54 protein-coding genes and 1 tRNA gene (2 of these 55 only partly in view) are annotated in these 55,297 nt (G+C 62.6%); 29 read left to right on the top strand and 26 right to left on the bottom strand.

Annotated elements, in window-relative coordinates; all coding sequences use genetic code 11:
* The 5 genes from XB14_RS12615 to XB14_RS12605 form a co-directional block, all read right to left on the bottom strand.
* Positions 1 to 1,146: the 5' portion of an AMP nucleosidase gene (locus XB14_RS12615; protein ID WP_077961848.1), read on the bottom strand. 357 nt of this gene lie to the left of the window's left edge; the window shows 1,146 of its 1,503 coding nt (coding positions 1-1,146); its start codon is at positions 1,144 to 1,146; its stop codon lies beyond the left edge, outside the window.
* Between the two features lie 83 nt (positions 1,147 to 1,229).
* Positions 1,230 to 1,550 (bottom strand): YnfA family protein, encoded by a 321-nt coding sequence (locus tag XB14_RS12610; protein ID WP_077961984.1) that lies wholly within the window; start codon positions 1,548 to 1,550, stop codon positions 1,230 to 1,232.
* A 146-nt stretch (positions 1,551 to 1,696) separates the two neighbouring features.
* Complete coding sequence (locus XB14_RS32635) at positions 1,697 to 1,873, bottom strand: hypothetical protein (RefSeq protein ID WP_179119521.1); 177 nt, start codon at positions 1,871 to 1,873, stop codon at positions 1,697 to 1,699.
* 73 nt (positions 1,874 to 1,946) lie between these two features.
* Positions 1,947 to 2,120, bottom strand: a complete 174-nt coding sequence (locus XB14_RS32630; RefSeq protein WP_034804185.1) for a hypothetical protein — start codon at positions 2,118 to 2,120, stop codon at positions 1,947 to 1,949.
* A 233-nt stretch (positions 2,121 to 2,353) separates the two neighbouring features.
* Positions 2,354 to 2,695: a DUF2147 domain-containing protein gene (locus XB14_RS12605; RefSeq protein WP_077961847.1), complete on the bottom strand. Its 342-nt coding sequence runs from the start codon at positions 2,693 to 2,695 to the stop codon at positions 2,354 to 2,356.
* 593 nt (positions 2,696 to 3,288) lie between these two features.
* Between XB14_RS12605 and XB14_RS12600 the strand changes: the two genes are divergently transcribed.
* Complete coding sequence (locus XB14_RS12600; RefSeq protein WP_077961846.1) at positions 3,289 to 3,555, top strand: sel1 repeat family protein; 267 nt, start codon at positions 3,289 to 3,291, stop codon at positions 3,553 to 3,555.
* Between the two features lie 54 nt (positions 3,556 to 3,609).
* On the opposite strand, the gene XB14_RS12595 is transcribed toward XB14_RS12600, so the two are convergent.
* The 3 genes from XB14_RS12595 to XB14_RS12585 all read right to left on the bottom strand — a co-directional run bounded on the left by XB14_RS12595 (position 3,610) and on the right by XB14_RS12585 (position 5,778).
* Positions 3,610 to 4,725: a pyridoxal phosphate-dependent aminotransferase gene (locus tag XB14_RS12595; protein WP_077961845.1), complete on the bottom strand. Its 1,116-nt coding sequence runs from the start codon at positions 4,723 to 4,725 to the stop codon at positions 3,610 to 3,612.
* A 125-nt stretch (positions 4,726 to 4,850) separates the two neighbouring features.
* Positions 4,851 to 5,228 (bottom strand): PilZ domain-containing protein, encoded by a 378-nt coding sequence (locus XB14_RS12590; RefSeq protein WP_034804171.1) that lies wholly within the window; start codon positions 5,226 to 5,228, stop codon positions 4,851 to 4,853.
* A 193-nt stretch (positions 5,229 to 5,421) separates the two neighbouring features.
* Complete coding sequence (locus XB14_RS12585) at positions 5,422 to 5,778, bottom strand: hypothetical protein (protein WP_077961844.1); 357 nt, start codon at positions 5,776 to 5,778, stop codon at positions 5,422 to 5,424.
* A gap of 297 nt (positions 5,779 to 6,075) precedes the next feature.
* On the opposite strand from XB14_RS12585, the gene XB14_RS12580 reads away from it, so the two are divergent.
* From XB14_RS12580 to XB14_RS12570, 3 genes are all read left to right on the top strand, one after another.
* Complete coding sequence (locus XB14_RS12580; RefSeq protein ID WP_179119576.1) at positions 6,076 to 8,295, top strand: caspase family protein; 2,220 nt, start codon at positions 6,076 to 6,078, stop codon at positions 8,293 to 8,295.
* A 189-nt stretch (positions 8,296 to 8,484) separates the two neighbouring features.
* A tRNA-Ser gene (locus tag XB14_RS12575) sits at positions 8,485 to 8,574 on the top strand.
* A gap of 665 nt (positions 8,575 to 9,239) precedes the next feature.
* A complete protein-coding gene (locus XB14_RS12570) occupies positions 9,240 to 10,283 on the top strand; it encodes a porin (RefSeq protein WP_077961842.1) in 1,044 nt (347 codons plus the stop codon).
* A gap of 173 nt (positions 10,284 to 10,456) precedes the next feature.
* On the opposite strand, the gene XB14_RS12565 is transcribed toward XB14_RS12570, so the two are convergent.
* The 3 genes from XB14_RS12565 to XB14_RS12555 form a co-directional block, all read right to left on the bottom strand.
* Entirely contained in the window at positions 10,457 to 11,344 is an 888-nt protein-coding gene (locus XB14_RS12565; protein ID WP_077961841.1) for an alpha/beta fold hydrolase, read from the bottom strand.
* A 160-nt stretch (positions 11,345 to 11,504) separates the two neighbouring features.
* Positions 11,505 to 12,029 carry a BA14K family protein gene (locus tag XB14_RS12560; protein WP_077961840.1) on the bottom strand — a complete coding sequence of 175 codons (525 nt, stop codon included), beginning with the start codon at positions 12,027 to 12,029 and terminating at the stop codon, positions 11,505 to 11,507.
* A gap of 108 nt (positions 12,030 to 12,137) precedes the next feature.
* On the bottom strand, positions 12,138 to 14,204 hold the full coding sequence (locus XB14_RS12555; protein WP_077961839.1) for a lytic transglycosylase domain-containing protein: 2,067 nt from the start codon (positions 14,202 to 14,204) through the stop codon (positions 12,138 to 12,140).
* A gap of 291 nt (positions 14,205 to 14,495) precedes the next feature.
* Between XB14_RS12555 and dapA the strand changes: the two genes are divergently transcribed.
* Together dapA and smpB are read left to right on the top strand one after the other, a co-directional pair.
* Positions 14,496 to 15,380: a 4-hydroxy-tetrahydrodipicolinate synthase gene (gene dapA, locus XB14_RS12550; RefSeq protein WP_077961838.1), complete on the top strand. Its 885-nt coding sequence runs from the start codon at positions 14,496 to 14,498 to the stop codon at positions 15,378 to 15,380.
* Positions 15,380 to 15,859 (top strand): SsrA-binding protein SmpB, encoded by a 480-nt coding sequence (smpB, locus tag XB14_RS12545; protein ID WP_043616668.1) that lies wholly within the window; start codon positions 15,380 to 15,382, stop codon positions 15,857 to 15,859. Before dapA ends, smpB begins: the two co-directional genes overlap by 1 nt.
* A gap of 190 nt (positions 15,860 to 16,049) precedes the next feature.
* Here smpB and XB14_RS12540 read toward each other — a convergent pair whose 3' ends face one another.
* A complete protein-coding gene (locus XB14_RS12540; RefSeq protein ID WP_077961837.1) occupies positions 16,050 to 16,631 on the bottom strand; it encodes an NYN domain-containing protein in 582 nt (193 codons plus the stop codon).
* A 463-nt stretch (positions 16,632 to 17,094) separates the two neighbouring features.
* Here XB14_RS12540 and rpoZ point away from each other — a divergent pair, with 463 nt between their 5' ends.
* From rpoZ to era, 8 genes are all read left to right on the top strand, one after another.
* Positions 17,095 to 17,502: a DNA-directed RNA polymerase subunit omega gene (gene rpoZ, locus XB14_RS12535; protein WP_077961836.1), complete on the top strand. Its 408-nt coding sequence runs from the start codon at positions 17,095 to 17,097 to the stop codon at positions 17,500 to 17,502.
* Between the two features lie 213 nt (positions 17,503 to 17,715).
* Positions 17,716 to 19,950, top strand: coding sequence for a RelA/SpoT family protein (locus tag XB14_RS12530; protein ID WP_077961835.1), 2,235 nt, complete (start codon positions 17,716 to 17,718; stop codon positions 19,948 to 19,950).
* Positions 19,951 to 20,114: 164 nt separating this feature from the next.
* Entirely contained in the window at positions 20,115 to 20,264 is a 150-nt protein-coding gene (locus XB14_RS12525; RefSeq protein ID WP_065377015.1) for a DUF3563 family protein, read from the top strand.
* A gap of 188 nt (positions 20,265 to 20,452) precedes the next feature.
* The gene (locus XB14_RS12520; protein ID WP_077961834.1) at positions 20,453 to 21,007 is read left to right on the top strand and encodes a DUF2062 domain-containing protein; all 555 of its coding nucleotides are present in this window, start codon (positions 20,453 to 20,455) and stop codon (positions 21,005 to 21,007) included.
* Positions 21,004 to 21,423, top strand: a complete 420-nt coding sequence (gene acpS / locus XB14_RS12515) for a holo-ACP synthase (protein ID WP_077961833.1) — start codon at positions 21,004 to 21,006, stop codon at positions 21,421 to 21,423. Before XB14_RS12520 ends, acpS begins: the two co-directional genes overlap by 4 nt.
* Positions 21,424 to 21,583: 160 nt before the next feature.
* Entirely contained in the window at positions 21,584 to 22,327 is a 744-nt protein-coding gene (gene lepB, locus XB14_RS12510) for a signal peptidase I (protein ID WP_077961832.1), read from the top strand.
* Positions 22,327 to 23,043, top strand: coding sequence for a ribonuclease III (rnc, locus tag XB14_RS12505; protein ID WP_143348367.1), 717 nt, complete (start codon positions 22,327 to 22,329; stop codon positions 23,041 to 23,043). The genes lepB and rnc overlap by 1 nt, the downstream gene beginning before the upstream one ends.
* Before the next feature lie 8 nt (positions 23,044 to 23,051).
* Complete coding sequence (gene era / locus XB14_RS12500; RefSeq protein ID WP_077961983.1) at positions 23,052 to 23,981, top strand: GTPase Era; 930 nt, start codon at positions 23,052 to 23,054, stop codon at positions 23,979 to 23,981.
* 81 nt (positions 23,982 to 24,062) lie between these two features.
* Here era and arsC read toward each other — a convergent pair whose 3' ends face one another.
* Positions 24,063 to 24,491 carry an arsenate reductase (glutaredoxin) gene (gene arsC, locus XB14_RS12495; protein WP_077961830.1) on the bottom strand — a complete coding sequence of 143 codons (429 nt, stop codon included), beginning with the start codon at positions 24,489 to 24,491 and terminating at the stop codon, positions 24,063 to 24,065.
* Between the two features lie 105 nt (positions 24,492 to 24,596).
* Positions 24,597 to 25,586: a glycerophosphodiester phosphodiesterase family protein gene (locus XB14_RS12490; protein WP_077961829.1), complete on the bottom strand. Its 990-nt coding sequence runs from the start codon at positions 25,584 to 25,586 to the stop codon at positions 24,597 to 24,599.
* 174 nt (positions 25,587 to 25,760) lie between these two features.
* On the opposite strand from XB14_RS12490, the gene XB14_RS12485 reads away from it, so the two are divergent.
* The 4 genes from XB14_RS12485 (at position 25,761) to XB14_RS12470 (ending at position 31,382) form a co-directional block, all read left to right on the top strand.
* The gene (locus XB14_RS12485) at positions 25,761 to 26,759 is read left to right on the top strand and encodes a glutathione S-transferase family protein (protein ID WP_077961828.1); all 999 of its coding nucleotides are present in this window, start codon (positions 25,761 to 25,763) and stop codon (positions 26,757 to 26,759) included.
* Positions 26,760 to 27,095: 336 nt separating this feature from the next.
* Positions 27,096 to 28,406: an SAM-dependent methyltransferase gene (locus tag XB14_RS12480; RefSeq protein ID WP_077961827.1), complete on the top strand. Its 1,311-nt coding sequence runs from the start codon at positions 27,096 to 27,098 to the stop codon at positions 28,404 to 28,406.
* 138 nt (positions 28,407 to 28,544) lie between these two features.
* Positions 28,545 to 30,857, top strand: coding sequence for a Tex family protein (locus tag XB14_RS12475; protein WP_077961982.1), 2,313 nt, complete (start codon positions 28,545 to 28,547; stop codon positions 30,855 to 30,857).
* A 207-nt stretch (positions 30,858 to 31,064) separates the two neighbouring features.
* Positions 31,065 to 31,382, top strand: coding sequence for a hypothetical protein (locus tag XB14_RS12470; protein ID WP_077961826.1), 318 nt, complete (start codon positions 31,065 to 31,067; stop codon positions 31,380 to 31,382).
* A 31-nt stretch (positions 31,383 to 31,413) separates the two neighbouring features.
* On the opposite strand, the gene rkpK is transcribed toward XB14_RS12470, so the two are convergent.
* The 3 genes from rkpK to XB14_RS12455 form a co-directional block, all read right to left on the bottom strand.
* Positions 31,414 to 32,727, bottom strand: a complete 1,314-nt coding sequence (gene rkpK / locus XB14_RS12465; protein WP_077961825.1) for a UDP-glucose 6-dehydrogenase — start codon at positions 32,725 to 32,727, stop codon at positions 31,414 to 31,416.
* Between the two features lie 169 nt (positions 32,728 to 32,896).
* Positions 32,897 to 33,913 (bottom strand): NAD-dependent epimerase, encoded by a 1,017-nt coding sequence (locus XB14_RS12460; RefSeq protein WP_077961981.1) that lies wholly within the window; start codon positions 33,911 to 33,913, stop codon positions 32,897 to 32,899.
* Between the two features lie 67 nt (positions 33,914 to 33,980).
* Positions 33,981 to 34,313, bottom strand: a complete 333-nt coding sequence (locus XB14_RS12455) for an ArsR/SmtB family transcription factor (protein WP_077961824.1) — start codon at positions 34,311 to 34,313, stop codon at positions 33,981 to 33,983.
* A gap of 50 nt (positions 34,314 to 34,363) precedes the next feature.
* On the opposite strand from XB14_RS12455, the gene XB14_RS12450 reads away from it, so the two are divergent.
* Positions 34,364 to 34,846, top strand: a complete 483-nt coding sequence (locus tag XB14_RS12450) for an SRPBCC domain-containing protein (protein WP_077961823.1) — start codon at positions 34,364 to 34,366, stop codon at positions 34,844 to 34,846.
* A gap of 59 nt (positions 34,847 to 34,905) precedes the next feature.
* On the opposite strand, the gene XB14_RS12445 is transcribed toward XB14_RS12450, so the two are convergent.
* Positions 34,906 to 35,649: a L,D-transpeptidase gene (locus tag XB14_RS12445; protein ID WP_077961822.1), complete on the bottom strand. Its 744-nt coding sequence runs from the start codon at positions 35,647 to 35,649 to the stop codon at positions 34,906 to 34,908.
* Positions 35,650 to 35,864: 215 nt separating this feature from the next.
* On the opposite strand from XB14_RS12445, the gene recO reads away from it, so the two are divergent.
* Together recO and XB14_RS12435 are read left to right on the top strand one after the other, a co-directional pair.
* Positions 35,865 to 36,611: a DNA repair protein RecO gene (recO, locus tag XB14_RS12440; protein ID WP_077961980.1), complete on the top strand. Its 747-nt coding sequence runs from the start codon at positions 35,865 to 35,867 to the stop codon at positions 36,609 to 36,611.
* A 17-nt stretch (positions 36,612 to 36,628) separates the two neighbouring features.
* A complete protein-coding gene (locus tag XB14_RS12435) occupies positions 36,629 to 37,138 on the top strand; it encodes a PaaI family thioesterase (protein ID WP_077961821.1) in 510 nt (169 codons plus the stop codon).
* 182 nt (positions 37,139 to 37,320) lie between these two features.
* Here XB14_RS12435 and XB14_RS12430 read toward each other — a convergent pair whose 3' ends face one another.
* A complete protein-coding gene (locus XB14_RS12430; RefSeq protein ID WP_077961820.1) occupies positions 37,321 to 39,333 on the bottom strand; it encodes a PhoX family protein in 2,013 nt (670 codons plus the stop codon).
* Between the two features lie 297 nt (positions 39,334 to 39,630).
* Here XB14_RS12430 and XB14_RS12425 point away from each other — a divergent pair, with 297 nt between their 5' ends.
* From XB14_RS12425 to XB14_RS12415, 3 genes are all read left to right on the top strand, one after another.
* Positions 39,631 to 42,486 (top strand): DUF2339 domain-containing protein, encoded by a 2,856-nt coding sequence (locus tag XB14_RS12425; protein ID WP_077961819.1) that lies wholly within the window; start codon positions 39,631 to 39,633, stop codon positions 42,484 to 42,486.
* 6 nt (positions 42,487 to 42,492) lie between these two features.
* Positions 42,493 to 43,149, top strand: coding sequence for an HD domain-containing protein (locus XB14_RS12420; RefSeq protein ID WP_077961818.1), 657 nt, complete (start codon positions 42,493 to 42,495; stop codon positions 43,147 to 43,149).
* Positions 43,150 to 43,321: 172 nt separating this feature from the next.
* The gene (locus tag XB14_RS12415) at positions 43,322 to 44,173 is read left to right on the top strand and encodes an MOSC domain-containing protein (RefSeq protein ID WP_077961817.1); all 852 of its coding nucleotides are present in this window, start codon (positions 43,322 to 43,324) and stop codon (positions 44,171 to 44,173) included.
* A 60-nt stretch (positions 44,174 to 44,233) separates the two neighbouring features.
* Here XB14_RS12415 and XB14_RS12410 read toward each other — a convergent pair whose 3' ends face one another.
* The gene (locus tag XB14_RS12410) at positions 44,234 to 45,166 is read right to left on the bottom strand and encodes a phytanoyl-CoA dioxygenase family protein (protein ID WP_077961816.1); all 933 of its coding nucleotides are present in this window, start codon (positions 45,164 to 45,166) and stop codon (positions 44,234 to 44,236) included.
* Between the two features lie 127 nt (positions 45,167 to 45,293).
* On the opposite strand from XB14_RS12410, the gene XB14_RS12405 reads away from it, so the two are divergent.
* The 5 genes from XB14_RS12405 (at position 45,294) to nadC (ending at position 51,361) form a co-directional block, all read left to right on the top strand.
* Positions 45,294 to 46,160 carry a helix-turn-helix domain-containing protein gene (locus tag XB14_RS12405; RefSeq protein WP_077961815.1) on the top strand — a complete coding sequence of 289 codons (867 nt, stop codon included), beginning with the start codon at positions 45,294 to 45,296 and terminating at the stop codon, positions 46,158 to 46,160.
* A gap of 98 nt (positions 46,161 to 46,258) precedes the next feature.
* Entirely contained in the window at positions 46,259 to 47,497 is a 1,239-nt protein-coding gene (locus XB14_RS12400) for an MFS transporter (RefSeq protein ID WP_077961814.1), read from the top strand.
* Between the two features lie 173 nt (positions 47,498 to 47,670).
* Complete coding sequence (nadA, locus tag XB14_RS12395) at positions 47,671 to 48,750, top strand: quinolinate synthase NadA (RefSeq protein WP_077961979.1); 1,080 nt, start codon at positions 47,671 to 47,673, stop codon at positions 48,748 to 48,750.
* Positions 48,751 to 48,806: 56 nt separating this feature from the next.
* The gene (locus XB14_RS12390; protein ID WP_077961813.1) at positions 48,807 to 50,405 is read left to right on the top strand and encodes an L-aspartate oxidase; all 1,599 of its coding nucleotides are present in this window, start codon (positions 48,807 to 48,809) and stop codon (positions 50,403 to 50,405) included.
* A gap of 47 nt (positions 50,406 to 50,452) precedes the next feature.
* Positions 50,453 to 51,361 carry a carboxylating nicotinate-nucleotide diphosphorylase gene (gene nadC / locus XB14_RS12385; RefSeq protein WP_077961812.1) on the top strand — a complete coding sequence of 303 codons (909 nt, stop codon included), beginning with the start codon at positions 50,453 to 50,455 and terminating at the stop codon, positions 51,359 to 51,361.
* Positions 51,362 to 51,378: 17 nt separating this feature from the next.
* Here the strand turns inward: nadC and XB14_RS12380 are convergent, their stop codons facing one another.
* The 6 genes from XB14_RS12380 to XB14_RS12355 form a co-directional block, all read right to left on the bottom strand.
* Positions 51,379 to 51,624, bottom strand: a complete 246-nt coding sequence (locus tag XB14_RS12380) for a hypothetical protein (protein WP_077961811.1) — start codon at positions 51,622 to 51,624, stop codon at positions 51,379 to 51,381.
* Between the two features lie 159 nt (positions 51,625 to 51,783).
* Positions 51,784 to 52,806 carry an NUDIX hydrolase gene (locus XB14_RS12375; protein ID WP_077961810.1) on the bottom strand — a complete coding sequence of 341 codons (1,023 nt, stop codon included), beginning with the start codon at positions 52,804 to 52,806 and terminating at the stop codon, positions 51,784 to 51,786.
* Positions 52,754 to 53,293: a tyrosine phosphatase family protein gene (locus tag XB14_RS12370; protein WP_077961809.1), complete on the bottom strand. Its 540-nt coding sequence runs from the start codon at positions 53,291 to 53,293 to the stop codon at positions 52,754 to 52,756. The genes XB14_RS12375 and XB14_RS12370 overlap by 53 nt, the downstream gene beginning before the upstream one ends.
* A gap of 1 nt (position 53,294) precedes the next feature.
* Entirely contained in the window at positions 53,295 to 53,903 is a 609-nt protein-coding gene (locus XB14_RS12365; RefSeq protein ID WP_077961808.1) for a YfbR-like 5'-deoxynucleotidase, read from the bottom strand.
* Positions 53,900 to 54,748: a YgfZ/GcvT domain-containing protein gene (locus XB14_RS12360; protein ID WP_077961807.1), complete on the bottom strand. Its 849-nt coding sequence runs from the start codon at positions 54,746 to 54,748 to the stop codon at positions 53,900 to 53,902. The genes XB14_RS12365 and XB14_RS12360 overlap by 4 nt, the downstream gene beginning before the upstream one ends.
* A 155-nt stretch (positions 54,749 to 54,903) precedes the next feature.
* Positions 54,904 to 55,297, bottom strand: partial view of a hypothetical protein gene (locus XB14_RS12355; protein ID WP_077961806.1) — the 3' end only. The gene runs 398 nt beyond the window's last position; only the last 394 of its 792 coding nucleotides appear in the window; its start codon lies off the right edge, out of view; it ends in the stop codon at positions 54,904 to 54,906.

Genomic DNA, 55,297 nt, shown 5'->3' with positions numbered 1-55,297 from the left:
CTGTTTGAGATCGTAGTCCCGATAACCGGTCACTTCGGCTACGGCATCCTGCAGCGCCACCTGCACTTCGGCGAGCGCCGGCAGCGGGATCCAGACCGGCAGGTCGTCGTCAAGCACGTGATCCTCGCGCATATAGGCATGGGCAAGAACATAGTCGCCGAGGCGCTGGCTGTTCCTCAAGCCGGCGCAGTGGCCGAGCATCAGCCAGACATGCGGACGCAGCACGGCGATGTGGTCGGTGATCGTCTTGGCGTTGGACGGGCCGACGCCGATATTGACCATGGTAATGCCGCCGTGGCCCTTCTTCTTCAGGTGATAGGCGGGCATTTGTGGCAGGCGGGGAAGGGTAAAGTCGGTCTCCGGCTTGTCGGCTCCGGCGGGTGTGATGATGTTGCCGGGCTCGACGAAGGCTGTGTAGCCGTTGCCGCCTTCCGCCATCTGCTGGCGGGCCCAGGCGCAGAACTCGTCGATGTAGAACTGGTAGTTGGTAAAGAGCACGAAGTTCTGGAAATGATTGGCGTTCGTCGCCGTGTAGTGGCTGAGCCGCGCCAGCGAATAGTCGATGCGCTGCGCCGTGAATGGCGCCAGCGGCGACGGTTCGCCCGGACCCGGCTCGTATGAGCCGTTGGCGATTTCGTCGTCCGTGGTCGTCAGGTCGGGCGCGTCGAACAGGTCGCGCAAGGGGATGTCGATGGTGCTCGCTGCCGACGCTTCGACATGGGCCCCTTCGCCGAAGGCGAAATGCAGCGGGATCGGGGTGGCCGATTCCGAAACCGTGACGCCGAGACCATGATTGCGCGTCAACAGTCCGAGCTGTTCCTTCAGATAGTGCCGGAAGAGCTTCGGCCGCGTGATCGTCGTCGTATAGACGCCGGGTGCGCTCACATAACCATAGGAGAGACGGGAATCGACATGGCCGAAGCTGCTCGTTTCGATGCTGACCTGCGGGTAGCAGGCGCGATAACGGGTCAGCGGCTTGTCGGTCTTGCCCAGCCCCTCGAAGGCTTCGCAGAGGAACCGGGTGTTGCGCTCGTAAAGCGCTTCAAGGCAATCGACGGCGGCCGCAGGATCATCGAAATACTGCGGCTCGAAAGGTTCGGGCGTTGCGGTGGAAAGCACGGAGTGTGAAGAGATTCGCTTGTTCATGTCGCATTATAGGCTGCGGCTTCTGACAAGCAAACGACAAGATGGCGGCGTTCACAACCGCGAGGCGATCTCGGGCCTGACGTTCAACGCGGGCCGGCAAGGATGATCGCGCTGCCGATCAGCGCAACGGTCATGCCGGTCAGATCCCAGCGGTCCGGCTTGACGCCTTCCGCCAGCCAGAGCCAGATCAGCGACGCGGCGATATAGACGCCGCCATAGGCCGCATAGGCACGGCCCGCGGCTTCGCTGTCGATCAACGTGAGCAGCCAGGCAAAGAGCGCCAGCGACGCCATGCCGGGAACGAGCCAGAGGGCCGATTTGTCGAGCTTCAGCCACGCCCAGAAGGCAAAGCAGCCGGCGATTTCGGCAAGGGCGGCGAGGGCGTAGATGAGATATGCAGGCATCGGTTCGGGTCTGGCGGCCTTGGCTGTGACGAATCCTCTTGGAGCACGAGGATAGGAAAGCGGCGCGATGACGCGCAAGCCGACCGAATACAAAAGGGCGCAAAACGCGCCCTTCTCAACTCATGGCTCCGGTTCGTCGCGGTGCGTCAGGTCATGGCCTGACGCTGCAGCGTGACGAAGAGGACCAGGCCGGCGCCCTGCTTGCCGATACCATTGCCGCTCGCCTTGGAGTAGGCGAGTGCCCCGACCGGTGCCATCAGCAGGCTGGCGAGCGCCAGCACCCGCAGCGATAGAAACGCGGAAGTCGAAAGTGCTGCCAGCATGTTCGTCTCTCCATCGGATCACGAGGTGATCGGTTTCGGTTTGGGGCCTCGGAACTTGCGTCGGCCTGCTGCGTTAGAGCTTGGCCTGGCAGTACTGTGCCGTGTGGGCGGTGCAATCCGTCAGCGAACCAAGGTACGTGTTGCTGCGGCGACGTTCGGTATCTGCGCTGACTGCGGCGGCAAGGGTGACAGCGAAAACGACCATCAGAAGGCTGATGATGGTGAGGCGCCGAGCGAGGATATCCATGGTTCTGTCCGTTGTTTGGAGGCAGGTTCAAATCGATTGAGTGTGTTTTCGCACACCCAAACTGAATTGATGCTGAGATGTCCGTTCATCTGGCGTTCATCTTCGGTTGAGCAGCGGCCAAGATGCACGGTGGTCGTGAAACGCTCTGATTGTCGGCGGGAAGGCGGCTCCCATGCAAAAAGGGCGGCCACTGGCCGCCCTCAATTCTCCCCTTGTCCGCGATGCTTGCCGTTTTAGAGGCGTGTCCAGGTCTGCGACTTGCACAGTACTTTCAGCACGCAGCCCTTCATCTTCAGCGAATTGCCGTTGACCGCGCCCGAGCCGCTATAGGTCTTGTCGGTATCCGGATCGGTGATCTCGCCGGAATAGCTGCCGTCGGTGCCGGCGAGATTGCCGATGCGCTTGCCGGCGTGCTTGCCGGTCTTCAGCGTCACGCAAAAGGCGCCGCCGCAGGGTGCAATTTCCGCCGTAGCGCCGCTCGCCGTCTTCCAGTTACCGACGATCGGTTCCGCCGCCGTCGCCGTTCCGGCAATGCCGAGAGCCAGCGTCGCGGTGATGAGCAATGTACGTAGCATCAGTGTCCTCCAGATCGAGGCTGCCGGCGTGGTCCGCTCCGCCGGCAGCTCTAGATGTCCTCGTGTGATAAGGCAGTCTCCTCACCGCCGCGGGCACGATAGCTTACGCGCACGTAAAGGTAAACAAGCCGAATCGCGGCTTTCGCTGCTTTTCCTGGCCGGTTTTGAGCGCTTCTTGCGCAAGGAATTGCGCGGACTTTGCTGGCGCCGATCTTTTCGTGGTTAGCGATTGGTTGAAATCGCGGGTTGAATTTTTCGTAAATTTTGAGGCGAATGCACCGGATTCCCGGCCTTCCGATGTTTAACAAAAACTCAAGTTTACCAAGCGTTTGAACTTTGTTTGTCGCAAATTAAGCATGCATTTTAAGCGCCCATTGAAGCGCCTGCTGCATAGTGAAGCCATAAGACGAGCGGAACGAAACGCTCCGAAAAACCACCGAGGACGACACCGCAAAAAGACGGCGCGCTTCGGAAAGGCCCGCAAAGAGGCAAGGTCGAACAGGGACCAAAACAAGTGCTGATCTGGAGCATGGTCCGCCCCAAACGGGCGGGCCGCTTCGGAAAAACCAACCAGGCAAGACAGGGACACGACAATGGCACGCTTTGATATGCAGATTGCTTCGGATGCCGCGATGGGTGGTGACAACCAGGCGGAAATCTTTTGCGACATGGGTCTGGCCTACGCGACCGGACACGGCCGTCCGGTCGATCTGGTCGCCGCCCACAAGTGGCTGAACATCGCGGCGATCAAGGGCTGCGACCGCGCCGTCGACCTACGCGCCGACCTGGCGATGACGATGAGCAAGTCGGATCTCGCAGCGGCACTGCGCGCCGCTCGCGAATGGATGACCATTCACTGATCGGACGGGCGGCGCCACAGGTGGCGCCGCGGAATGCGGGAACTTGAAACCGCCTCAGGCGAGTTTCTTCAGGACCGCGGGCAGGGCAGCCTCGAGCAGCGCCATCTCCGCTTCCGGCCCGGTGCTGATCCGGATGCAGCGATTGAGGGGTGCGACCCCCGGCATGCGGATAAAGATGCCATGGTCGCTCATCAGCGTATCGACGATCGCGCGGGCGTAAACCGCGTCCCGGCCGCAGTCGACCGCCACGAAGTTGGTGGCGGAGACGAGCGGCGCAAGGCCATTTTCCATGGCGATGGCGGCTATGCGCTGCCTTGATGCTTCGATCTTGGCCGTCACTTCCTTTAGATAGTCCTGGTCCGCGAGCGCGGCGATTGCCGCGGCGACCCCGATCCGGTTCATGCCGAAGTGGTTGCGGATCTTGTCGAAGGCCTCCGCCGTGCCGGGCGTGCTGACCACATAGCCGACCCGCGAACCGGCAAGCCCGTAGGCCTTAGAGAACGTGCGCGTGCGCACCACATTCGGCATGTCGATCAGGGCATCGATCGGCGGCAACGCATCGGCCGGCGCCGTTTCGCAATAGGCTTCATCCAGAATGAAGAGCGTCGTCTCGGGCAGGGCCTTCGCGAACTCGATGATGCGTTCGGCGGGCCACCAGCTCCCCATCGGATTGTCGGGATTGGCGAAATAGACGAGTGGCGCGTTTTCCCGCTTTACCGCCGCCAGCAAGCCGTCGAGATCTTCCCTGTCGCCGGCATAGGGCACCGTGACCAGCCGGCCGCCATGGCCGACGACGTGGTAGTTGAAGGTGGGATAGGCCCCGAGCGAGGTGACGACCGGCATGCCCGGCTCGATGACCATGCGCACGATCTGGCCGAGCAATCCGTCGATGCCTTCACCGATCGCGAGATTGGCTGGCCTGGTGCCGAGATTGGCGGCAAGCGCCTGCTTAAGATCGTGATTCTCGGGGTCGGCATATCTCCAGGTTCCGCCAGCCGCTTCCCTGATCGCCGAAAGCACGCTCTCGGCCGGACCGAAGCCGCTTTCATTGGCGCCGATGCGCGCTGCGATCGCGCGCCCGCGCTGGCGTTCGATTGCCTCCGGCCCGACGAAGGGGATGGTGGATGGAAGGGATTGGATGAGCGGCGTGAAGCGAGAGAATGCGGACATGCTGAAGAAGGGCCCCGTTCGAATGACGTATGGGGAACTTATCGCATGCTTCGGCAATTCGGAATCGCTCCCGCAAGAAAAGCTGCCGGAAATCCGGTGCCTTTCGGTTTGCGGTAGGAGTTGACCTACCGCCGCGGCTTTGCGTTCTTGACCTGCCCGGTGAAGAACTCTTGCCGGATGATCTCCCTCAGCAGGGTCTGCTCGATCGGCTTGATGAACTGGACGCCGATGCGCTCGCCGTTGCGATAGACCTCGGCGCAGCCGATCCGAAGCGATGTGCCGACGATATGCAGATAGTAATGCTGCGGCAGGCCGATATTGGTGTCGACGGCAAAGCTGGCGCCGCCGCGCGATATGTCGATCATGCGACAGGATCGCACCGAGACGCTACCGAGCCCCGGCTGCACGGCGGTCAGCGTGCCCGCATGGCCGATGTTGAAACGCTCGTAGCGCCGCTCGTAAAATGGCGAGGGGACGCAGGAATACATGGTCTGGTTCTGCATGCGTCTTTCTCCGCCAGTGCCGGGTCGGACGGCACGATCAACCTGTGACCGCATTCGTGGACCCCGGACAATTCATTTGTCCCACATCATATCGGTGGGCGATTTCCACCGATGCTAGAATCAGTTTTGCAGAAGAAACTTGCAATCCCCTGAAATCGATCACTAAAAATCTAATGTCGCGTTGCCAAGGAAATTAAAGTCCGCCGCTGGAAAATTGCATGCGGATCAGGCGTCTCAGGAAATCGGGCGAAAGCAGCATATTGAAACGCACGCCGAGTTCCGTGCCCTCGCGGTAGACCTCGGAGCTGCCGATTTCCTCCTTGAAGCCCTCGATCTCGAGAAAGAAGTGTTTCGGCAGCGGGATCGTCGCATTGAAGTCGAGCATGGCGCCGGCAATCGAGATATGGCGCAGCAGGCACCGATACTTTGTCTTGGCCTTCAGGTGCTGGCCAATGACGAGGATCCGGCACGGCCGCTCGATGAAATAATGCTGATGGGTCGTGGCGAGCTGGCCGGGCTTTCCCTCGGCGACATGCATCTTCATCGACATGGCAAGCTCCGTATCAGCGCAGCCCTCGGCAGATCTGTGGTGTACTTGGCGGTTTCGCCGCTTCGCCACCGTGATTGAGCTAAGCACGCCGACTTGCTTCGACCTTGTGCCATCGGCAGACGCCTTCGCTAAATTATGGCATGCGCGTACATTGAAAGCCCCAACCTCATACGTAATACTTTCGTCAGACATGACGGAGGCGCCGATGGCCGCTTCCGAGGGCAATCGGGCGAGGCGTCGTCGAATCGTTCAAGCTGGGCAAGGCGGATAACGATGGTCGGCGCCGGAGGGAATGGCATGGCCTTGGGGCTTACGCGGCGGTGGCTGCCGCTTTCAATCATCTGTGTGGCGCTGCTTGTGTCGATGCCATCAGGGGCATGGGCCGCAAAGCGAGTCGCGCTCCTGATCGGCAACGAGAAATATGAAGCGACCTCGCCGCTCAACAATCCCGCCAACGACGTGAAGCTGATGAAGGCTTCCTTCGAGGACGCCGGGTTTGATAAGGTGACGACAGTGCACGACGTCGGTCGCCAGGACATGGTCAAGGCGCTGCGCGACTTCGAGGATCTGGCGACCGGCGCCGAAGTCGCGATCGTCTATTACTCCGGCCATGGCATGGAGATGAACGGCGAGAACTTCCTGCTTCCCGTCGATGTGCAACTGAAGACGGACAAGGACGTCGAGGACGAGGCGATCGGTCTCGACCGGGTTCAGCGTTCGCTGGAAGGCGCAACCAGGCTCAAGCTCGTCATTCTCGACGCCTGCCGCAACAATCCTTTCGAGCAGAGCATGACCCGTTCAATATCGACCCGGGCGGTTTCGCGCGGGCTGGCGCGCGTCGAGCCGGAATCGGCCGATCTGCTCGTCGCCTTTGCTTCGAAGGCCGGCACGGTCGCGCTCGACGGGGAGGGCAAGAACAGCCCCTTCGCGACAGCCCTCGCCAAGTATCTGACGGAACCGGGTGTCGATGTCCGCATCGCGCTTGGCAAGGTTCGCGACGAAGTGGTGTCGGCGACCAATCGCGGCCAGGAGCCGTTCGTCTACGGTTCGCTCGGCGGCGCCCAGATCTTTCTCAATATCAAAGAGGTGAACATCAACGTCACCAACAATGGCGGACAGCTGTCGCCCAACAGCCAGTCGGAGGCAGCTGCCGACTGGCAGAACATCCGCGATCTCGCCGACAAGGACCTGTTGACGGCTTTCCTCGCCAAGCATGGCTCGGACCCGGTCTACAGGATGCTCGCCGAAAAGAAGCTGAAGCTTTTGACCGAGACCGAGCAGACGTCGAACGTGACGCCGGACGAGATTGCCTGGGAAGCCTTGAAGCAGTCGACGGATGCGGCGGCGCTGACGCGCTTCATCGAGCGCTATCCCGACAGCAAGCACAAGACCGAGGCCGAGCAGCAGATTGCAGCGCTCGAGCCGCAGAAAGGCCTCAACGTCTCGCCGACCGGCAAGGACACCCAGGCTTCGCGCGATTGCTATCTGCTCGCCGGCGAACCGCAATCGATGCCCGGGTTCCTCGGGGTCAACTTCCTGAAGCTGGACGCCGAGAGGGCTCTGACGGCCTGTGCCCAGGCCGTCAACGAAAACCCTGACGACATGATGCTCGTCAACATGCTGGGCCGGGCACAGGACGCCGGACGCAATTATGTCGAGGCGCGGCGCAACTACCGGAAGGCGGCCGACGGCGGCAACATGTATGCGCTGACCAATCTCGCCTGGTTTTCGGTCTACGGCACCGACGGGCCAGTGGATGTCGACCAGGGTAGGCGCATGTTCGACGAGGCGGCGCGCGCCGGCAATGCCTACGGGCAGGCGTCGCTGGGCTGGCTCTATCGCGAAGGCTATGACGGCATTGCGCAGGACTATGCCGAGGCCGCGCGGTGGTATGAACTGGCCGCCAACCAGGGCTACGCCAACGCCATGGCGACGATGGGCTGGTTCTATCGGGAAGGCCTCGGCCGGCCGAAGGATCTCGGGCAATCGCTTGCCTGGTATAAGAAAGCAGCCGAAAGCGGCGACACCAACGCGATGTCGTCGCTGGGCTGGGCCTATCAGAACGGGCTGGGGACCGAGCAGAGCTACCCGGAAGCCAAGGTCTGGTACGAGAAGGCGGCCAACATGGGTGATTCCTATTCCATGGCGCTGCTTGGCTGGTTCTACGATATCGGTAACGGTGTCGCTCAGGATTATGTGCAGGCCCGCACCTGGTACGAGATGGCCGCCAACGCCGGCAGCGCCTATGCGATGGGCAACTTGAGTCGCCTGTATGATTACGGTCTCGGCACCAAGGCTGACGCCAAGGAGGCGGTTCGCTGGGCGGCTGCCAGCATTGAGGGCGGCGATCCGGCCAAGCTCGATGAGGTGAAGAACCAGCCCAACAACTTCACGCCTGCCTTTCGCAAGGAAATGCAGAACCTCTTGAAGGACCGTGGATATTATGGCGGTCCGGTCGACGGCGACTTCGGCGCGGCGACCCAGCAGGCGATCGAGCGCCTTGCGCGCAAATCGTAAGCGTAAAGCGGCTGCGTCGATAGGGAATCGCGCCGCCGCATTCTGCGGCCCCTCCTCAAGGAAACGGGCGCCAACGGGATGCGGCGCGGCAGGCGCTGCCGATCGGCCCACACGAAAATGCGAGGAATTCCCGTAAACCGACAAAAAAATCTTGCATTGGCCGAAGAGTGACACTAGTCAGGCGCTAACGGAGAGGTGGCCGAGTGGTCGAAGGCGCTCCCCTGCTAAGGGAGTATACCGGAAACGGTATCGAGGGTTCGAATCCCTTCTTCTCCGCCATATCCTCAAACATCTGCATTTCTCAAGCCTTACCCGTCGGGCCGGTCTCTGATCGCGGCGCGGGCTCTCTCGACAGAATTTCCATTCGCTCTGGTTCGTTGGCCGTGTCGGCAACGGTGTTGGTCACCGGCGCATCCTTGATGCTTCGCGGTGGCCAATCTCGCAGGGTTCAGAATCACCTGTGCGGCCCGGTTCGCGAATCTCTGTGTCGATTCTGACGATTCTTCACGTCTCCACCTTTTCTTCACGATACGCTTTTTGGGAGAGAATGCTGTTTTAGGCATTGGAGGGACCTTCTGAATCGAAGTCCTTGCCCGGCTTTTCCCCTGTTTTGGGCGGCTTTTTGCCTCTTTCTGAAACAGGCCACCCCTGCATTCCTTATGCTAACCCCCCGTCACTAAAGGGTTTTCTTAATGGTTTGTTAATTTTCTCCGGGGGTCTGAGGCGTTTTTGTGTCGTTTCAGCAACAGGCCACGGCGAAGGGCGATGCAAAGGACGTGATCTCGCCAGTTGGACGTTGCGCCGATGATCCGGTCTTGTATTTTCAACTCCGGAAGCAAGGGCGGTTGATCGTCCGACTTCTTGAACGTTGGGGATGGGGCAGGGAAAGCTGTCCTTCAGCAAAATACCCAGACCCGTTTGAAACTTTTGACTGGAGGTCAGAAATGAACATCAAGAGCCTTCTTCTCGGCTCCGCTGCTGCTCTCGCAGCAGTCTCCGGCGCACAGGCAGCCGACGCAATCGTCGCAGCCGAGCCGGAGCCCATGGAATACGTTCGCGTTTGCGACGCTTTCGGCACTGGCTACTTCTACATCCCGGGCACCGAAACCTGCCTCAAGATCGGTGGCTTCATCCGCTTCCAGACCTCTTTTGGTCGTGACGCTGCTGACAGCCGTTGGAACCACGAAGACCACGACGGTCAGTCCACGTCGGACTGGGATTCGTTCTCGCGCGCTTACATCTCGTTCGACGCCAAGAGCGACACCGAGTACGGCACGCTCACCGGCTTCTTCGCCGCTGAATTCAACGCCGACAACGACACCGACGATGGCGACAGCCTGATCGACGTTGATGAAGCCTACATCCAGCTCGGTGGCCTCAAGGCCGGCTTCTTCTACAACTGGTGGGATAAGGGCCTGAACGGCGAAACCGACTCGCTCGGCAACTTCACCGAATTCAACTCGATCGCCTACCTCTACGACGGCGGTTCGTTCCAGGCCGGTATCTCGGTTGACGAACTCGAAGGCGCTCAGACCACCAAGTCGAACGGCGTTGGCGTTTCCGGTATCGTTTCGGCTTCGCTCGGTGGCGTTTCCTTCGACCTGCTCGGCGGTTACGACTCTGAATTCGAAGAAGGCGCCATCCGCGCTCTGCTCTCGGCTGACCTCGGCCCGGGCGTCTTCCAGGTCGCTGGTATCTGGGCTTCGAACCCGAACGCTTACTGGGAAAAGTCTGAGTGGACCGTTGCTGCGTCTTACCGCTTCAACGCCACCGACAAGCTCGCCATCACCCCCGGCGTTCAGTACTTTGACAACCTGAGCAACGGTTCGCTCACCGACTTCAGCAACGACGATGCATGGCGCGCTGGCGTCACGCTCGACTACAAGATCACCGAAGGTCTCGCGACCCGCGTCTCGGTTCAGTACGAAGACGAAGACAACGGCGACGATCAGGTATTCGGCTTCGTCCGCCTGCAGCGCGACTTCTAATATCGTCTGACTTCGGTCAGAAGAGAGAAACCCGGCTTTCGAGCCGGGTTTTTTCGTTTTGGCGGTTTCATCTTCGATCACAAACGGTGCCGCTCGCGCCACTGGCCGCCGACGGGCGCGCTTCAGTGAATTCGGGAAAAGAAGGCAAGTCGGCGCCCGCGGAGCGCCGGGCGTCAGCGAGGTCCCGCGACGCCGTCGATAAACGCGGCAACGGCTTCGCGTGGACCGTCGAGGTGAAGCAGCGGCGCATGTCCCTGACCAGGCGCGGTGAAGGCGGTCATCCCACGGTGTCGCCGGTGCATTTCGCGCACCGTGGCCTCCGAAAGAAGCCTCGAGTGTCCGCCTCTCACGACCATGAGGGGAACCTGGTTCAGGGCGTCGAAAGATTTCCAGAGATCGGGCAACGGTGTTTCGGGCGTCAGGCCGCGCAGTGGCAGCGCGATCGCCGGATCGAAATCGGCGACCGGAACGCCACCCTCGTCACGATATATCGCCTTGGCCATATCCGACCAATCAGCATCGCTTAGCGCTGGAAAGTCGCCGCCGTGTAACGTCCTTAGAAAGGGAGCTGCTGTCGCCCAGCTCGTTGGGGCGTCCTTGGAGTTGAGATAATCCCGGATCGCAAGCAGTCCTTCAATTTCGATCACAGGCCCGATGTCATTGAGGACCACCGCTGCAATTAATGAAGGAGCGCAGTCGATAAGGTGATGGAGGATCAGGCCGCCGCGGGATGTGCCGATGAAGAACGCTTTTTCGACCGCAAAATGGGCGCAGGCCGCCATGACGTCGGCCGTTTCGACGACGAGCGTGTAACGGCTCTTGTCCGTGTCGCGTTGCGCGTTGCCGCGCCCGCGGTAATCCAGTGAGATTACAGGAATTTCCCGTGCCGTCGAAAGAAAGCTCGCGAGTTGGTGAAAGTCCCGGCTGTTGCGCGTGAGCCCAGGCAGACAGATGATCGGTGTTTTCGCGGATGCCGAAGGGGTAGGGCCATAGTTTCGCGCGTAGAGGAGCAAGCCGTCGGAGCTGCGGAAGTGGTGTTCGCGGAATACGCCTTGGCCCATGTTGCTCCCCTTCAGAAGGGTGAAATCCTAACCGTTTGAAGGGGAAGGGCAAGCAACGCGAACCAAGATGACAGCCTTAGTCCGTCAAACTATGCGGCAGCCGATAGGCGATTTGCCCGGGCTTTTCGCGCCCGCACCGGTAGCGATGCGTGTTCGCTCCTCAATAGGGTGAGTTGCATTGGCGCCGCGGGCCACCGTAGGGCTGGTAACTGTTATCCCAGGCCCTGTAGGAACGATAGCGCGCGTAGCACCAGCGCTGATGCGCGTTGCCACTGACCGCTCTTGGTCCGTTATAGTATCTCGGGCCGTCGTAGTATCGCGGCTGGCTCAGCAGACCGCCGATGATCGCGCCCGCGGCCAGTCCGCCGATGACCGCCCCGACGTCGTTGTCGTCGTGGTCATAGTGGCGGCGATATCGGTCTCTGTAATACCCGTCACGATAGTGTCGGTCGCGATAGTAGCCGCCGCGGTAGTTGCGATCCCGATCACGATAGCGACGTTCGCAATAGGGACCGGTGCAGACGGAACGGTTCTTGCGTTCCTCCCCACGCTCATAGGAGAATTGAACCTGTTGCACGTTGGTCGCCGCGGAGACGACTGTCGGAGCGCTCGGGAACGCGCCGGCGGGCGGCACGCTGCTCAAGGCGGTCACCAGCGAAAGGGCAGCTATTGTCAAGGTCCTCATAATGCTCACCTTTTCCTTCGGAAAGTCTGGGCTTTAATGAGGAAATGGTTGAAGCCACGGTTTGTGCCGCCAGCGCTGATCACAATTATTTGATCGGCACGCAAGCCGCTATTGCCGTCCCATTCTCAGGTCTTCGACGATATCGGCCTTTTGCCCAAGCCGCGACTTGTAGACCTGATAATTCTCCATCACCCGCTGGACGTAGTTGCGTGTTTCCTGAAACGGAATGCGCTCGATCCAGTCGACGACCTCGTCGATCGGCTTGCCGCGCGGGTCGCCGTAGCGGTCGAGCCATTCCGGAACGCGGCGAGGGCCGGCGTTGTAGGCGATGAAGGTAAGGATGTAGGAGCCGCCGAAGCTGCTGATCTGCTCGCCAAGATAGTGGGCGCCGAGCGTGGCGTTGTAGCCGGCATCGCTCGTCAGCCGGTCCTGCGAGTAGGCAAGGCCGTATCGGCTGGCGACGCCCTTGGCCGTTCCCGGCATCAATTGCAGCAGGCCGCGTGCGTTGGCGGTGGAGATGGCGCCCGGGTTGAACGCGCTCTCCTGGCGCGCGATCGCATAGGCGAGCGCCTTGCCGGAGCCGTCGATATCGGCGCTCGATGGGATCACGCCGACGGGAAAGGCGAGCGCTGCGACGTCGATCCCGCGTCCGAAGGCGATCTTGCCGACCTGGAGGGAGAGCTGATGGTTGCCGGTTTTTTCCGCACGCGCCGATAGCAATGCCAGTTCGCCCGGGCTCGTCAGTTCGTCTGCAAGCGCCCGGTAGATGCTGTCGGCGCGCCAGGCGTGACCGGTGCCTTCGAGGCGCGTGATGGCACGAACTGCCTCGCGGTTTTCGAACCGGGAGCGGTCCTCTGCCGTCGGGGCGGGATAGGCAACGTTCAGCGTCTTTCGACCCAGCCGGGCGGCCGCGAGTTGCCCATAGAACGTTCCGGGATAGCGGGCCGCATTGGCGAAAAATTCGCTGGCGTCACCCGGTCCGCCCGCTTCGGCAGAACGCCCGAGCCAATACCAAGCGCGGGAAGCGGAGAGGGGGCGGCTCGACACGTCCAGAATGCGGCGGAAGTGACGTACTGCGGTCGCTGGATCCTCCATGCCGCGCAAGGCATACCACCCGGCATGAAATTCGGCGTCGATGATGTCGGTCGCGTCCGTTGCGCGATGGCCGGCGGCGATCCGGTAGGCGTTTCGAAAGTCACCGCTGTCGAGCAGGCCGCGGCTGACGACGCGTTGTTCGACCCACCATTCGCCCGGGTCGACCAGGGCGCCCTTGTCCTTGGGCATGCGCGCAAGGAGCTTGGCCGCCGCCTCATACTTCTTCTGCTTGCGCAGGTTCTCGATCTGAATGAAGAGATAGGCTGCGTCCTTGCGCCAGAGGGGATCGACCGCTGCGATGAGCGCGGGCGCCTTGTCGCTGCCGCGGTTGACCGCCGCCCAGGCGCGATAAAGCGACTGAGCCTTGCCAAGTTCGCTGAACCGTTCTGCCTGCTCGACACGGTTGCGGTAGAGAAGCATCGCCATGCGGCGCTGGTGATTTTCGGTGCTCAGAAGACCGGAAAACTCATCGAGGATCTTGGTCTCGATGTCCTTGTCGAGCGTGTCGCGCTGCCAGATCGCGCGCAGGTTTTTGGCGGCGGTGTCGGCCTTTCCGCTGGCCACGAGCGCGCGGGCGAGAATGAGGGCGCCTTCGGTCGTTTCCGGCTGGGTGTTGCCGAAGGCTGCAAGCACATCCGCCGCTGGCGGGTTCTCTCGATAGAGCGCCCGCTCGGAGTTGGCTCGCAGGGATTTCAACCCGGGCCACCCCTGCAATTCGCGTTGGGCGTCGGCGATTTCAAAGGAAGGGACGCCCCGTTGGCCGGAAACAGCGATTGCCCAGGTCAGTATGTGCCGGTCGAGCGTGCCTGCTTCCATGGCGTCGCGCACGGCGATTGCGGCGGCCGGCTGCTTGTTGGACAGAGCATCGAGCCCCGCCTTGAGCTCGCTGCTGACCGGCCCGGCGGCTGCTGCGATGGCGTTCGTGGTTTCGCTTTCGGCAACGGGGGCCGCCCTGTTCGAAAATTCGGGCTTGCGCGATGGAACCGGGACGCGGTCAAGCGTCTCCGCGTTGCCTGCCGGCGCGGCTAGAAGCACCGCGCCGATGATGGCGGCGACAGGCAGATAGATTGTCCCGCGCATCAAGACCCCGTGTTCCCCGTATTCAACATTCATCCGCCGGCAGATGCCCGAGGACAGGGCGAGCAGCCAGCAACGATGATAACAATCGCGCCAAACCCGTTCCCGCCCTGGTTGGGCGGTTCCGATTATGCGGGCGAAACATCAAGCTTTTGCATGAAAACCGGCGTGAAATGCCGTGTTACAACGCTTGCCGCAGCCACGTCACATGATTATGGTGCGGCAGTTTTTTAACCGTCGATTACGGCCAAAGCATGAGTGCAGACTTCGCTTTTACGCCGTCAGGAGTTGTGCATGTTCAAGGGTTCCATTCCCGCTCTCGTAACACCGTTCACCGCGACCGGCGCGGTGGATGCGGATGGTTTCGTCGCGCATGTGGAATGGCAGATAAAAGAAGGCAGCCATGGTCTGGTGCCCGTCGGCACCACCGGCGAGTCTCCGACCCTTTCGCATGACGAGCACAAGAAGGTGGTCGAACTCTGCGTCGAAGCCGCAGGCAAGCGGGTTCCGGTGATTGCGGGCGCCGGCTCCAACAACACGACGGAAGCGATCGAGCTTGCCCAACACGCCGAAAAGGCCGGCGCCGATGCGATCCTGGTCGTTACGCCCTACTACAACAAGCCGACGCAGAAGGGTCTGTTCGCGCATTATGCCGCGATCGCCGAGAGCGTGAAGCTGCCGATCGTCATCTACAACATCCCCGGCCGCTCGGTCGTGGATATGAGTGTCGAGACCATGGCGGCTCTCAGCAAGGCCCATGCCAACATCATCGGCGTCAAGGATGCGACCGGCAAGATCGAACGCGTGTCGGAGCAGCGCATGGCCTGTGGCCCGGAATTCGTCCAGCTTTCCGGCGAAGATGCGACCGCGCTCGGCTTCAACGCCCATGGCGGCGTCGGCTGCATTTCGGTTACGGCCAACGTCGCGCCGCGCCTTTGCGCCGAATTCCAGGAAGCGACGCTCGCCGGCGATTTTGCCAAGGCGCTCGCCTATCAGGACAAGCTCATGCCGCTGCACAAGGCGATCTTCATGGAGCCGGGCCTCTGCGGCGCGAAGTATGCGCTGAACCGTCTCGGCCGTATGAGCCGCGCCGTGCGCTCGCCGCTGTTGTCGACGCTCGAGCCGGCAACCGAGGCCGCGATCGACGCGGCGCTCAGACACGCAGGATTGATGAACTGATGGCACCCAAAGGAAGCCAGCGCACGGTCAACAAGGTTGTGGCGGAAAACCGAAAGGCCCGCTTCAACTACGAGATCGTCGACACCTACGAGGCCGGTCTGGTTCTGACCGGCACCGAGGTCAAGTCGTTGCGCGAAGGCAAGGCCAATATTGCCGAATCCTATGCGACGGACGAGGGCGGCGAGATCTGGCTGATCAATTCCTATCTGCCGGAATATCTGCAGGCGAACCGCTTCAACCATGAAACGCGGCGGCGGCGGAAGCTGCTTCTGTCGAAGCGCGAGGTCAATCGGCTGCAGGGCGCGGTCAACCGCGAAGGCATGTCGCTGATCCCGCTGAAGATCTATTTCAACGATCGCGGCCGGGCCAAGCTGGAGCTGGCGCTCGGCAAGGGCAAGAAGCTGCACGACAAGCGCGAAACCTCGAAGGAACGCGACTGGAACCGCCAGAAGAACCGCCTGCTGAAGGACCGCGGTTAAGAGAAATTCCTTGCGTTGCATCCGCCAGAGACGGGCCGATGCAACGCGGCGGTCGCTCACGGCGCTGAAAACCCTGCCGGCAATTTTTGAGATTTAAATGAGAGAACTCAACGATCGACCTCGTTGAGGTAGGACGATTCCTGCAGCTCCCGCGCATTTGCGATAGAGCATGTGCGTTCAGCGGAACGCCTCAGATCTCCACCGGATCCGCCACCGGTTCGCTGTTGTGCCGCGGGGTGCGTTCGGAGGGTTCGCGGCCAATTTCGGCACGAAGCGTCGCAAGGTCGATAAAGTGGTCGGCCTGGCGGCGCAGGTCGTCGGCAATCATCGGCGGCTGTGTCGACATGGTCGAAACGACGGAAACCTTGCGTCCCTTGCGCTGCAACGCTTCCACCAGCGTGGTGAAATCGCCGTCGCCGGAAAAAATGACGAGGTGATCGACGGTTTCGGACTGTTCCATGGCATCGATCGCCAGTTCGATATCCATGTTGCCCTTGATCTTGCGGCGCCCGAGGGAGTCGGTGAACTCCTTGGCCGGCTTCGTCACGACCTTGTAACCGTTATAGTCTAGCCAATCGATAAGCGGGCGGATGGAAGAATATTCCTGATCTTCGATAAGGGCCGTGTAGTAGTAGGCGCGCAGCAGATAACCGCGTTTCTGGAATGCTTTCAGAAGCTTGCGATAGTCGATGTCGAAGCCGAGGCTTTTCGATGCCGCGTAAAGATTCGCGCCGTCGATAAAGAGTGCGATTTTTTCGCGGGGGTCGAACATCGTCTTTCCTTTTCAATGGCGGCGCGTCAAAGACCGCCTGCCGGCGGCTGCGCAAAAGTAAGTCGATTACATTAATAATTGCTGATATGGCAAATAATGTAGCTTATGTATTGCATTATTCCAGCCGCGCGTTTGCGAATATAGCTAGTTTTAGCAGTTGCTATAGATCGTCCACACCTCAGGGTCGCCTTTTCCATCAGGGGCTTCATTTTCCGCCTAAAAATGCAACCGTAGTGTGTGAGCGCCGTTTCCAGCCCATTCGGATCGCATTTTATCACGAAGTGTGACGTTACGTGAGCGTCCCTTGAAGGAAAAACTTGAACTTGCCTTGTTTTGATTGTATCCGGGCGCTTAATTCCAGAAATCGGACCCGATGAGGCGCCGTCAGGCGACTGCTCCGGTTTCGTGTTGTCAATCCGTGCAGCGGCGATGCCGCCGCGCTTCGAGCCCAAAAGGACAGGCAATGGCCCGCGTCACCGTCGAAGATTGCATCGACAAGGTCGATAACCGTTTCGAACTCGTTCTGCTTGCCAGCCACCGCGCGCGCCTGATTTCCCAGGGCGCCGCCATCACCATCGATCGCGACAACGACAAGAACCCCGTCGTCGCGCTCCGCGAGATCGCAGACGAGACGCTGTCTCCCGGCGACCTTAAGGAAGATCTGATCCACTCGCTGCAGAAGCATGTCGAAGTGGACGAGCCCGAGCCCGATCCGGCTTCGCTGCTTCAGACGGACGCCGAGACGACGTTTGCCGAAGTTGCCGAAGACGAAGATCAGCCGGAAGCCATCACCTTCGACCGGATGTCGGAAGAAGAACTGCTGGCCGGCATCGAAGGCCTGGTTCCGCCGGAAAAGAGCGACGACTACTGAGATCCGTCGCGGAACGCCCGTTCCCACGTGTTTTCAAAGCAGTGCGCCACTCGTATGATTGGCGCACTTTTTTATTGATTTCTTCTAGAGCGGGATGAGGAAATGTATGCGGTTTTCCGCCCGCATCCCGCTCTACCTGATGAGTGACGATCGCGTTCATGATTTCAGGTCGCTTCGCCCTGAAATCTTCCTGATCTAGAGGACCGCCAGCGAATGATGCGCCAATACGAGCTCGTTGAGCGCGTGCAGAAGTACAAGCCCGACGTCAATGAAGCCTTGCTCAACAAGGCCTACGTCTATGCGATGCAGAAGCATGGCCAGCAGAAGCGGGCAAGCGGCGATCCCTACATATCCCATCCTCTGGAGGTGGCGGCGATCCTGACCGAGATGCGTCTCGACGAGTCGACCATCGCCGTCGCGCTGCTGCACGATACGATCGAGGACACGACGGCGACGCGGCAGGAGATCGACGATCTCTTCGGCGAGGATATCGGTGCGCTCGTCGAAGGGCTGACGAAGATCAAGAAGCTCGATCTCGTCACCAAGAAAGCCAAGCAGGCCGAAAACCTGCGCAAGCTGCTGCTTGCCATTTCGGACGACGTGCGCGTGCTGCTCGTCAAGCTTGCAGACCGCCTGCACAATATGCGCACGCTCGACCACATGTCGGCGGAAAAGCGCGCCCGCATCTCCGAGGAGACGATGGATATCTATGCGCCGCTTGCCGGCCGCATGGGTATGCAGGACATGCGCGAGGAGCTCGAAAACCTCTCCTTCCGCCACATCAACCCCGAGGCGTTCGAGACGGTCACGCGGCGGCTGGAGGAATTGTCCGAGCGCAACGAGGGCCTGATCAAGAAGATCGAGGACGAACTCAGGGAGCTGCTTCAGGCCGAAGGCCTGAAGGCGGCGCAGGTCAAGGGCCGGCAGAAGAAGCCCTATTCGGTCTTCCGCAAGATGCAGTCGAAGTCGCTGTCCTTCGAGCAATTGTCTGATGTCTGGGGCTTCCGCCTCATCGTCGACGATATCCCGTCCTGCTACCGGGCGCTCGGCATCGTCCATACGCGGTGGCGCGTCGTTCCCGGCCGCTTCAAGGATTACATTTCGACGCCGAAGCAGAACGATTACCAGTCGATCCACACCACCATCGTCGGTCCGTCGCGCCAGCGCATCGAGCTGCAGATCCGCACCCGCCGGATGAACGATATTGCCGAATACGGTATCGCGGCGCACTCGCTCTACAAGGACGGGGAGGGGAAGGAGGGCGCATCGGCGGACCAGGCGCTTTCGCCGACGTCGAACGCCTATTCCTGGCTGCGGCGCACGATCGAATCGCTTGCCGAGGGTGACAACCCCGAAGAGTTCCTGGAGCATACCAAGCTCGAACTCTTCCAGGACCAGGTGTTCTGCTTCACGCCCAAGGGCCAGCTGATTGCGCTGCCGCGTGGCGCGACGCCGATCGACTTTGCCTATGCCGTCCACACCAACATCGGCGACACCTGCGTCGGCGCCAAGATCAACGGCCGCATCATGCCGCTGGTCACCCGCCTCAACAACGGCGACGAGGTGGAAATCATCCGCTCGGGCATCCAGGTGCCGCCGCCGGCCTGGGAAGAAATCGTCGTCACCGGCAAGGCCCGCTCGGCGATCCGCCGCGCGACGCGTGCGGCCATCCGCAAGCAATATGCCGGCCTCGGTTACCGCATTCTGGAGCGCACATTCGAACGCGCCGGCAAGACTTTTTCGCGCGAGGCGCTGAAGCCGGCGCTGCATCGGCTTGGTCAGAAGGAAGTGGAAGATGCGATCGCGTCCGTCGGCCGCGGCGAGCTTTCCTCGCTCGACGTGCTGCGCGCCGTGTTCCCGGATCATCAGGACGAGCGGGTGACGGTAAAGCCCAGCGCCGACGATGGCTGGTTCAACATGCGCAGTGCAGCCGGCATGGTCTTCAAGCTGCCGGGCCGCGGCAAGGATGCCAACGGCGTGGTTCAGGCCGAAGGCCCCGAGGCCCTGCCGATCCGCGGCCTTTCCGGCAATGCCGAGGTGCATTTCAGCCCGGCCGGGGCGATCCCCGGGGACCGCATCGTCGGCATCATGGAGAAGGACAAGGGGATCACCATCTATCCGATCCAGTCGCCGATCCTGCAGAAGTTCGATGACGAGCCGGAGCGCTGGATCGACGTGCGCTGGGATCTGGACGAGGCCAACAGCAGCCGCTTTATCGCCCGCATCGCGATCAGCGCCCTGAACGAGCCGGGGACGCTGGCCGAGGTGGCCCAGGCGATCGCCACCAGCGACGTCAACATCCGGACTCTTTCGATGGGGCGTGTGGCTGCCGACTTCAGCGAACTGCAGTTCGACCTCGAAGTCTGGGATCTGCGCCAGCTCAACCACCTGATTACGCAGCTCAAGGAACTGCCGAGCGTCTCCATGGTGAAGCGCCTGTTTGAGTGAGCCGATTGACCACGCCATGCGCAAATGCCTTCAAAACAGGCAGGCTGCGCATGGCGAAGCGGCAAGCTATGCCAGCCGCGCATGGCTGCCGTCATTTCCTGGCTCTGGTGGAACAGGGACCTCTAAACTATCTTCTCGTCGGGAGGTAAACAAAGAGGTTTGCCATGTTTAATCAGTTGAAGAAGATCACCCGCGCTCTGCGCGTCCCCACTCAGGAAGAGCGTGAGCTCGCCTATCTCAATAGCTCGGTCGACCGGATCGACCTCGAGTACCGTCAGCGCCAGATCGATCGCGGCCTGTTCCGCAACTACTAAGTTCGCCGTGTCCCGTCTTCTGGCGGGATGCCGAGCCATGCGTTCGGTGGATGGCTCGCCTGCGACATGCGCGCGGCGCCTGAGCGGGTTGCAAGCGACAGGCAGGACGCCTATCTTGCGGCCAGCAAACAGGCGGACGCGCGGTCTTGTGCCGGCTGACGGCTTCAAGACGCGGTCATGACGGCATAATGTTATTCAGGCGCAGAAAACCGGTCACGATTTCCGAAAGGCTGCGGTCCATCGTTTGGCCGCGCAAGGGTTTTGCGCGCGGCCTGCGTTATGTGGCGCTGCGCGTGTTGCGTCTTTCGTCGACACCGCATTCGATTGCCGTCGGCGTGGCGGCGGGTGCCGCTTCGTCCTTCACGCCGTTTTTCGGCCTGCACATCATTATTGCCGTTGCGCTCGCTTTCCTGTTGTCGGGCAATCTCGTCGCGGCGGCGATCACCACGGCGCTCGCCAACCCTGTGACCATCCCGATGATCCTGACGGCGTCCTACGAACTCGGGACGGCAATCCTCGGCGTGGAGAGCGCTCATGCCGCCAGTCCGTCGGACGTCATGCGCATGGTCGAGCACCTTGATCTTCCGGCCCTCTGGGGCCCGGTGTTCAAGCCGATGCTGGTCGGGTCACTGCCTCTGGCGGCAGCCGGCGCCGTCCTTTCCTACATCGCGGCCTATCAGGCAGCCCGGCTCTTCCAGAAGCGCCGCCGGGCACGCACCAAGAAGCTCGGATCCTCTTCATGATCATAGGCATAGGCAGCGATCTGATCGATATCAGGCGGATCGAAAACTCGCTTTCCCGTTTCGGCGAGCGCTTCGTTCAGCGCTGTTTCACCGAGATCGAGATTGCAAAGTCCGAGGGGCGGAAGAACCGCGCGGCGTCCTACGCCAAACGCTTCGCCGCCAAGGAAGCCTGTTCTAAGGCGCTCGGCACGGGGCTCGCGCAGGGCGTCTTCTGGAAGGATATGGGCGTCATCAATTTGCCCGGCGGCAAGCCGACAATGAACCTGACCGGCGGTGCGGCCGCGCGTCTGGAGCAGATGCTGCCGCCGCATCATCGAGCCGCCATTCACCTGACGATTACCGATGATTTTCCCCTGGCCCAGGCCTTCGTGATTATCGAGGCGCTGCCCGTTGCCCCGGTTGAGGGAACGGTTTAGAGCATTCCGCTGGAAAAACCGGCCCCGACCGATTGAAGGGGCGGCGGTTTGCAGCATATGAGACCGGGATTGCGCGCAGTCCAAAGCCGGACCGAGAGTGCGGACGAAAGTTGAGAGCGGGCCCCGGGCGGGCGTTGCGATGATAAAGGAAGACAGTAGCGTGGCAGAAAAGACAGAAGCGAAGCAGAGCGGCCTCTGGGAGAACGTGAAGGTCGTCATCCAGGCGTTGCTCCTGGCCGTGGTCATCCGTACGGTTCTCTTCCAGCCCTTCACCATCCCCTCGGGCTCGATGATGCCGACGCTGCTCGTCGGCGACTACATCTTCGTCAACAAGTTCGCCTACGGCTTCTCCAAGTACTCGCTGCCGCTCTCGCCCGATCTCTTCTCCGGACGCATTTTCGCAAGCGAACCGAAGCGCGGCGATATCGTCGTCTTCCGCTTCCCGCCGAACCCGGATATCGACTACATCAAGCGCCTCGTCGGTCTGCCGGGCGACCGCGTCCAGGTGCGCAACAGCATCCTCTACATCAACGACAAGCCGATCGAGCGCGCGCCGGACGGCGCCTTCCGCGCCGATGACCAGTACGACACCGGCGGCGACGTTCCGGTTTTCCGCGAAACGATGGACAACGGCGTATCCTACGACACGCTCGACCAGTTCCCGGATTCGCGTGGCGACAACACGCGCGAATTCATCGTGCCTGAGGGCCACTATTTCATGATGGGCGACAACCGCGACAACTCGGCCGACAGCCGCTTCGACGTTGGCTTCGTGCCCGCTGAAAACCTTGTCGGCCGCGCCAGCATGATCTTCTTCTCGCTGGGCAACGACACTTCGTTCCGCGAAGTGTGGAAGTGGCCGGCGAACCTGCGCTACGACCGTCTGTTCAAGGCGGTCGAATGATGAAGTCTCGGTCGCTGGGCGCGGAGGATCGGGTAAAGCTTGAGGCCGTGATCGGTTACCAGTTCACGGAGAAGGAGCGCCTTGACCGGGCGCTCACCCATTCCAGCGCGCGCAGCGCCAAGGGCTCCAACTATCAGCGCCTCGAATTCCTCGGCGACCGCGTGCTCGGGCTTTGCGTGGCGGAGCTTCTGTTCCAGACCTTCCGCGATGCCAACGAGGGCGAGCTTTCGGTCCGGCTGAACCAGCTCGTCAGCGCCGAAAGCTGCGCGAAGGTCGCCGACGACCTGGAGCTGCATCAGTTCATCCGCACCGGCTCGGACGTCAAGAAGATAACCGGCAAGGCGATGATGAATGTACGCGCCGATGTGGTAGAGTCGCTGATTGCCGCCATTTATCTCGATGGCGGTCTCGAAGCTGCCCGCGGCTTCGTACTGCGTCATTGGAAAGATCGCGCGGTGCGCGCCGACGGGGCGCGTCGCGATGCAAAGACCGAATTACAGGAATGGGCGCACGCCAAGTTCGGCATCGCGCCGGCCTACCGGACGGATGAGCGTTCCGGCCCCGACCACGACCCCCGCTTCACGGTAACCGTCGAAGTCGCGGGCGTTGCGCCGGAGACCGGAACGGACAGATCCAAGCGCGGCGCCGAGCAGGTGGCCGCGACGAAATTATTGGAACGCGAAGGCGTGTGGCGGAAGAGTTCCGCCGGAAATTGACGGAAAACATGACGGACATGGAAAAAGATACGGCCGCCGAAGGCGCGCCGACCCACTCGGGCTTCGTGGCGATGATCGGCGCGACCAACGCAGGCAAGTCGACCCTGGTCAACCGCCTCGTCGGCGCCAAGGTTTCGATCGTCAGCCACAAGGTGCAGACGACGCGCGCGATCGTGCGTGGCATCGCCATTCACGACAACGCCCAGATCGTTTTCATGGACACGCCCGGCATCTTCAAGCCGCGCCGCCGGCTCGACCGCGCCATGGTCACGACCGCCTGGGGCGGCGCCAAGGATGCGGACGTGATCATGTTCCTGATCGATAGCGAACGCGGCCTGAAGGGCGACGCGGAAGCGATCCTCGAAGGGCTCAAGGAAGTCCACCAGCCGAAGATCCTGGTTCTGAACAAAATCGACCAGGTGCGTCCCGAGGATCTGTTGAAGCTTGCGGCGGCGGCCAACGAGATGATCAAATTCGAGCGCACCTTCATGATCTCGGCCTTGAACGGCTCGGGCTGCAAGGACCTGATGGATTACCTGGCCGAGACGTTGCCTGAGGGCCCCTGGTACTATCCGGAGGACCAGATCTCCGATCTGCCGATGCGCCAGCTTGCGGCCGAAATCACCCGCGAAAAGCTGTTCCTGCGGCTGCACCAGGAACTTCCCTATGCCTCGCATGTGGAAACCGAGAAGTGGGAAGAGCGCAAGGACGGCTCGGTGCGCATCGAGCAGGTGATCTATGTCGAGCGCGAGAGCCAGAAGAAGATCGCGCTCGGTAAGAACGGCGACGCCATCAAGGCGATCTCGACGGCATCGCGCAAGGAAATCTCCGAGATCCTCGAGCAGCCGGTGCACCTGTTCCTGTTCGTCAAGGTGCGCGAGAACTGGGGTGACGACCCGGAGCGCTTCCGCGAAATGGGCCTCGAATTTCCACGATAGGGCCGCACGCGCACCATTCGGTGTGATGTTTCTCGGCACCCGTTAAAACGGGTGCCATGACACTCACCGCCGCAAGCGGTCTCAAGCGCCCGCTATGCGCTTTCCCTCGGCGTCCAGAACCGGTTCGCCGTCCTCCTTCGAGAATGGCCCCTTGTGCGTGTCTGGCAGGATATCGAGCACGCGTTCTGACGGGCGGCACAGTCTGGTGCCCATCGGCGTGATCACGAAGGGACGGTTGATCAGCATCGGATGCGCGATCATCGCGTCGAGCAGCCGCTCGTCGCTGACGCTGGGGTCGGCGAGCCCGAGCTCCGCATAGGGCGTACCTTTCTCGCGGATGACCTCACGCACCCCCAGGCCGGCATCCGCAATCATCCTTTCCAGCGCCTGCCGGGACGGCGGCGCCTGCAGATACTCGATCACCGTCGGCTCGATGCCGGCGTTGCGGATCATCGCCAACGTGTTGCGCGAGGTGCCGCAGGCGGGATTGTGGTAGATCGTGACGTTCATGCGCTTGCCTTTATCGGGATTAAGGCCGGCGTTGCAGCCAGCTTCGACGGTTGCTCAAAGCCATAGGGTCGAAGCCGGCCGGAGGCAAGTCGGGCGTATCCGCTGTCAGTTCTGGCTGGCGTCAGCGACCTGCCGCTTTGCGAGCGCCGGACCGATCATCTCGATACGGTTGGTCCAGATGTAGCCGGAGAACCCTGGCGGCACCATTTCCAGGTCCTGCATCGTGTCGATGCCGGTGGTGAAATCGCCGCCGCCATAGGGACCGAGCAGGATGATCTCGCTTCCGGCCGCTTTCATGCGGGCAGCGAAACGCTCGGGCCAGCCCCACAGAACCGGCGCATAATTGCCGGGCACGATCACCAGCGTGTTCTTGCAGGCGTCCGGCATCAGTCCAGTCCAGCCATAGCCGAGATAGCGGGTCAGGCATGCCATCGTCGACGTCCGGTCGTAGCCGCGCATCCCCTGCAGGCGTTTCAGCGTCTCGCGGGTCGGCTCCTCGCCGCCATAGACGCCGAACACGGCTTCCCGCCATTGCGGCTGCGCTTCGACCCGTGCTGCGAGTTCAGCACCTTCCTCGGCGCGCCGGCTCTTGAAGTTGACCAGGAACTTGCGATCGGGCAGGGCGGCCAGCACCTCTTCGAGCGTCGGCATCTGGCCGACGCCCTTGCCGCGGAAGGGGAAGGTCTTGCCGCCGTCGGCCGTATAGCCATAGCCGATGTCGAGAGACTTCAGCGTCGCCATCGGCGTTTCCTCGGTCACGCCCTTCGCCTCGGTCCGGCAATCGAGCGTCCAGTCGTGGAAGACGGCGAACTGTTTGTCCGGGGTGAGATGCACGTCGAGTTCGACGACATCGGCGCCAGCGTCGAAGGCAGCCTGCATCGAGGCGATCGTGTTTTCGAGATAGGGGTGTTCCGGCGTGTTTATGATCGTGGCCGTACACGTATCCCTGCCGACGCTCTCCTTCGGATAGGTTTGATGCATGCCGCGGTGGGCAAGCAGTTTTGCGGTGCCTGCAGGCGGCGCGATAAACAACGATGTGTTCAGCAGCCAGACGACCGCAGCAAAAAGTACGAGAACGGCAAGGGCTTTCTTCATCCTGATTCTCCTCTTGGAATCGGGATTGCCCGACATTGTGGCGCAACGATGATCGTGCACGCATCGCGTGCGTGTCGCCGTTTGCGAACAATGTGTCACCCGCGCGCGTAATTGACCGTGAGCCGGCGGCCGTGGGAGGTAGCCGTCACTGACTTGCGATCCAGGAGAAAAGACATGCCGCAGCTCGTCGAGGGAAAATGGGTCAAGGGCGACGTTGCGGCGGGCGAGATGAAGGGTGGCGCGTTCCACCGCGAGCCGACGCGATTTCATCGCTGGATCACGACGGATGGCAGGCCAGGCCCGCAGGGGCAGGAGGCCTTGCCGGCGGAGGCCGGGCGCTTCCGCCTGTTCGTTTCCTATCTCTGCCCCTGGGCTTCGCGTACGATCGCCTTCCGCAATCTCAAGGGCTTGCAGGACATTGTCGGCTTGACCGTGTCCAATCCGGAACTGGGCGAAGACGGCTGGGTCTATGACGAGCCGGTCGATGCCGGCGAGCGCGTCGGCAAGATCCGCTTCCACCACGAGCTCTATGTGGCGAGCGACCCGACCTACACCGGCAAGGTGTCGGTGCCCGTGCTCTGGGACATGCGCGAAGGGCGGATCGTCAATAACGAGTCCGCCGATATCATCCGCATCCTGAATTCGGCCTTCGACGGGCTCACCGGCAATCGGCTGGACTTCTACCCCGAGGCGCTGCGCGCCGAAATCGATCGCTGGAACGGCCCGATCTATGAGCGCGTCAACAACGGCGTCTACCGCGCCGGCTTTGCCAAGACCCAAGGCGCCTATGACGAGGCGGTGGCAAGCCTGTTTAGCATGCTCGATGAGCTGGAGGGCCATCTTGCGGACAACCGTTACCTTGCCGGCGAGCATCTGACCGAGGCCGACATTCGCCTCTTCGTCACCCTCGTTCGCTTCGACGCGGCCTATCACGGCGCCTTCAAATGCAATATCCGCCGGATCGAGGAGTATCCGGCGCTGTCGAACTACCTGCGCGAGATTTACCAATGGCCGGGCATCCGCGAGAGCGTGCGCATCGATCATATCAAGCGCGGCTACTACGGCATCGCCCACATCAACCCGACCCGCATCGTTCCGGCAGGCCCGCTGCTCGATTTCGACCGACCGCATGACCGTGCCCGTTTGCCTGGTCGGGTCGTCGCTGAAATCTAGGTTTGTTTCTCAGTATTTGCTAAGGAAACAAATTTATGAGGGGCCATAAAGAACCCATTGCCAATCGATCGAAGCTACCTACCTTAACTTGAGTTCTGATGGATAGGAGCCCGATGGCGGCTGCCTGACGAATTCGCGGCGATGCACGCACGAGGAGCCAGATGTGCCCGCCGGATACCCGTGAGGCGATGCCCGTGCCGGTTCTCGTCGCTTCCGGACGCGCTGGCGCCTGTTCCCGATGCGCCCGGCGCAGCCACTCCTGAAGCCCCGAATGAGCCGACCCTTCGCATCTCTCATGCACCAGGACACGTTCGGTCGGTCTGGTAGGGGTGAGATATGAATGCAGCATTGTTGACATTGCTTCGCCGTCTGGTGCGCAACGGTAACCTGGCGGTTGTTTTTTCTTCCGGTGAAGAAGTGATCCTGGGTGACGGCAGCGGAAAGCCGGCATCAATCCGCATCGTCGATGCGGAGGCGGAGGCGGCGATCGTTCGGGATCCCGGACTTCGCTTTGGTGAATTGTATATGGACGGGCGTGTCGTCATCGAGAAGGGCGATATCTTCGATGTGCTCTCGATCGTGAAGGACAACGGCATCGAGAACGCGGCCAATGCCACCAATACGATGACCGGCCTGTGGCATGTGTTGCGTCAGCAATTGCTGAGCCGGATTCCCGTCAATCGCAACAGGCACAACGTCGCCCATCACTACGACCTTGATCGCAGGCTGTTCGACCTGTTCCTCGACGAGGACTGGCAGTACTCGTGCGCCTACTTCCAGCCGCGGGGAATCTCGCTCGACGCAGCACAGCTTGCCAAGAAGCGCCACATCACCGCGAAACTCTTGCTGGAGCCAGGACAAAAGGTGCTGGAGGTCGGTTCGGGTTGGGGCGGGATGGCCATGTATCTGGCCGAATCCTCAGGCGTTGAGGTCACCGGCATCACGCTCAGCGAAGAGCAAGTGAAGGTTTCGCGCGACCGCGCCGCCAGGCGCGGGGTTTCCGACCGGGTCCGCTTCGAACTGCAGGACTACCGCACGCTGCAGGGCCGGCAGTTCGACCGCATCGTCTCCGTCGGCATGTTCGAACATGTCGGCATTGGCAACTACGGCAATTTCTTCGACAAGATGAAGGAACTGCTGAAGCCGGATGGCATCATGCTCCTGCATTCGATCGGCCAGATCTATAAGCCCTGGGCCACCAATCCGTGGATCGAGAAATACATCTTTCCCGGCGGCTACATACCGGCCATTTCGGAGGTTCTGCCATCGGTCGAGCGGGCGCGGCTTTTGGTCAAGGATGTGGAAATCCTGCCGATGCACTATGCCTGGACGCTGAGGGCCTGGCGTGAGCGCTTCGTCGCGCGGCGCGAAGAGGCGGTCAAACTCTACGACGAACGCTTCTTCCGCATGTGGGAGTTCTATCTCGCCGCGTCGGAGACAGCCTTTCTCTACGACAAGCACTTCATCTTCCAGCTGCAGCTTTCGTCCTCCCTCGATGCGGTTCCGGCCTCGCGCGGCTACATCGAGGAGAGGGAACGACAATTGATCGAGTTCGAAAAGCGACGGCCGCCGCTCGAACCCGTCAACACCTGGGATGCCGTCCCACGGCAGCCAGAGCACATCGAGCCTGCCGCCATGGCGGGTTGAGCCATTGGCCGTCCCGCCTCAAGCGGGGCGGCCGATCCATCTTCTGTGGAGTTCCCGTATTCCGCCGAAGGCCTTCACTTGGCCTTCAAGGTCTGCGCCTTTATGGTCGCCGACCAAACAGCAAAGACGGAATCCCATATGGCCAGCCCTGCAAAACCCATCGCCGCCATCATCGCCAGCGAAATCAAGGCGACGCCCTCGCAGGTCGTTGCGGCGGTCGAGCTGCTGGACGAAGGCGCAACGGTGCCGTTCATCGCGCGCTACCGCAAGGAAGTGACCGGCGGGCTCGACGATACGCAGCTGCGCGTCCTTTCGGAACGGCTGACCTATCTGCGCGAACTGGAAGCTCGGCGGGCGTCGATCCTCGAATCGATCCGCGGGCAGGACAAGCTGACCGCCGAACTCGAAGCCAAGATCGCCGCCGTCGAAACCAAGGCGGAGCTCGAGGACATCTATCTGCCCTATAAGCCAAAGCGCCGCACCAAGGCGGAGATCGCTCGCGAGCGCGGGCTTGGGCCCCTCGCCGAGGCGATCCTTGCCGACCGCTCCGTTGCGCCGGCCGATCGCGCCGCGGCCTTCCTGACCGCCGACGTGGCCGACGTGAAGACGGCGCTCGATGGCGCGCGCGACATCATCGCCGAAGGCATGACCGAGAATGCCGATCTGCTCGGCCGGCTGCGCAACCATATGAAGGGCGCCGCCTTCCTGCGCGCCAAGGTCGTCGACGGCAAGCAGGAGGCGGGCGCGAAGTTCTCCGACTACTTCGATCATTCCGAGCGCTGGGCGACGACCCCGGGCCATCGGGCGCTTGCGATGCTGCGCGGCTGGAACGAGGAAGTGCTCTCCGTCGATATCGTCGTCGACCAGGATGACACTTCGCCGGTCAAGCCGGTCGAGCGCATGATCGCCGCCGCCTACAATGTCGGTGGCCACCTGCCGGGCGACAAGTGGCTTGCCGAGATGATCGGCTGGACCTGGCGCGTGAAGCTCTCCATGTCGCTGTCGCTCGATCTCATGCGCGAACTGCGTGAGCGCGCCGAAGAGGAGGCGATCCACGTCTTTGCCCGCAACCTCAAGGATCTGCTGCTGGCTGCACCTGCGGGATCGCGCGCGACGATGGGGCTCGACCCGGGCATCCGCACCGGCGTCAAGGTCGCCATCGTCGACGGCACCGGCAAGTTGCTCGAAACCACGACGGTCTATCCGTTCCCGCCGAAGAACGACGTCCGCGGCACCCAGGCCGAACTGGCATCGCTCGTTCGCAAGCACAAGGTGGAACTGATCGCCATCGGCAACGGCACCGGCAGCCGCGAAACCGAAAAGCTTGTGGCCGACATGCTCGCGCAGCTAACGGCGCCGAAGCCGACCAAGGTCATCGTCTCAGAAGCCGGCGCGTCGGTCTATTCGGCCTCGGAAACGGCTGCCCTGGAGTTTCCGGGTCTCGACGTCTCGCTGCGCGGCGCGGTCTCGATCGCCCGCCGCCTGCAGGATCCGCTGGCGGAACTGGTAAAGATCGAACCGAAATCGATCGGCGTCGGCCAGTACCAGCACGACGTCGACCAGTCGAAACTCAGCCGCTCGCTGGATGCGGTGGTCGAAGACGCGGTGAATGCCGTCGGCGTCGATGTCAACACGGCCTCGGCGCCGCTGCTTGCCCGTGTTTCCGGTCTCGGCAAATCCTCCGCCGAAGCGATCGTCGCCCATCGCGATGCGACCGGTCCCTTTGCGAGCCGCAAGGAACTGTTGAACGTGCCGCGGCTCGGCGCGCGCACCTTCGAGCAGTGCGCGGGCTTCCTGCGCATTCCCAACGGCAAAGAGCCGCTCGACGCCTCCTCGGTCCACCCGGAGGCCTATGGCGTCGCCAAGAAAATCGTTGCTGCCTGTGGTCGCGACGTACGTGCGCTGATGGGCGACAGCGTTGCGCTGAAGAGCCTCGATCCGAAGGTCTTCGTCGACGAGCGCTTCGGATTGCCGACGGTCAAGGACATCCTTGCGGAACTGGAGAAGCCCGGCCGCGACCCGCGCCCGAGCTTCAAGACCGCGACTTTTGCCGACGGTATCGACGACATCAAGGATCTGAAGGTGGGCATGCAGCTTGAGGGCACCGTCACCAACGTTGCGGCCTTCGGCGCCTTCGTCGATATCGGCGTCCACCAGGACGGCCTCGTGCACGTGTCCCAGCTGGCAGATCGTTTCGTCAAGGATCCCCACGAGGTTGTGAAAGCCGGGGATGTGGTGAAGGTTCGCGTTACCGAGGTGGACGTGCCGCGCAAGCGCATCGGTCTGACAATGCGCAAGGATGGTGGCGCCGAAGCCGGCCGCGAAGTCCGGGGCAGCGCCCCGAGCGGCGGCAACCGCGGTGCTGCGCCGACGCGGCCGCAGCAAAAGCCGCAAGCGCCATCGCAGGGCGCCTTCGGTGCGGCGCTGATGGAAGCCATGAAGCGCAAGTAAGCCGTTGCCATCGGGGCGTTTCGGCGCCCCGATGGCATGCTTTATAAATTAGATAATTGTAATAATACCGGCTTTCCGCCATACTCTTCTGGTGGCGGCACCTGTTTGATTTTCCCGAGTGCGGTGCCGATGTAGCGGCCGGACGACGGCGGAACAGGTAAGCGGAAACTCCTCCTCCGCCGGGCGTCCGGTGAAAGGAGTTGCGTCATGATCCGCAAGGCGTTCCGCGGTCTCGCGCTGGCAGCACTTCTTCTGGCCGGCGTCACGGCCCGCCCTGTTCCGGCAGTCTCGCAAGCCCCGATCAATTGCGCCGAGCGATCCGAGGTGATCGAGTTTCTGGCGCGACAATACCGTGAGAAACCTGCTGCAACTGCCCAGATCAATCCGCAGGCGATTTTGGAAGTTTATGCCGCCGACAATGGCAGCTGGACGCTGATCGTCACCGACGTCAACGGTCGAAGCTGCGTCATTCTCGCCGGCAAGAGCTGGGAATCCTTGCCGGCGTTGCCGATACCGAAGGCGTAGTTTTTGGAGCCTGGCGGGCGCAGCCGGATAGTCAGTTCGACCGGCCGACGCTTGAATAGGTAAATCCGTGCTTCACCACCTCGTCCTGGCGGTAGATGTTCCTGAGATCCACGAGAATGGGTGTCTTCATCACGGTCTTCAGCCGGCGAAAATCAAGGGCCCGGAACTCGTTCCACTCGGTAACGATCACCAGCGCATCGGCCTCGTTGGCGGCCTCATAGGGATCGCTGGCGTAGTCGATCCCGTCGATTACCTTCTTTGCGTTTTCCATGCCTTCCGGATCGTAGCCGATGACATGGGCGCCGGCGTCTTGCAGCGTCTGCACGATGGCAATCGCCGGGCTGTCGCGCATGTCGTCTGTGTTCGGCTTGAAGGTGAGGCCGAGGATCGCGATCTTTCGGCCGCGCACGTCGCCGCCGGCGGCCGCAATCACCTTGCGTCCCATCGCCCGCTTGCGGTTGTCGTTGACGGCAACCGTCGTCTCGACCAGCCGCACCGGGCTGTCATGATCCTGCGCGGTCTTCACCAGCGCCAGGGTATCCTTCGGGAAGCAGGATCCGCCGTAACCGGGCCCTGCGTGCAGGAACTTCGAGCCGATGCGGCCATCGAGGCCGATGCCGCGGGCGACATCCTGAACATTGGCATCGACCCGTTCGCACAGATCGGCCATCTCGTTGATGAAGGTGATCTTCATCGCAAGGAACGCATTGCCGGCATATTTGATCAACTCGGATGTGCGGCGCGAGGTGAAGACCAGCGGCGACTGGTTGAGATAGAGCGGACGGTAGACTTCCGTCATCACGTCGCGTGCCCGCGCGTCGTCGCCCGAAAGACCGATGACGATGCGGTCGGGCCGCTTGAAGTCTTCGATCGCCGCGCCTTCGCGCAGGAATTCCGGGTTGGAAACGACGGCGAAATCGGCGTCCGGATTGGTTTCGCGGATAATGCGCTCGACCTCGTCGCCGGTGCCGACCGGAACGGTCGATTTCGTCACGATCACGGTGAACCCCTTGAGGTTCTCAGCAATCTCGCGGGCGGCGGCATGCACATAGGAAAGGTCGGCATGACCGTCACCGCGCCGCGACGGGGTGCCGACGGCAATGAAGATGACGTCGCTGTCGGCGACCGCGGCAACGAGATCGGTCGTAAAGGTGAGGCGGCCGGAAGCGACGTTGCTTGCCACCAATTGGTCGAGACCGGGTTCGAAGATCGGAATGCGCCCCTGCATCAACGCGTCGATCTTGCTCTCGTCCTTGTCGAGACAGACGACGTCGTGACCGAAATCCGCAAAACACACGCCGGAAACGAGGCCCACATAGCCGGCGCCGATCATCGTGATTTTCATAGGCTCTTTTCCTTGTTGTGTTCCATTGCGAGCTCATTTCATAGAACGTGCAATTGCGTATTTTTGCAATCGCTTATGCGCTCAGGTTCACACCCATTTATGTTCGATTGCGGTTAAAGCAAGCCGTTCCGCCAGCAGAATATTCCGTGGAGGATAGCCGGTGACCGGCTCACCGGTTCGCGTTGTAGTATTCCTTGTACCAGGCGGCGAAGCGCGCCACGCCCTCTTCGACGGGTAGCGAGGGCTTGAAGTCGGTCAGCGCTTCGAGAAGATCGGGGGATGCATAGGTGCGCGGCACATCGCCCTGCTGCATCGGCAGCATGTTGCGCATCGCCGGCTTGCCAACGGCCTTTTCGACCGTTTCGACGAAGGTCATCAGTTCGACCGGCTGGCCGCCGCCGATGTTGACCACGCGGAACGGCCCCTGGCGCGACAGCGTGTCCTCGGCCTTCTCCTGGGGCACGCGGTTTTCTTCCGCCGGCGCGACATGGGAAAGCCGGAGAATGCCCTCGACGAGGTCGTCGATATAGGTGAAGTCGCGGCTCATGCGGCCTTCGCCGTAGATGTCGATCGGCTGCCCCTTGTGGATGGCGTCGACGAACTTGAACAGCGCCATGTCGGGACGGCCCCAGGGGCCATAGACCGTGAAGAAGCGGAAGGCGGTCGTCGGCACCTTGTAGAGATGCGCATAGCTATGCGCCATCAGCTCCATCGACTTCTTCGTTGCGGCATAGAGTGTCATCGGCTCGTCGGCACGGTCTGTTTCCGCAAACGGGATCTTTTCGTTGGCGCCGTAGATCGAGGAGGTCGAGGCCAGCATCAGGTGCTTCGGGTTAAGCTCCCGCGCCAGTTCCAGCATGTTCCAGGAGCCGACCAGATTGGAATCCACATAGGCCTTCGGGTTTTCGAGGCTGTAGCGCACGCCGGCCTGGGCGGCGAGATGGATGATGACCTCCGGCTCGGCGAGGGCGGCGGCGCGGTGCAGCGCGTCCCGGTCCTCCAGCATTCCGACGACGGCCTTGAAGCCGTTCGACCGGGCGAGGATCGCATGCCGATGCTCTTTCAGCGTCACGTCGTAATAGGGGGTCATGCCATCGAAGCCGACCACAAAATGCCCTTCGTCGATCAGCCGCTTGGCGAGGTGAAAGCCGATGAAGCCTGCAGTGCCGGTGATGAGGTAGCGCACGACGATGTCCCCAATTGCATATAGGCCGTTCATACGAAGAAAGCCGGTCGATTGAAAGCCGAAACGATCACTCCGGTGCTTCGTCGAGCTCCTGTTGCAGCGCCGACAGCACCGACATCGCGTGCCCGGCATACTGGCTGATCCAGCGATTGTGGATCGCCTGGATCGGCAATGCATTCAGATGGTTCCAGCGCTCACGCCCCTCGCGGCGGACGAGCACGAGTTCGGCCTGCTCGAGAACCTTCAGGTGTTGCATGACCGTGCAACGGTCAAGATTACTGAAGCGGTCGCAGAGCATGCCGGTGGTCTGCGGCGCCCGCTGCATGGCGTCGAGCATCTGCCGCCGCAGCCCGTTGGCGAGCGCCTTGAAAACCAGGTCGTCTTTCGAATCGGTTGACATGTTTTGTTTATATAACATATTCTCGTTGATCTCGACAGGAGGAATATGCCATGCCCCTTGAATTTCGTGTGAATGGACGGATTGGCCGCCCTGTCGCCCAGGTTTTTGATGCCGTTGTCAATCCCGACCAGCTCAGCCGCTATTTCGTGACGCTTGGCGGTATCAGCGGGCCGCTGGTCGCCGGCGCGACCGTGACCTGGTGGGGTGAGGTACCGGTTGAGGTGGAGGTGGTCGAGCTCAACGAGCGGATCGTCTTTCGCTGGGGTGCCATGGTCGCTAAGGGCGAGGACGCCTACCAGACCCGTGTGGAGATGCGCTTCCAGTCGCTGGAGGATGGCGCCACCATGGTGACGATCGCTGAGACTGGCTGGCGCGAGAACGGGCAGGGGCAAAAGAGCTCCTACGTCAACTGCGAAGGCTGGTCTCAGATGCTGGCCTGCATGAAGGCCTGGCTCGAACACGGCATCAACCTGCGCGACGGCTATTACCTCAGCGAGCTCTCAGGCAAGCCGGCGCTCGAGCCGCAAGGCTAGCGCCGTTCATCCGGCGCCGGACGCCTTGTAGGCGCCCGGCCTCCGCTGCAAATGTAATCTTAGTAGACCGGGGGGAGGCCGCCATTGGCGGCACTCGCCATCGGAATGCCGCCGGCAGGCTCGGTCATCGGCGGTTCGGCCTGCAGCACGACGACGCGCGAATCGAGCGGCACGCGGCTGTAGAGATCGATGATGTCAGGGTTGAAGAGGCGGATGCAGCCGCTCGAAACGGCCTTGCCGATCGACCAGGCCTCGGTGGTGCCATGGATGCGGAACAGCGTGTCGCGGCTGCCCTGGAAGAGGTAAAGTGCGCGCGGCCCGAGCGGGTTGCGCACGCCGGGCTCCATGCCGCCGGCCAGCGGGCCGTAGCGCTCCGGTTCGCGCGCTACCATCTCCTGCGTCGGCGTCCAGCGCGGCCATTCGGCCTTGCGCGCGATGCGCGCCTCGCCCTCGAATTCGAGGCCGGCCTTGCCGACGCCGATGCCATAGCGCATCGCCATGCCGCCATCCTGCACCAGGTAGAGGAAGCGGTTCTGGGTGTCGATCACGATCGTGCCCGGCGGCTCATGCGTCTGGTAGGCGACCTGCTGGCGCAGGTAGCGCTTGTCCACTTTGCTGATGTCGATCGCGTCCAGCGGGAATTTCTCGTTCGGCAGCGGGCCGTACATTGCCACATAGTATGGATCCGGTCCCTTCGGCTTGGCTGGCCCCGACGTGGTCACGCAGCTTGCGAGCGTCGAGGTGGCGAGAAGAAGGGCGAAGAGCTGCGCCAGGCGGCCGGCGCTGTTCCGGGACACACACATAATTGAATTCTTGATCCTGCTGATTGTCATTTTCGGGCGGGAGGACGGCTTTTGCCGCTCTTCCGTTCTAATGTCAAAGACGGCGTCCGGGCGGCGACAGCATGTCGCAAATGAGGCAACCGATGAGTGTGGCCGAAAGGCGACAGTCGGCAACGCCAGGGCTGCGCTCGCAAGACGGCTTGATCCGCTTTCGACCGCGGGTGTATGCCATAGCCATGCAATGGAGCGATCAGGCCATCATTCTCGGGATAAGGCGGCACGGCGAAAGCTCGGCCATCGTCGAGGTCATGAGCGCCACCCATGGCCGGCACCTCGGCATGGTGCGCTCCGGCCGCTCGCGCAGCATGCAGCCTGTGTTGCAGCCGGGCAATTCGGTGGAGGTGACCTGGCGCGCCCGGCTCGACGAGCATATGGGCGAATTCCGCATCGAGCCTGTCGAGCTGCGGGCTGCCCGGCTGATGGAAACGGCGACCTCGGTCTATGGCATCCAGGCGCTCGGCGCGCTCTTGCGCCTGCTTCCCGAGCGTGACCCGCATCCGCACCTCTACGAGGCGCTGACCGTCATCGTCGATCATCTCGCCGATCCGGCCGATGCCGGCGAATTGTTCGTGCGTTTCGAGCTCGCGGTCCTCAACGATCTCGGCTTCGGGCTCGATCTCACCGAATGCGTCGCGACCGGCGCCCGCACCGAGCTCGTCTACGTCTCGCCGAAATCGGGCAGGGCGGTCTGCCGGGAGGCCGGAAAGCACTATGCCGACCGCATGCTGGCGCTGCCGGATTTCTTGTCCGCCGAAGCGCGAAGGGCTGCGGATCATGACAGCCTCGCCGCCGCCTTCCGATTGACCGCCTTCTTCCTCCACCGTCACGTCTATGAGCCGCGCGGCCTTGACGTATCTTCCGCGCGCGACGGCTTCGTGCATGCGGCGCTCAAGGCGCTGAAAGCGCAGTCCTCAGCCGCCTGATCCCCCAGGAGTTATCGATGGTTCAAGAGCTTTATCCCGGCATGTCCGTATCCGGCATCGGCGTGTTGTCGCTCGATCGCGTCGCCCGCGATGGCGGGCTCAAGGCAATGCAGGATCTCTTGAGCGGCGAGTTGCCGGCGCCACCGATGTCGAAGGCGCTGAAGTTCGGGTTGAGTGAAGTCGAGGAGGGACGGGTGGTCTTCAAGGGGCTGCCGACGGAGGAACACCTCAATCCGCTCGGCACGGTGCATGGCGGATGGACCGCGACGATCATGGATTCCGCGCTCGGCTGCGCGGTCTTCACCACGGTCAAACCTGGGGAGGCCTATACGACGGTCGAGTTCAAGGTGAATCTCGTCAGGCCGCTGCTGCCCGGCATGGGCGAGGTCTTCTGCGAGGGGCGCATCGTTCATCGCGGCCGCACCATCGCCACGTCGGAAGCCTGGCTGCGCGACGGCAACGGCAAGCTGCTCGCCCACGGCACCGAAACCTGCGCGATCTTCCCGATCGATAATCTCAGGCGTTAAGAGCAATTCCAGGAAAAGTGCGAAGCGGTTTTCCGTCCGGAATTGCGTCACTTCAACCTGGGCAATTCCAGGAAAAGTGTGAGCGGTTTTCCGTCCGGAATTGCATCGCCGAAAACAAAGTCGGAAACAAGAAACGCCGCGCAGAATTGCGCGGCGTTTCTTCTTTGTAATCGCGGTCCTGTTCAGCCGATGCGGCCGCCGCCCTGCTTGGTCACTGCGACGACGGCCGGACGCACCGGCATGTCGTCCTTGAAGTCGGGCCAGCGGGTTGCAGGGGTCTCGTAGGTGGCAAGACCGGCGTCGCCCGGATGCTGGACCGCGAGGAAGAATGTGTCCGACGTCGGGTTGAAGCAGGGGCCGCACATCTCCGCGCCAACCGGCACGCGAAAGAAGAGCTTCGACGTGCCGCGGGCGGCACCATCCGTGTCGATCGCCCAGATGCCGTCGGCGCGCCCTGTTTCCTTCTGGTTGTTGCCGTCGGTCGAAACCCAGAGGCGTCCGTCCGTGTCGATGGCGCAATTGTCGGGCATCCCGAACCAGCCGTTCTTGGTGGTGGCGGTCGAGAACGAGGCGCCGACCTCGGCAACGCTCGGATCGCCGCACTTCAAAAGAACGTCCCAGCGGCTCTTCAGAGACGCGAAGTCGCCGTCGGTCTCGGTGATCTCGACGATGTGGCCGAAGGCGTTCTTGGCGCGCGGGTTGGCGGCGTCGACTTCGTCGGCCTTGCGCTTGGTGTTGTTGGTCAGCATCACGTAGACCTTGCCCGTCTTCGGGTTCGGCTGGACGTCTTCCGGACGGTCCATCTTGGTCGCGCCGAGCGCGTCGGAGGCAAGACGGGTGTTGATCAGCACGTCCGCCTGCGAAGCAAAGCCGTTGGCTTCGGTCAGCGGACCTTCGCCGTGGGTCAGCGGCATCCAGGTGAGGGTGCCGTCCTCATCGAACTTGGCGACATAGAGCGTGCCTTCGTCGAAGAGGTCCATATTGGCGGCGCGATCGTTGGGGTTGAAGGTACCCTTGGTCACGAACTTGTAGACATAGTCGTAACGTTCGTCGTCCCCGGAATAGAGCACGACGCGGCCGTCCTTGTTGACGATCGATTCGCAGCCTTCATGCTTGAAACGGCCGAGTGCGGTGCGCTTCTTCGGCACCGAGGTCGGATCCAGCGCGTCGACTTCGACGATCCAACCGAAGCGGTTGGCTTCGTTCGGTTCCTTGGAGACGTCGAAACGGTCGTAGAAGGAGGCCCATTCATACTGGCCGCCCGGTGCGCCCAGGCGCTTCAGCTGCTTGTATTCCGGATGGTCTTCGGCGATCTCGCCACCGAAATAGCCGTTGAAGTTCTCTTCGGCCATCATGTAGGTGCCCCAGGCGGTGACGCCGCCGGCGCAGTTGTTGAGCGTGCCGAACACCTTCTTTCCGGTCGGGTCGGACGGCGTCTTCAGGCGGTCGTGGCCGGCGGCCGGGCCGGTGATCTGCATCTCGGTGGTGACGGTGATGCGGCGATTGTTCTTGCCGTCGAGAACCGGCTGCCACTTGCCATCGACCTTGCGGATCTCGATGATCGTGCCGCCGTGGGCGGCCATCTCGATGTCGACCAGCTCCTTGCTGTATTCGCCGAGAACGACCTTCTCTTCCTCGACTTCCTTGCCGTCCTTCGTCACCTTTTCCTTCACGACGCTGGCGAAGGCCGGGAACATTAGCTCGGCATTGGTGTATTCGTGGTTGACGACGAGCAGGCCGTGGTCGGCGCTGCCGTCGAGCGGAATGAAGCCGACATAGTCGTTGTTGTAGCCGAAGAGCTTTTCCTGGGCGGCCGCCGTCTGGTTTTTCGGGTCGAACTCCGGGCTGTCGGCAAAGATCTTGTCGCCCCAGCGCAACAGGATATCGGCTTCATAGCCCTCGGCGACATGGTGCTTTTCGTCGACGCCGGCTTCGATCTCGGTGAAGTCGAACAGCGAGCCTTCCTCGGCGCGCGCCTCTTCGGCGGTCAGGAGGGCGAGCGGGCTGACCGTCGTCGAAATCGCAGCGACGGCGAGCGAGCCGCCGATAAACGCGCGGCGCGAAAAGCGACGATGGATGATGTCGCCCATCGTCGGATTGGTGGAACAGTTGTGGCCAACATCTTCCAGCTCTTCCCTGCGTTCCGTCAGCGTCTTGAATTCGGTCTCTTCCGTCTGGCCGAGATGCTTGTCCATGATCGGGTCTCCTGGTTGAACGATGGAAACCACCGCGCGAGACAGCGGTGTTCATCCGCCTCTACCAGCTGCCCCGTGACAGTTCTGCGACATTTCCGTGAAGAGATTACAGCGCTCGGCCGTCTACTGCATGTTTTCTGAAATCCCATTCGATTTCAGGATAGGACACTGAGCAATTCAAAGTGCTGCAGCGACCCTTGTGCGTCTGATAGGGCGCGCAGCGCTGCGCAGGTTTGGCGACGGTGCAAAAGTCTGTATGGTTGCGCGCGTCGGCGACTACGACTGCCAGGGGAAAGAATGTTCGAACTTATTGCTTTAGCTGCCTTTATTCTGGCTCTGTCCGCCTATCTCGGCAACCGCCGGACGACCGAGCGGCTCGGTGCCGAACTGGTTGCGCTGAAGGCGGAAGTCGCAGCGCTGAAGGGCGCGCCCAGCGAACGCGCTCAAGGCGAAGCCGCGGCCGAGGAGCTTGCTGTTGCGCCCGAATTGCCGGCGGAGGCGGTCGAAGATACGGCCGCCGCCCTGTCGACGAGCGCGCGGGAGGGCGCCCGTATTTTCGGCGGCGCGGAGCAAACGGCGGACATCGAGGGAGACGAGACGATAGCTGCCAGCACGGAAGCGCCGCAGCCGGTTCCGGTGGCACCCCGTCAGACCGAAAGCCTGGAAAGCCGCCTCGGCGCGCGGTGGGCCGTCTGGGTCGGCGGCATCGCGCTGGCACTCGGCGGCGTCTTCATGGTCAAATATTCGATCGATGCCGGCCTCCTGAGCCCCGCGGTTCGCCTGACGCTCGCTGCCCTCTTCGGTCTCCTGCTGATGGCGGCGGGCGAGGTTATCCGCCGGCGTGCCGTGCCTGTGATCGCCAACGAATTCCAGAATGCCATGATCCCGGGCATCCTGTCGGCTGCCGGCGCGGTCACCCTCTTCGGCGTCGCCTATGCCGCCTATGGCGTCTACGGCTATATCGGCACCGGTACGGCCTTCGTTCTCCTGGCCGCGATTTCGCTTGCGACCGTCGGCCTGTCACTGCTGCACGGGCAGGGGCTCGCCGGTCTCGGTCTGCTTGCCTCCCTGATCACGCCGGCGCTGGTTTCGAGCAACGAACCGCGCCCCTGGGTTCTTTTCGGCTTTCTCGCGATCGTGTGGCTTGCGACCCTGCTTGCATCGCGGCTGCGCCGATGGACCGTAGTGCCGACGCTTGCCAATGTTGGCATAGGGCTCTGGGGCCTTGCCTATGTCGCTGCGGCATCGCCCTTCGAAGCACGGCCGGTCGCTTTCATCCTGCTCGTGATGATCGCTGGCATCGGACTTATCTGGCCGGCCGCCATCGAACGGGAGCCAGTGGCAGAAGCGCCCGAAATGCGTGATGCGGCTGAAGGGTCCGAAATGCCGGAGCCGACCGAAGCGACAACCCGACCCCGGGCCGTCGTCGGGCCATGGGAACGCCTGTTCGTTCCACCGCACGCGGCAATCTCCATTTCGGCCGCGATCGTCGTCACCGTGCTTGCGCTCCTCCTCATCAGCCCGGCAGTCTATGCGGTCCGCTTTCCGGTGGCGGAGTTTGCGGTTGTCGTTGCGGCGCTGGCGGCGTTAGGCGCCTGGCGGAAAACGGCCGTCTATCCCGCCGTGCTCTCGGCTGTCGGCGCCGTTGCCGGCGTCTGGAGCCTGATGGCGTTGAGCGGCGTGCTCGCCTATCTCGATCCGTCGCTCGCCGACGCCCTGCCGGCGATCGTCCTGCCCGGGCGGACGGCCATGATCACCGCGATGCTGCTTGCGGCGTTGTTCGCCGCGCTCGGCGGTTTCGTGCTGTGGCGACGGCTCGTCACCCATCCGCAATATTCGACACTCTGGGCCGGCATCGCCGCCGTCGTCCCGGTGGCGCTGACGGCCATGTCGTTCCTGATGACCGGCAACTATGCCTTCGACCTGCCGCACGGCCTGTTCTCGATTGCCGCCGGGGCGGCGCTGCTCGCGCTGGCGGACTGGCTCTACCGCCGCGACGGCGAGCCGGAGGTGCGCGACACGGCGGCCGGATTGCTGGTGGCCGGCTCCTTCGCCTTCCTCGTGCTCGCCCTTCATGCCTGGACCGACGGGCTGGTCACGACGCTTGCGATTGCGGTGCTCGGAACGGGTTACGCGCTCGCGACGCGCATCCGCAGCTGGCCGATCCTGCCCTGGATGACCGGTGCCGCGGCTGTCGTCGTCCTTGGGCGCATCGCCTGGGAGCCGACCATCGTCGGTGCCGTCAATCTCGGCACCACGCCCGTCTTCAACGCGCTCCTGCCGGGCTATGGCATTCCCGCCGCACTGCTTGCCGGTTCAGCCTATTTCCTGAGATCCTGGCCAGACACGCGGGTCCGCAACCTGCTGCAGGCGCTCGCGAGCCTCTTCGTGCTGTTGACGCTTGCGATTCTCGTGCGCCACGCCATGAATGGCGGTGTGCTCGACAGTTCGGTGCCGACGCTCGGCGAGCAGTCGATCTACACGCTGCTGGCAATCGGCGCTTCGGCAATTTTCATGAGTCTCGACATGAAGTCGCCGAGCCCGGTCTTCCGCTATGGCGGCATGGGCCTCGGCGTGCTCTCGATGTTGTCGGTGCTCTCGGCGCACCTCTTTAGCCTTAACCCCTATGTCAGCGGCGAACTGCTCGGCCGCATCCCGTTCTTCGATCTGCTGTTGATCGGTTATCTGTTACCGGGGCTCGGCTATGCGGGGCTCGCCTGGTATGCACGCGACAAGCGGCCCTTGCCCTATGTCATGGCGCTTGCCGTCAGCGGCGTGGTGCTTGCCTTTGCCTGGGCAAGCCTCACGGTCCGCCGCGTGTGGCAAGGGGAAAACATCGCGGATTGGAAGGGCTTCCTGCAGGGCGAAACCTACACCTATTCAGTCGTCTGGCTCCTGCTCGGTGTGCTGCTGCTCGTGCTCGGTTCGCGTTTCCATGCCAAGAGCATCCGCATCGCTTCGGCCGTTCTGGTCTTCGTCGCCGTCCTCAAGGTCTTCCTGATCGACATGTCCAACCTGGAAGGTTTCCTGCGGGCTCTGTCCTTCATCGGGCTTGGTGGGGTATTGATCGGAATAGGGCTCTTCTACCAGAAGATCCTGTCCGGCGTCGGCGCTACACCGCCGGCGCCGGCAAAGCCTGCCGAACTGCAATAGGACATCATGACAGAGATTTCGAAGCTCGCGGCCGCCTTCGCGCCGCATGAGGAACTGGCGGCTGCCTTGCTGCCGCACGCCTTTGCCGCCGATGACGGCTCGCACGACGCCGCGCATCTGATCCGCGTCTGGAAGAATGCCGCGCGCATCCACGCGGAGGAGGGCGGCAACGTGCCTTTGCTCGCCGCCGCGGTATTGCTGCATGATTGCGTCGCGGTCGAGAAGAACTCGCCCCTGCGCACGCAGGCATCACGACTGGCGGCCGAAAAGGCGACGGGCATTCTGAAAGATCTCGGTTGGGGCACGGATGAGATTGCCGCCGTGGCGCACGCCATCCTGACGCATAGCTTCTCGGCCAACATCCCGCCGGAGACGCTGGAGGCAAAAATCCTTCAGGATGCGGACCGGCTGGACGCGATCGGCATGGTAGGTGCTGCCCGCTGTTTCTACATCGCCGGACGCATGGGCAGCGGCCTTTATGATCCGCTCGATCCGCTGGCCGAGGCACGGGCGCTCGACGACAAGGCTTTCGCCATCGATCATTTCGAGGTCAAGCTTTTCCGGCTGGCCGATGGCTTCAAGACCGAGACCGGCCGCCGGTTGGCGCGGGAACGCGAGCAACGGCTGCGCGACGTGCTTGCCATGATGTTGGATGAAATCTAGATGCCAGGAGGAGCGCGAAGCGGTCTTCGGGTTGCCGCGCGCAGATTGCACCGGAACATTTCTCCGTTTCCCTCGAACCGAGAAATGATCTAGGCCTTTCAACGGATTGCAGCCGCCTGGTGAATCGGATCGTCAGGCGCATGAATCAGTTTCTGAACACGAAGGAAGCGCCATGAAGGTGATCGGTCTCAACATTCATCCGCTGAAGAGCGGCCGCGCCATTGCCCGCGAGATGGTTACGGTCAATCTCGACGGCGTCGAGGGCGACCGGCGCTTCATGCTGGTCGAGCCGGATGGTCGCTTCATCACCCAGCGCGAGTTGCAGCCGCTGGCACAGGTCGAGGCCAGCCACGTCGATGGTGGCGTCCACCTGAAGATGGGCGATCGGGAGATTTCCGTACGCTTCGATCCGGATCGTCGGCTGAACGTCGTCGTCTGGGGCAGCGAGGTCGATGCCGCCGTGTCGGACGAAGCGACGGACGAAGTCCTGTCCTCATGGTTCGGCCGCCCGGTCAAGCTCGCCCATATGGACGCTTCGGCCGAACGGCTCGTCGGCGCCGAATGGGCAGGCACGGCAGCGCCCGTCGGCTTTGCCGACGGCTTCCCGATCCTGATTACGACCACAGGCTCGCTTGCCGATCTCAACCGGACGCTCGCCGAGAAGGGCCAGGAAGCCGTCGGCATCGACCGTTTCCGCACCAACATCCTGGTCGATTGCGACGACGCCTGGGACGAGGATTTCTGGGAGAGCGTCGAGATCGGCGGCATCCGCTTCGATCTCGTCAAGCCCTGCGCCCGCTGCATTATGACGACCCAGGACCAGATCACCGGCGAGCGCATCGGCGGCAACCCGATCCAGGGGCTGGCGGAAAAGCGCATGTCGGCCGACCGCCGCGTGGCCGGCGTGCTCTTCGGCTGGAATGCGGTGCCGCGCAGCGAAGGCACCTTAAAGCTTGGCGATGAGGTCAAGATCATCGGCCGACGCGACGAACGCTGGCCGATGAAGGTGCGTGCTTCGGCTTAAGTCAGGCGCAATTCCAGACGGATCGCCGTTTCGCGTTCGTCCCGAGATCGTGCCGCAGTCTCAGGCCCAGGGCGTGATGCCGAGAAGCTTGGCGCCGAGATCCGAAAGGCTGGCGGGGGTGGCATTGTGCTTCTCCCATTCGCGCGGATCGCCGGGAAAGGCGTCGCGCTTCGGATGGTCGAGCTCACGCCACAGCCTGACCCGTTCCTCGCGCTCGGCGACATTGTCCCATTCGGCCGGGTGCATCGAGATATATTGCGCCATCCGCACGCGGCCGTCGGAATGGTTCGGCCGCACGCCGTGGGCAAGCAGGCTGTTGAAGATCATCAGGTCGCCGGCCTCCATCTCGATATTGACGGTCGCAAGGCCCGTCATGTCGGGGTGCATCGGATCGCGATCGGCGGCTTGCGTCTTCTCCCAGCTTTCGAAGTTTTCGAACAGCTCCGGCACGCATTGGAAGCCGCCGACATCGCCATCCTGCTTCTTCAGGCTGAGCACGCCCTGGACGCCGATCGGCAGCGGTCGGATCGAGGTGTCGACGTCCCAATGGATGAAGCCGTTGGGATTGCCCTTGACCTTCTTCGGTGGGTTGAGGTTGGCGCGGTCGATCGTCACCCACAGGTCTTCGCGGTCCCAGATGTCGACGAAGGCGCCGTAGATGCGCGGCTCCTGGCGGTTGTCCCAGAGATACTGGTGATTGTAGATCTCCAGCATGCCGGTGTTGTTGAGTTCCTTCATCTTGTGCTCGCGTCGCTGCGGCGCATACCAGGTCGAAGGGTCGGCCGGATCCTTTTCGTCGAAGCGCCAGAGCAACTCGACCAGGCGCTCGACATTGGCCAGCGGCACAGCTTGGCGGACGATGACATAGCCCTTGGTGATCCAGTGCTGCCAGTCCGCTTCCGAAAGCACACGCAAAGGCAGCCGCTTCTTGATGTCCTTCAGTTGAATGTCGAGATGGGCCGCCGTCGGGTGACTGTCTCTGAGTGGCTGCATGGGGATCTCCTCGCCTAGCAGGTTTGATTGGTGATGGAGAAAACCTAGCCCTTTCAACGGTGCCGCTGTTGCACGCAGCCTGCCAACATTGATACTATTCTGGCGTGATGGCTGAGAGTGGTGCAATATGAAGGCGATTTTGCAGAAGATCCCGCGGGCAACGAACGCCTCGTCGATCCTGCTCGACCGTCGCCTCGACGATTCCATTCCGTTTCAATGGCACCATCATCCGGAGTTCGAACTGACGCTGACGCTCAACTCGCGCGGCCAGCGCTTCATCGGAGACCATATCGGCGCCTATGACGACGGCGACCTCGTGCTGGTCGGCTCCAACCTGCCGCACACCTGGCACTCCGCCGGCAAGATCGACGAGGCCGAACCGCACGTGGCGCTGGTGCTCTGGTTCCATCCGGAATGGGTGGAGCGCCTGGAGGAAGGCTTCGTCGAACTCGCCGGCGTCAAGGCGATGTTCGAGCGTTCGGCTCCAGGGTTGCAGTTCACGCCGGAAGTGGCCACCCGCGTGCGGCCGCTGTTCGAAGGGTTGCGCCGGCTGGCGCCGGAGGAGCGCCTGCCGGACGTCCTGTCGATGCTGACGATCCTGGCGCGCGAGCAGGCGGTAACACCACTGTCGAGCCGGGTCGTCACCCCGTCGGGCCGATCGGTCGACCGCGGCCGCCTCGACCGGGTGCTCGACCATATCCACCTGCATTACGCCGAAAACCCGTCGATGGGCGAACTTGCCGATCTGGCCGCGCTCAGCCTTTCCGGCCTGCATCGCCTGTTCCTGCGCCACCTCAACATGCCGGTCTCGGAATATCTGATGCGCCTGCGGATCGGCGAGGCCTGCGCGTTGCTCAGTGGTTCGGCGCGTTCGATCGCTCATATCGCCGATGCCGTCGGCTATCGTTCGCTTGCCAACTTCAATCGCCAATTCAAGGCGGCCAAGGGCATGACGCCGAGAGCGTTTCGCGACCGGTTCCGCAGCGCCGCTTGATCAAGGCATCAATTCCGGTGATTGCGGCGTCAATTTAATTGGCTTTTATCTGTTTTAGCAGCCGCCTAGGATCGCGCTCCACCAATCGGAGAGATTCCATGTCCGCTGTTTCCGGAGCATCCGCGCCGTCCAGTGCCCGTCAGGAGATGCCCTGGCTGATCATTGCGGCCGGCTCGGTCGTTGCGATGCTCACCTTCGGCCCGCGCTCGGCGATGGGCTTCTTCCAGTTGCCGATGCTTGCCGATACCGGCTGGGACCGGACGACCTTCGGCCTGGCGATGGCGTTGCAGAACCTCTGCTGGGGTTTGAGCCAGCCCTTCTTCGGCGCGATTGCGGACAAGTTCGGCACCTGGCGGGTGCTCGCCATGTCGGGCCTTCTCTACGCTGCGGGCCTCTTCATCATGGCCTTTGCCGATGCGCCGATCTGGCTGCACATCGGTGGCGGCGTTCTCGTCGGCATGGCGGTCGGCTCCGGCTCGTTCGGCATTCTGCTCTCCGCCTTCGCGCGCAATGTCACGCCGCATCAACGCTCGCTTGCCTTCGGCATCTGCACGGCGGCGGGTTCGGCCGGCATGTTCCTGTTCGCGCCCCTGAGCCAGGGGCTGATCTCGGCCTATGGCTGGTCGGATAGCTTGGTCTATCTCGGCGTCCTCATGCTGCTGGTGCCGTTCTTTGCGATCCCGCTCAGCGGCAACGCTTCCTCCGGTCGCCAGAGCGAGGCGCAATACAAGCAGTCGATCGGCGAGGCGCTGAAGGAGGCGCTCGGCCACAAGAGCTACCTGCTCCTGGTTTCCGGCTTTTTCGTTTGCGGCTACCAGGTTGCCTTCATCACCGCGCACTTCCCGGCCTATATCGGCGATATCGGCATCGACGCGCGCTATGCGGTGATCGCGCTGGCACTCATCGGCTTCTTCAACATCATCGGTTCTCTGTCGGCGGGCTTCATCGCCCAGCGCTACTCGAAACCCTATTTCCTGGCGCTAATCTATATCGCGCGCTCGGTGGCGGTGACGGCCTTCCTGCTGCTGCCGCAGACGCCGACCTCGGTCATCGTCTTTGCCATCGTCATGGGCCTGCTATGGCTGTCGACCGTGCCGCCGACCAATGCGCTGGTCGCGATCATGTTCGGCACGCGGCACCTCGGTCTGCTCGGCGGCATCGTCTTCCTGTCGCACCAGGTCGGCTCGTTCCTGGGCGTCTGGATGGGCGGCTATCTCTACGACCACTTCGGTTCCTACGATCCGGTGTGGTGGCTCGGTGTAGCCCTCGGCGTCTTCGCCGCCATCGTCCACTGGCCGATCGAGGAGAGGAGCGTCGCGCGCCCAGCGATGGCCTGATCGCGAGCCAAAATCAGAAGCGCCGCGAAAAGCGGCGCTTCCATTCTTGAATTCTGTCACAAAACTTTCTAAATCAACCCATGCGGCTTTGCCGCTTTTGTTTTGGTTCAATTATGCTCATATTGAGCATAATTGAAAACCCGCCCAGGAAGAGGGGCGGAGAGGAGATGTCGATGACGCGCCTTGCACCCCGCACCGCGGCCGTGGCGAAACCGGTTTTTGTCAGCGCCGCTGAGCGCTTCGGCATCATCGAAAGGCCCGAGCTTGCCTTCACGCCGGCGGTTGCTCGCGAAACCGAGCATCTCTACGAGAAGGTCAAGGATTTCATCCCGGCGATCGAGTGGCCGGCCTACGCGCCCTATGTGCACGCCATCAACAGGCTGAAGAAGGAGCGCAACGCGGTCATCCTCGCGCATAACTATCAGACGCCTGATATCTTCCACTGTGTCGCCGACATCGTCGGCGACTCGCTGCAGCTCGCGCGCGATGCTGCCAAAGTCGATGCCGAGATCATCATCCAGTGCGGCGTGCACTTCATGGCCGAAACGTCGAAGCTGCTGAGCCCGGAAAAAACCGTGCTGATCCCTGACGCCAAGGCCGGCTGCTCGCTGTCGGAATCGATCACCGGCGCCGATGTGCGCCTGCTGAAGCAGCGTTATCCCGGCGTTCCCGTCGTCACCTACGTCAACACGTCCGCCGACGTGAAGGCCGAGACCGACATCTGCTGCACCTCGTCGAACGTGCTTGATGTCGTCGAGAGCTTTGAGTCCGACACCGTGCTCTGCATCCCGGACGAGTACCTGGCGATGAACGTCGCCCGCCAGACCAACAAGAAGATCCTGACCTGGAAGGGCCACTGCGAGGTGCACGAGCGCTTCACCGCCGCCGAGTTGCTCGCCTACAAGGAAGCCAATCCCGGCATCGAGATCATCGGCCACCCGGAATGCCACCCGGATGTGATCGCCGTCTGCGACTTTGCCGGCTCGACCTCGGGCATGATCAACTATGTCAAGGACAACCGCCCGTCGAAGGTGCTGCTCGTCACCGAATGCTCGATGGCTTCGAACATCCAGGCCGAGATCGAGGGCGTCGAGTTCGTCAAGCCGTGCAACCTCTGTCCGCACATGAAGCGCATCACGCTGCCGAAGATCCTCGACAGCCTGCTGACCATGACGGAAGAGGTTCTCGTCGACCCCGCGATCGCCGATCGCGCCCGCCTGGCGGTCGAACGCATGGTGAACCTCAAGCAGTAACAATTTGAGCCGGGCCACCCCCGGATGCAGGCATGCGCATTGGAGGAGAATGAAACATGCTGACCGACCATTTTCGCCCGCAATCCTTCAACGGGATTGACGACATCGTCATCGTCGGCGGCGGCCTGGCCGGGCTCTTCTGCGCGCTGAAGCTGAGCCCGAGGCCGGTGACCATTCTGGCCGCGGCGCCTATCGGCCACGGCGCTTCCTCGGCCTGGGCTCAAGGGGGCATTGCAGCCGCCATGAGCTCCGGCGACACTTTCGAAAAGCACGTCGCCGACACGCTTGCCGCCGGTGCCGGCATCGTCGACGAGAAGATGACGCGCATGATGGTGGCCGAAGGCCCGGCGCGCATTCATGATCTGCTCGAGTATGGCGTGCCCTTCGATCGCGATCTCGAAGGCAAGCTGCTGCTCTCGCGTGAGGCGGCCCATTCCGAGCGACGCATCGTCCGCGTCAAGGGCGACATGGCCGGCAAGGCGATCATGGAAGCGCTGATTGCCGCCGTCCGCAGGACGCCTTCGATCCGCGTGATCGAAGGCTATGTGGTCGAGGAACTCGTGCGCGAAGGCCGGTTCATCTCCGGCGTCATCGCCCGGCCCGATGCCGGCCAGTCGAAGAAGCGCGTGGCTTTCCCGGCCCGTGCCGTCGTGCTCTGCTCCGGTGGGATCGGTCATCTCTATGCTGTCACGACCAACCCGTGGGAAGCGTGCGGGCAGGGGCTCGGCATGGCCGCCCGCGCCGGCGCGATCATCGCCGATCCGGAGTTCGTGCAGTTCCATCCGACCGCGATCAAAATCGGCAAGGACCCGGCGCCGCTCGCGACCGAGGCGCTTCGCGGCGACGGCGCGCATCTGTTGAACGCGACCGGCCAGCGCTTCATGCTCGACATCCACCCGGACGGCGAGCTTGCGCCGCGCGACATCGTCTCGCGCGGGGTCTTCGCCGAGGTCCAGGCGGGCCGCGGTGCTTTCCTCGATTGCACCAAGGCAGTGGGCAAGCACTTCCCCGAGATGTTCCCGACCGTCTATGCCTCCTGCATGGCGGCTGGCATCGATCCGGTGACGCAAGCCATCCCGGTCGTGCCGGCGGTTCACTATCATATGGGCGGCGTGCTGACTGATGCCGAAGGCCGGACCTCGATCGATGGCCTCTGGGCTGCCGGAGAAGTGACCTCGACCGGGGTACATGGCGCCAACCGTCTCGCCTCAAACTCGCTGCTCGAAGCGGTCGTCTTTGCGGCCCGCATCGCCGAAAACATCAAGGGCACGCTGCCGACGCCGCAACTCACCGAATGGGGCGACAACGCGGGCGAGAACGATGATCCCGTGACCGTCGAGGACAGCCCCCAGCTGAAGATCCTGCGCCAGGTGATGAGCGATTGCGTCGGCGTGATCCGCACCCGCGAGAGCCTGTTGAAGGCGATCCGTGAGATCGCGGTGCTCGAGCGTGAAAATACCCGCATGCGCTTCACCAACATCATTACGACGGCAAAGTTGATCGCCGTCGGCGCGCTTCGCCGCACGGAAAGCCGCGGCGGACACTTCCGCGCCGATTGCCCGGCGGAGCGGCCGGAATGGCGCCGTCGCACCTACCTGACGCTCGCCGAGGCCAACCGCCTGGCGAGCGAATTGGCGGAGACGGAAGCGGCGTGATCCCGCGCCCGCCCCTTGCATAGACTGAAGCTCAAGGACAAAAGCAGATGACCGCAGCCCTCCGCCCCGAATTGCCCGCGCTGATGATCGAGGACCAGGTGCGTGCTGCCCTGACAGAGGATCTCGGCCGTGCCGGCGACATCACCACGCTCTCGACCATCGGGCCGGAACTGAGCGCGACGGCCGGCATGAATGTGCGCGAGGCGGGCGTCGTTGCCGGCCTTGATCTCGCGCGCGCCGCCTTCCGACTCGTTGACCCGTCAATCCGCTTCGAGGCCCTGGTGGCCGACGGAGACCGGGTCGCGCCGGGAACGGCGATCGCCCGCATCACCGGCCGAGCGCGCGGCCTGCTTTCGGCCGAGCGCGTCGGCCTGAACTTCCTTATGCACCTTTCGGGCATCGCCACCTATACGGCGAAATTCGCCGACGAGATCGCCCACACGCCTGCGAAAGTCTGCTGCACCCGCAAGACCATTCCGGGGCTGCGGGCGCTGGAGAAATATGCCGTGCGCCTCGGCGGCGGCTCCAACCACCGTTATGGCCTCGATGACGCGGTGCTGATCAAGGACAACCACATCGCCGTATCCGGCGGTGTCGCAAGCGCCGTACACGCGGCGCGCGCCTATTGCGGCCATCTCGTCAAGATCGAGATCGAGGTCGATGGGCTCGATCAGATGCGCGAGGCGTTGACCGCCCAACCCGATGTGATCCTGCTCGACAACATGGGCCCGGAATTGCTGCGCGAGGCCGTCGCGGTCAACCGTGCTCACTGGCAGCTGTCGGTCGGAGCCTACGCGGTCGATGCCCGCCGGACGCGGCTGGAAGCTTCGGGCAATGTCAAGATCGATACCGTGCGCGCAATTGCCGAGAGCGGCGTCGACTACATCTCGACCTCGAAGATCACCATGGCCGCCCCTACGCTCGACATTGGTCTCGACGTGGTGATTGGCCGGTAGAAATCCCGATCTCCGGGTTACCGCTGCATGATGAACGGGCAGGAGAAACGCTCGCCGACGGTAATCTGCGTGCCGCAGTCGTAGCGGCAGGTCCGGAACTGCCCGTTCAGATCCTGGCTGTTGAGATTGCAGATGGTTGTCTGCGGCTGCATGCCGCCGCCCTGTTGGTTCTTGAAGTAGTCGGGCATCTTCGGCTTCTCGTCGGTGCCTGACTGGGGCGAGGTGCCGAGCAGCGACGTGAGCAGGGTCAGTACGAGCAGCATGGCTTGTCACCTCGGTCGTAAACGTCGCGCCGTTCGGCGGCAGGCGGCGAATGTTCGGTCGCTCCCGCTGCACCGATTATAGCATCATCCCTGCATATCTAGGGCGTTCTGCCGGATATTTTTAGGTGCCGACCCGCGGTTCAGGGATCGGTGCCGCCATCATCGCCCACCGACCTTGAGCCCGGGGGCAGGGCGCTCGTCGAGGATCTGGCGGCGAAAGCGGAAGAGTGCGGCCGGGCGCCCGCCGGTGGACGAAAGCGTCATGCCGGTCGGTTCCACCAGTTCTGCCCCTTCGACGAGGCGGCGGAAGTTCTGCTTGTGCAGGTGGCGGCCGGAGATCGCCTCGACGGTCGCCTGCAGATCGGTCAGCGTGAACTCCGGCGGCATCAGTTCGAAGACGACCGGTCGGTACTTGATCTTGCCGCGCAGCCTCGCCATCGCGGTGGCGACGATGCGGCGATGGTCGTGGCGCATCGCCAGCCCGACGGTCAGAATGTCGCTGCCGTTGCCGTGGCCGTCGATGGCCGCTTCGGGCACGAGCCCTGCCTCGTAGAGCAGTTCATAGCGCTCCAGCACCCGTTCCTCGTCCCAGGGAAAATCGCCGAGGCCGAAGGCCAGGCGAATGCGCGCCCGGCGCCCGGCAATCCGGGCGGCCTGCTCGTCGCCGGACACGCCGGTTTCCCAGCGGGAAAGCGCCGGCAGGATCGCCTGATCGAGCACCGCCGGGCGACCTTGCCGCCAGTCTTCCCAGGGCAGGTAGCCGTACCAGTCGCGCCAGTGTGCGCCGGCTTCGGCCAGTCGCTCGGTGTTTTCGGCGTCGGTTCTCGTCAGCGCCAGATAGCCGACCGAGACCATGTGTTTGCCCTCTTCGCCGGGCTGTCGCTGGCGGCCGCGATCGCCGAAGGTGTAGAGCTGCTCGATATAGCCGAGCTTCAGCGCCGTGCGCTTTTCGACGCGATCGCGAAGGCTCGTTTCAAATGTCCGGTGAAGCGCCGGATCGAAAGGGCCGAAGGGCAGGCTGTCGCGCACGTCACCGTCGGTTTCGCTGACGGCGAGGATGCGCGGGCTGCGGTTGACGACGGCGACGATCGCCGCATTGAGGCCGATCTCGACGGTTATCGGCTGCGTCTCAATCGGCAACGGCTGCTCCCTGGGAAGCAAGCGGCAGGATAAAGGGTGCATTGCCGTCGGCATCCGCGCCGCGGCCGATCGCGCGAACGGCGGAAATCAGCCGCCCATGGCGCTCGAGCACGGCATCGCCGATCTCGACGAGCCGGCTGTTCGGCGTGGCATAGGGGGAGGCGTGGCGCAGCCGCTGCACCAGTTCCGCGTCGTCCTGGTCCGGCTCGGCCGCGAGCGCGGCGATGAGTGCAGCCGCGGGCGAGCGTGAGACGCCCATCCAGCAATGAACGAGGAGCGGCCGTGCGCGGTCCCATTCGCGCGCAAAGGCAATGATCTGCCGGACATGGTCTTCCTGCGGCGCGATGAGATCGCCGGTGCCGGCAAAGGTGATGTCGTTCATGCCGAGCGTCAGGTGCCGCGCCTTGGCGATGACGCCGGGCCGATGAAAGTCCTGGCCCTTGGCAACGAGGCTGATCATCTCGGTGCAGCCGTGTCGGACGGCCATTTCGGCGATGCGGGAAAGCGGCGAAACGATGATGCCGGACATGTCAGATTTCCGCGCGCGCAGGCAGGCGCTGCGCTTCCAGCGTGAGGAACCGCTCGGTGAACAGCCGCTGCGCTTCGACCGCCGGCAAGGGATCGATCTGCAGCGTTTCGCGGGTGATGCCGCGCGGCTGGCCGAAGAACTTGCGCGCCTCCTCGATGGAGAAGCCGGCAAGCACTGTCGCTTCGAAATAGGCCGCGACATGGTCGGCCTTCTTGATGCGATCCTTCAATTCCTTGGAGCAATGCGGAGGCAGGCCGAAGCGCAAGTGGATGGCGCTTTCAAGCCGCTTCTCGACCAATTTATAGCCGCCGCCGACCACCGCCTTGAACGGCGAGATCATGTCGCCGATTACATATTCCGGCGCGTCGTGCAAAAGCGCCAGCAGGCAGTCGTCGGTGCTGCATTTGTTGCTGCGGCGAAAGATGTCCTCGACCATCAGGCTGTGCTGCGCCACGGAAAAGGCGTGGTCGCCGGCGGTCTGCCCGTTCCAGCGCGCCACGCGCGCAAGGCCGTGGGCGATATCGCCGATCTCGACGTCGAGCGGCGATGGGTCGAGCAGATCCAGCCTTCGGCCGGAAAGCATGCGCTGCCAGGCGCGGGCCGTCGTCACGCGCTTGCCTCGTCCGTGCTGGTCGGGAAGGTGAGGCCGGTCCATTCGGGAAGAGCCATGCTCACCGGCACGTCGCCGGCGAGCAGCGGAATCCCGTTCGCCATGGCTTCGCCGGCCTTGTCGATCCGCACGATCGCCAGCGCCGACTTGCCCCGGACCGTGCCCAACGCGCCGATCGCCTTGTCGTTCGCGGTGATTGTCGTTCCCGTAGCGGGAAGGGCGGCATCCGCGGAAACGATCACGACCCTGCGGCGCGGCGTGCTGCGGTGCTGCATGCGCGACACCACTTCCTGCCCGACATAGCATCCTTTCTTGAAGGAGAGGCCGCCGTTCTTGTCCAGGAGCACGTCATGGGGGAAGGCGTCCTGCGTCGCATAATCGGCGCCGGCATTCGCGATTCCCGCTGCGATGCGGAGCCGTTCGAGGTCCGCTACGCCGGCCGTGTCGCCGGCCGGCTCGCCGTAGGCACGGAAGAGCGCGATGCCGGCCTTCTCGAAGCGATGGTCCCGGTACGCACCCTCAGGCGCTGCTTCGTCGAAGACCACTGTGACGGCGTCGGGAGCATTGATCGAAAGCTCTACCGCCGAGCGAAGCTTGTACATCGTCAGGCGCTTCAGCAGTGCTTCCGCCTGGTCGCGTGCCGTTTCCAGCCGGAGGCCTTCACCGTCGCGGGAGATCAGGAACTCGAACAGGATCTTGCCCTGTGGCGTCAGAAGCGCGCCGGGACGCGCCTCGTCGGGCCCAAGCGCGTCGAGGTCGGTGGTGATCAGTCCCTGAAGAAGATCTTCCGCGTCCTTGCCGGAAACGGAGACGATCGCGCGATCGTCGAGGCGAACTCTGGGCATCGTTCGAATCCTGTTCGACGGGAGGGGAGGCTCCCGCGCTAGCCTGGCAAACGATCACCTGGGTGGCCGCGGCCGACTCAGGCCCCGTCTCGCCGGCGATCTCTTGGCGAAGAGGTAGGATGTTCGGCTGCCAACGGCAAGCAGATCGCCGGCGCTCAGTCGCCGGCGATAAAGAATTTCCACTTTCCGTCCGGCATGATGCCGACGCGGTAGAAGTTGTAGCTGCCGAATTCTTCCATGTCGGCAAAGTCGCCGGCGGTCACCAGCCGGAACAGGTCGACCTTTTCCGGCGCCGTCAGCGTGGAAAGCTTCTTTTCCGCGAAATAGGGCCAGACATAGGCCTCCTGCGGCGTTCCCTTGTCTACCAGCACGAAGCCGGTCGACAGCACGTCGAGCAGGATCGCGAGAATTTCGACACCTTCCTGGTCGCCCGAAAGGCTCTTCAGGATCGACACCGGGTCTTCGTCGCCGGTGACGCCGGTGACCTGGGTCTGGTTCGGGCCCTTGCCGAGCAATGGGCGCAACCGCTCGATGTCGCCGGACGCAGCC

Origin of the sequence: Ensifer adhaerens (assembly GCF_002007205.1) — a bacterium.
Classification (GTDB): Bacteria; Pseudomonadota; Alphaproteobacteria; order Rhizobiales; family Rhizobiaceae; genus Ensifer; species Ensifer adhaerens_D.
This window is presented reverse-complemented; position numbering and strand designations above follow the sequence as displayed.

What these genes read in the sequence shown, in the direction of transcription:
- XB14_RS12610 (WP_077961984.1), bottom strand. Translation starts at nt 1,550, where the DNA reads ATGCCTGCATATCTCATCTACGCCCTCGCCGCCCTTGCCGAAATCGCC.
- XB14_RS32635 (WP_179119521.1), bottom strand. Translation starts at nt 1,873, where the DNA reads ATGCTGGCAGCACTTTCGACTTCCGCGTTTCTATCGCTGCGGGTGCTG.
- XB14_RS32630 (WP_034804185.1), bottom strand. Translation starts at nt 2,120, where the DNA reads ATGGATATCCTCGCTCGGCGCCTCACCATCATCAGCCTTCTGATGGTC.
- XB14_RS12605 (WP_077961847.1), bottom strand. Translation starts at nt 2,695, where the DNA reads ATGCTACGTACATTGCTCATCACCGCGACGCTGGCTCTCGGCATTGCC.
- XB14_RS12600 (WP_077961846.1), top strand. Translation starts at nt 3,289, where the DNA reads ATGGCACGCTTTGATATGCAGATTGCTTCGGATGCCGCGATGGGTGGT.
- XB14_RS12595 (WP_077961845.1), bottom strand. Translation starts at nt 4,725, where the DNA reads ATGTCCGCATTCTCTCGCTTCACGCCGCTCATCCAATCCCTTCCATCC.
- XB14_RS12590 (WP_034804171.1), bottom strand. Translation starts at nt 5,228, where the DNA reads ATGCAGAACCAGACCATGTATTCCTGCGTCCCCTCGCCATTTTACGAG.
- XB14_RS12585 (WP_077961844.1), bottom strand. Translation starts at nt 5,778, where the DNA reads ATGTCGATGAAGATGCATGTCGCCGAGGGAAAGCCCGGCCAGCTCGCC.
- XB14_RS12580 (WP_179119576.1), top strand. Translation starts at nt 6,076, where the DNA reads ATGGCCTTGGGGCTTACGCGGCGGTGGCTGCCGCTTTCAATCATCTGT.
- XB14_RS12570 (WP_077961842.1), top strand. Translation starts at nt 9,240, where the DNA reads ATGAACATCAAGAGCCTTCTTCTCGGCTCCGCTGCTGCTCTCGCAGCA.
- XB14_RS12565 (WP_077961841.1), bottom strand. Translation starts at nt 11,344, where the DNA reads ATGGGCCAAGGCGTATTCCGCGAACACCACTTCCGCAGCTCCGACGGC.
- XB14_RS12560 (WP_077961840.1), bottom strand. Translation starts at nt 12,029, where the DNA reads ATGAGGACCTTGACAATAGCTGCCCTTTCGCTGGTGACCGCCTTGAGC.
- XB14_RS12555 (WP_077961839.1), bottom strand. Translation starts at nt 14,204, where the DNA reads ATGCGCGGGACAATCTATCTGCCTGTCGCCGCCATCATCGGCGCGGTG.
- dapA (WP_077961838.1), top strand. Translation starts at nt 14,496, where the DNA reads ATGTTCAAGGGTTCCATTCCCGCTCTCGTAACACCGTTCACCGCGACC.
- smpB (WP_043616668.1), top strand. Translation starts at nt 15,380, where the DNA reads ATGGCACCCAAAGGAAGCCAGCGCACGGTCAACAAGGTTGTGGCGGAA.
- XB14_RS12540 (WP_077961837.1), bottom strand. Translation starts at nt 16,631, where the DNA reads ATGTTCGACCCCCGCGAAAAAATCGCACTCTTTATCGACGGCGCGAAT.
- rpoZ (WP_077961836.1), top strand. Translation starts at nt 17,095, where the DNA reads ATGGCCCGCGTCACCGTCGAAGATTGCATCGACAAGGTCGATAACCGT.
- XB14_RS12530 (WP_077961835.1), top strand. Translation starts at nt 17,716, where the DNA reads ATGATGCGCCAATACGAGCTCGTTGAGCGCGTGCAGAAGTACAAGCCC.
- XB14_RS12525 (WP_065377015.1), top strand. Translation starts at nt 20,115, where the DNA reads ATGTTTAATCAGTTGAAGAAGATCACCCGCGCTCTGCGCGTCCCCACT.
- XB14_RS12520 (WP_077961834.1), top strand. Translation starts at nt 20,453, where the DNA reads ATGTTATTCAGGCGCAGAAAACCGGTCACGATTTCCGAAAGGCTGCGG.
- acpS (WP_077961833.1), top strand. Translation starts at nt 21,004, where the DNA reads ATGATCATAGGCATAGGCAGCGATCTGATCGATATCAGGCGGATCGAA.
- rnc (WP_143348367.1), top strand. Translation starts at nt 22,327, where the DNA reads ATGAAGTCTCGGTCGCTGGGCGCGGAGGATCGGGTAAAGCTTGAGGCC.
- era (WP_077961983.1), top strand. Translation starts at nt 23,052, where the DNA reads ATGACGGACATGGAAAAAGATACGGCCGCCGAAGGCGCGCCGACCCAC.
- arsC (WP_077961830.1), bottom strand. Translation starts at nt 24,491, where the DNA reads ATGAACGTCACGATCTACCACAATCCCGCCTGCGGCACCTCGCGCAAC.
- XB14_RS12490 (WP_077961829.1), bottom strand. Translation starts at nt 25,586, where the DNA reads ATGAAGAAAGCCCTTGCCGTTCTCGTACTTTTTGCTGCGGTCGTCTGG.
- XB14_RS12485 (WP_077961828.1), top strand. Translation starts at nt 25,761, where the DNA reads ATGCCGCAGCTCGTCGAGGGAAAATGGGTCAAGGGCGACGTTGCGGCG.
- XB14_RS12480 (WP_077961827.1), top strand. Translation starts at nt 27,096, where the DNA reads ATGAATGCAGCATTGTTGACATTGCTTCGCCGTCTGGTGCGCAACGGT.
- XB14_RS12475 (WP_077961982.1), top strand. Translation starts at nt 28,545, where the DNA reads ATGGCCAGCCCTGCAAAACCCATCGCCGCCATCATCGCCAGCGAAATC.
- XB14_RS12470 (WP_077961826.1), top strand. Translation starts at nt 31,065, where the DNA reads ATGATCCGCAAGGCGTTCCGCGGTCTCGCGCTGGCAGCACTTCTTCTG.
- rkpK (WP_077961825.1), bottom strand. Translation starts at nt 32,727, where the DNA reads ATGAAAATCACGATGATCGGCGCCGGCTATGTGGGCCTCGTTTCCGGC.
- XB14_RS12455 (WP_077961824.1), bottom strand. Translation starts at nt 34,313, where the DNA reads ATGTCAACCGATTCGAAAGACGACCTGGTTTTCAAGGCGCTCGCCAAC.
- XB14_RS12450 (WP_077961823.1), top strand. Translation starts at nt 34,364, where the DNA reads ATGCCCCTTGAATTTCGTGTGAATGGACGGATTGGCCGCCCTGTCGCC.
- XB14_RS12445 (WP_077961822.1), bottom strand. Translation starts at nt 35,649, where the DNA reads ATGTGTGTGTCCCGGAACAGCGCCGGCCGCCTGGCGCAGCTCTTCGCC.
- recO (WP_077961980.1), top strand. Translation starts at nt 35,865, where the DNA reads ATGCAATGGAGCGATCAGGCCATCATTCTCGGGATAAGGCGGCACGGC.
- XB14_RS12435 (WP_077961821.1), top strand. Translation starts at nt 36,629, where the DNA reads ATGGTTCAAGAGCTTTATCCCGGCATGTCCGTATCCGGCATCGGCGTG.
- XB14_RS12430 (WP_077961820.1), bottom strand. Translation starts at nt 39,333, where the DNA reads ATGGACAAGCATCTCGGCCAGACGGAAGAGACCGAATTCAAGACGCTG.
- XB14_RS12425 (WP_077961819.1), top strand. Translation starts at nt 39,631, where the DNA reads ATGTTCGAACTTATTGCTTTAGCTGCCTTTATTCTGGCTCTGTCCGCC.
- XB14_RS12420 (WP_077961818.1), top strand. Translation starts at nt 42,493, where the DNA reads ATGACAGAGATTTCGAAGCTCGCGGCCGCCTTCGCGCCGCATGAGGAA.
- XB14_RS12415 (WP_077961817.1), top strand. Translation starts at nt 43,322, where the DNA reads ATGAAGGTGATCGGTCTCAACATTCATCCGCTGAAGAGCGGCCGCGCC.
- XB14_RS12410 (WP_077961816.1), bottom strand. Translation starts at nt 45,166, where the DNA reads ATGCAGCCACTCAGAGACAGTCACCCGACGGCGGCCCATCTCGACATT.
- XB14_RS12405 (WP_077961815.1), top strand. Translation starts at nt 45,294, where the DNA reads ATGAAGGCGATTTTGCAGAAGATCCCGCGGGCAACGAACGCCTCGTCG.
- XB14_RS12400 (WP_077961814.1), top strand. Translation starts at nt 46,259, where the DNA reads ATGTCCGCTGTTTCCGGAGCATCCGCGCCGTCCAGTGCCCGTCAGGAG.
- nadA (WP_077961979.1), top strand. Translation starts at nt 47,671, where the DNA reads ATGACGCGCCTTGCACCCCGCACCGCGGCCGTGGCGAAACCGGTTTTT.
- XB14_RS12390 (WP_077961813.1), top strand. Translation starts at nt 48,807, where the DNA reads ATGCTGACCGACCATTTTCGCCCGCAATCCTTCAACGGGATTGACGAC.
- nadC (WP_077961812.1), top strand. Translation starts at nt 50,453, where the DNA reads ATGACCGCAGCCCTCCGCCCCGAATTGCCCGCGCTGATGATCGAGGAC.
- XB14_RS12380 (WP_077961811.1), bottom strand. Translation starts at nt 51,624, where the DNA reads ATGCTGCTCGTACTGACCCTGCTCACGTCGCTGCTCGGCACCTCGCCC.
- XB14_RS12375 (WP_077961810.1), bottom strand. Translation starts at nt 52,806, where the DNA reads ATGCACCCTTTATCCTGCCGCTTGCTTCCCAGGGAGCAGCCGTTGCCG.
- XB14_RS12370 (WP_077961809.1), bottom strand. Translation starts at nt 53,293, where the DNA reads ATGTCCGGCATCATCGTTTCGCCGCTTTCCCGCATCGCCGAAATGGCC.
- XB14_RS12360 (WP_077961807.1), bottom strand. Translation starts at nt 54,748, where the DNA reads ATGCCCAGAGTTCGCCTCGACGATCGCGCGATCGTCTCCGTTTCCGGC.